The sequence below is a fragment of the Pseudomonas sp. NY15364 genome (assembly GCF_048068235.1).
Taxonomy (GTDB): Bacteria; Pseudomonadota; Gammaproteobacteria; order Pseudomonadales; family Pseudomonadaceae; genus Aquipseudomonas; species Aquipseudomonas mendocina_D.
In genome coordinates this window covers 1-44,906 of record NZ_JBLUPX010000031.1, presented here as the reverse complement: position 1 = coordinate 44,906, position 44,906 = coordinate 1, and the positions used below count along the sequence as shown (strand labels likewise).

51 protein-coding genes and 4 tRNA genes are annotated in these 44,906 nt (G+C 59.1%); 54 read left to right on the top strand and 1 reads right to left on the bottom strand.

What is annotated here, in order from left to right; genetic code table 11:
* The first annotated feature begins 420 nt into the window (after positions 1 to 420).
* The 50 genes from birA to bfr all read left to right on the top strand — a co-directional run bounded on the left by birA (position 421) and on the right by bfr (position 38,035).
* The gene (gene birA / locus ACNFCJ_RS20175; protein ID WP_416773234.1) at positions 421 to 1,386 is read left to right on the top strand and encodes a bifunctional biotin--[acetyl-CoA-carboxylase] ligase/biotin operon repressor BirA; all 966 of its coding nucleotides are present in this window, start codon (positions 421 to 423) and stop codon (positions 1,384 to 1,386) included.
* On the top strand, positions 1,376 to 2,125 hold the full coding sequence (locus ACNFCJ_RS20170; RefSeq protein ID WP_416773232.1) for a pantothenate kinase: 750 nt from the start codon (positions 1,376 to 1,378) through the stop codon (positions 2,123 to 2,125). The genes birA and ACNFCJ_RS20170 overlap by 11 nt, the downstream gene beginning before the upstream one ends.
* A gap of 8 nt (positions 2,126 to 2,133) precedes the next feature.
* Positions 2,134 to 2,820, top strand: coding sequence for an SPOR domain-containing protein (locus tag ACNFCJ_RS20165; RefSeq protein ID WP_416773230.1), 687 nt, complete (start codon positions 2,134 to 2,136; stop codon positions 2,818 to 2,820).
* Between the two features lie 141 nt (positions 2,821 to 2,961).
* Positions 2,962 to 3,046, top strand: a tRNA-Tyr gene (locus ACNFCJ_RS20160).
* Between the two features lie 24 nt (positions 3,047 to 3,070).
* Positions 3,071 to 3,144 (top strand) — tRNA-Gly (locus tag ACNFCJ_RS20155).
* A gap of 26 nt (positions 3,145 to 3,170) precedes the next feature.
* A tRNA-Thr gene (locus ACNFCJ_RS20150) sits at positions 3,171 to 3,246 on the top strand.
* Between the two features lie 84 nt (positions 3,247 to 3,330).
* Entirely contained in the window at positions 3,331 to 4,524 is a 1,194-nt protein-coding gene (gene tuf, locus ACNFCJ_RS20145; protein ID WP_143504852.1) for an elongation factor Tu, read from the top strand.
* Positions 4,525 to 4,577: 53 nt separating this feature from the next.
* Positions 4,578 to 4,653: transfer RNA gene (locus ACNFCJ_RS20140), tRNA-Trp, on the top strand.
* A 42-nt stretch (positions 4,654 to 4,695) separates the two neighbouring features.
* Positions 4,696 to 5,064, top strand: a complete 369-nt coding sequence (secE, locus tag ACNFCJ_RS20135; protein WP_143504861.1) for a preprotein translocase subunit SecE — start codon at positions 4,696 to 4,698, stop codon at positions 5,062 to 5,064.
* A gap of 9 nt (positions 5,065 to 5,073) precedes the next feature.
* Positions 5,074 to 5,607 (top strand): transcription termination/antitermination protein NusG, encoded by a 534-nt coding sequence (nusG, locus tag ACNFCJ_RS20130; RefSeq protein ID WP_343351077.1) that lies wholly within the window; start codon positions 5,074 to 5,076, stop codon positions 5,605 to 5,607.
* A 119-nt stretch (positions 5,608 to 5,726) separates the two neighbouring features.
* Positions 5,727 to 6,158, top strand: coding sequence for a 50S ribosomal protein L11 (gene rplK / locus ACNFCJ_RS20125; RefSeq protein ID WP_143504859.1), 432 nt, complete (start codon positions 5,727 to 5,729; stop codon positions 6,156 to 6,158).
* Positions 6,158 to 6,853: a 50S ribosomal protein L1 gene (gene rplA / locus ACNFCJ_RS20120; RefSeq protein WP_074682734.1), complete on the top strand. Its 696-nt coding sequence runs from the start codon at positions 6,158 to 6,160 to the stop codon at positions 6,851 to 6,853. Before rplK ends, rplA begins: the two co-directional genes overlap by 1 nt.
* A 211-nt stretch (positions 6,854 to 7,064) precedes the next feature.
* Complete coding sequence (gene rplJ, locus ACNFCJ_RS20115; RefSeq protein ID WP_003463333.1) at positions 7,065 to 7,565, top strand: 50S ribosomal protein L10; 501 nt, start codon at positions 7,065 to 7,067, stop codon at positions 7,563 to 7,565.
* Between the two features lie 80 nt (positions 7,566 to 7,645).
* A complete protein-coding gene (gene rplL / locus ACNFCJ_RS20110) occupies positions 7,646 to 8,014 on the top strand; it encodes a 50S ribosomal protein L7/L12 (RefSeq protein WP_074861137.1) in 369 nt (122 codons plus the stop codon).
* 219 nt (positions 8,015 to 8,233) lie between these two features.
* Complete coding sequence (gene rpoB / locus ACNFCJ_RS20105; protein WP_416773226.1) at positions 8,234 to 12,307, top strand: DNA-directed RNA polymerase subunit beta; 4,074 nt, start codon at positions 8,234 to 8,236, stop codon at positions 12,305 to 12,307.
* A gap of 63 nt (positions 12,308 to 12,370) precedes the next feature.
* Positions 12,371 to 16,570, top strand: coding sequence for a DNA-directed RNA polymerase subunit beta' (rpoC, locus tag ACNFCJ_RS20100; protein ID WP_416773224.1), 4,200 nt, complete (start codon positions 12,371 to 12,373; stop codon positions 16,568 to 16,570).
* 146 nt (positions 16,571 to 16,716) lie between these two features.
* The gene (gene rpsL / locus ACNFCJ_RS20095) at positions 16,717 to 17,088 is read left to right on the top strand and encodes a 30S ribosomal protein S12 (protein ID WP_003463319.1); all 372 of its coding nucleotides are present in this window, start codon (positions 16,717 to 16,719) and stop codon (positions 17,086 to 17,088) included.
* A gap of 104 nt (positions 17,089 to 17,192) precedes the next feature.
* A complete protein-coding gene (gene rpsG / locus ACNFCJ_RS20090; protein ID WP_003246741.1) occupies positions 17,193 to 17,663 on the top strand; it encodes a 30S ribosomal protein S7 in 471 nt (156 codons plus the stop codon).
* 30 nt (positions 17,664 to 17,693) lie between these two features.
* Entirely contained in the window at positions 17,694 to 19,841 is a 2,148-nt protein-coding gene (gene fusA / locus ACNFCJ_RS20085) for an elongation factor G (RefSeq protein WP_416773222.1), read from the top strand.
* A gap of 30 nt (positions 19,842 to 19,871) precedes the next feature.
* Positions 19,872 to 21,065: an elongation factor Tu gene (gene tuf, locus ACNFCJ_RS20080; protein WP_143504852.1), complete on the top strand. Its 1,194-nt coding sequence runs from the start codon at positions 19,872 to 19,874 to the stop codon at positions 21,063 to 21,065.
* Positions 21,066 to 21,220: 155 nt separating this feature from the next.
* Positions 21,221 to 21,532 (top strand): 30S ribosomal protein S10, encoded by a 312-nt coding sequence (gene rpsJ / locus ACNFCJ_RS20075; protein ID WP_003243886.1) that lies wholly within the window; start codon positions 21,221 to 21,223, stop codon positions 21,530 to 21,532.
* Positions 21,533 to 21,615: 83 nt separating this feature from the next.
* Positions 21,616 to 22,245 carry a 50S ribosomal protein L3 gene (rplC, locus tag ACNFCJ_RS20070; protein ID WP_179574589.1) on the top strand — a complete coding sequence of 210 codons (630 nt, stop codon included), beginning with the start codon at positions 21,616 to 21,618 and terminating at the stop codon, positions 22,243 to 22,245.
* 14 nt (positions 22,246 to 22,259) lie between these two features.
* Positions 22,260 to 22,862, top strand: a complete 603-nt coding sequence (rplD, locus tag ACNFCJ_RS20065; protein ID WP_092377955.1) for a 50S ribosomal protein L4 — start codon at positions 22,260 to 22,262, stop codon at positions 22,860 to 22,862.
* Positions 22,859 to 23,158 (top strand): 50S ribosomal protein L23, encoded by a 300-nt coding sequence (rplW, locus tag ACNFCJ_RS20060; RefSeq protein ID WP_003463306.1) that lies wholly within the window; start codon positions 22,859 to 22,861, stop codon positions 23,156 to 23,158. The genes rplD and rplW overlap by 4 nt, the downstream gene beginning before the upstream one ends.
* Before the next feature lie 14 nt (positions 23,159 to 23,172).
* Positions 23,173 to 23,997, top strand: a complete 825-nt coding sequence (gene rplB / locus ACNFCJ_RS20055; protein ID WP_003243893.1) for a 50S ribosomal protein L2 — start codon at positions 23,173 to 23,175, stop codon at positions 23,995 to 23,997.
* A gap of 16 nt (positions 23,998 to 24,013) precedes the next feature.
* Entirely contained in the window at positions 24,014 to 24,289 is a 276-nt protein-coding gene (rpsS, locus tag ACNFCJ_RS20050; protein ID WP_003243896.1) for a 30S ribosomal protein S19, read from the top strand.
* Positions 24,290 to 24,300: 11 nt separating this feature from the next.
* A complete protein-coding gene (gene rplV, locus ACNFCJ_RS20045; protein ID WP_003103908.1) occupies positions 24,301 to 24,633 on the top strand; it encodes a 50S ribosomal protein L22 in 333 nt (110 codons plus the stop codon).
* 13 nt (positions 24,634 to 24,646) lie between these two features.
* Positions 24,647 to 25,333, top strand: coding sequence for a 30S ribosomal protein S3 (gene rpsC, locus ACNFCJ_RS20040; RefSeq protein WP_003243898.1), 687 nt, complete (start codon positions 24,647 to 24,649; stop codon positions 25,331 to 25,333).
* Between the two features lie 12 nt (positions 25,334 to 25,345).
* Positions 25,346 to 25,759: a 50S ribosomal protein L16 gene (gene rplP / locus ACNFCJ_RS20035; protein WP_003243901.1), complete on the top strand. Its 414-nt coding sequence runs from the start codon at positions 25,346 to 25,348 to the stop codon at positions 25,757 to 25,759.
* Positions 25,759 to 25,950: a 50S ribosomal protein L29 gene (gene rpmC, locus ACNFCJ_RS20030; protein WP_159973767.1), complete on the top strand. Its 192-nt coding sequence runs from the start codon at positions 25,759 to 25,761 to the stop codon at positions 25,948 to 25,950. The genes rplP and rpmC overlap by 1 nt, the downstream gene beginning before the upstream one ends.
* 2 nt (positions 25,951 to 25,952) lie before the next feature.
* Positions 25,953 to 26,219 (top strand): 30S ribosomal protein S17, encoded by a 267-nt coding sequence (gene rpsQ, locus ACNFCJ_RS20025; protein ID WP_061240715.1) that lies wholly within the window; start codon positions 25,953 to 25,955, stop codon positions 26,217 to 26,219.
* Between the two features lie 23 nt (positions 26,220 to 26,242).
* Positions 26,243 to 26,611, top strand: coding sequence for a 50S ribosomal protein L14 (gene rplN / locus ACNFCJ_RS20020; RefSeq protein ID WP_003243907.1), 369 nt, complete (start codon positions 26,243 to 26,245; stop codon positions 26,609 to 26,611).
* Between the two features lie 11 nt (positions 26,612 to 26,622).
* Positions 26,623 to 26,937, top strand: coding sequence for a 50S ribosomal protein L24 (rplX, locus tag ACNFCJ_RS20015; RefSeq protein ID WP_017675615.1), 315 nt, complete (start codon positions 26,623 to 26,625; stop codon positions 26,935 to 26,937).
* Between the two features lie 19 nt (positions 26,938 to 26,956).
* Complete coding sequence (gene rplE / locus ACNFCJ_RS20010; RefSeq protein WP_003243911.1) at positions 26,957 to 27,496, top strand: 50S ribosomal protein L5; 540 nt, start codon at positions 26,957 to 26,959, stop codon at positions 27,494 to 27,496.
* Positions 27,497 to 27,511: 15 nt separating this feature from the next.
* Positions 27,512 to 27,817, top strand: coding sequence for a 30S ribosomal protein S14 (rpsN, locus tag ACNFCJ_RS20005; RefSeq protein WP_003463288.1), 306 nt, complete (start codon positions 27,512 to 27,514; stop codon positions 27,815 to 27,817).
* A gap of 323 nt (positions 27,818 to 28,140) precedes the next feature.
* Entirely contained in the window at positions 28,141 to 28,533 is a 393-nt protein-coding gene (gene rpsH / locus ACNFCJ_RS20000; protein ID WP_003243915.1) for a 30S ribosomal protein S8, read from the top strand.
* 12 nt (positions 28,534 to 28,545) lie between these two features.
* Positions 28,546 to 29,079 (top strand): 50S ribosomal protein L6, encoded by a 534-nt coding sequence (gene rplF, locus ACNFCJ_RS19995; RefSeq protein ID WP_017675613.1) that lies wholly within the window; start codon positions 28,546 to 28,548, stop codon positions 29,077 to 29,079.
* An 11-nt stretch (positions 29,080 to 29,090) separates the two neighbouring features.
* Positions 29,091 to 29,441: a 50S ribosomal protein L18 gene (rplR, locus tag ACNFCJ_RS19990; RefSeq protein ID WP_416773217.1), complete on the top strand. Its 351-nt coding sequence runs from the start codon at positions 29,091 to 29,093 to the stop codon at positions 29,439 to 29,441.
* Between the two features lie 3 nt (positions 29,442 to 29,444).
* The gene (rpsE, locus tag ACNFCJ_RS19985; RefSeq protein WP_416773215.1) at positions 29,445 to 29,945 is read left to right on the top strand and encodes a 30S ribosomal protein S5; all 501 of its coding nucleotides are present in this window, start codon (positions 29,445 to 29,447) and stop codon (positions 29,943 to 29,945) included.
* 2 nt (positions 29,946 to 29,947) lie between these two features.
* The gene (rpmD, locus tag ACNFCJ_RS19980; protein ID WP_003243922.1) at positions 29,948 to 30,127 is read left to right on the top strand and encodes a 50S ribosomal protein L30; all 180 of its coding nucleotides are present in this window, start codon (positions 29,948 to 29,950) and stop codon (positions 30,125 to 30,127) included.
* A 2-nt stretch (positions 30,128 to 30,129) separates the two neighbouring features.
* Positions 30,130 to 30,561 carry a 50S ribosomal protein L15 gene (rplO, locus tag ACNFCJ_RS19975; RefSeq protein ID WP_143504848.1) on the top strand — a complete coding sequence of 144 codons (432 nt, stop codon included), beginning with the start codon at positions 30,130 to 30,132 and terminating at the stop codon, positions 30,559 to 30,561.
* A complete protein-coding gene (secY, locus tag ACNFCJ_RS19970; protein WP_099526269.1) occupies positions 30,562 to 31,890 on the top strand; it encodes a preprotein translocase subunit SecY in 1,329 nt (442 codons plus the stop codon).
* Between the two features lie 28 nt (positions 31,891 to 31,918).
* The gene (gene rpmJ, locus ACNFCJ_RS19965; protein WP_002555468.1) at positions 31,919 to 32,035 is read left to right on the top strand and encodes a 50S ribosomal protein L36; all 117 of its coding nucleotides are present in this window, start codon (positions 31,919 to 31,921) and stop codon (positions 32,033 to 32,035) included.
* Between the two features lie 133 nt (positions 32,036 to 32,168).
* Positions 32,169 to 32,525 (top strand): 30S ribosomal protein S13, encoded by a 357-nt coding sequence (gene rpsM / locus ACNFCJ_RS19960; RefSeq protein WP_003463275.1) that lies wholly within the window; start codon positions 32,169 to 32,171, stop codon positions 32,523 to 32,525.
* A gap of 30 nt (positions 32,526 to 32,555) precedes the next feature.
* On the top strand, positions 32,556 to 32,945 hold the full coding sequence (rpsK, locus tag ACNFCJ_RS19955; protein WP_003243933.1) for a 30S ribosomal protein S11: 390 nt from the start codon (positions 32,556 to 32,558) through the stop codon (positions 32,943 to 32,945).
* A 17-nt stretch (positions 32,946 to 32,962) separates the two neighbouring features.
* A complete protein-coding gene (gene rpsD, locus ACNFCJ_RS19950; RefSeq protein ID WP_017675608.1) occupies positions 32,963 to 33,583 on the top strand; it encodes a 30S ribosomal protein S4 in 621 nt (206 codons plus the stop codon).
* Between the two features lie 22 nt (positions 33,584 to 33,605).
* Positions 33,606 to 34,607 carry a DNA-directed RNA polymerase subunit alpha gene (locus ACNFCJ_RS19945; protein WP_099526271.1) on the top strand — a complete coding sequence of 334 codons (1,002 nt, stop codon included), beginning with the start codon at positions 33,606 to 33,608 and terminating at the stop codon, positions 34,605 to 34,607.
* A 44-nt stretch (positions 34,608 to 34,651) separates the two neighbouring features.
* Complete coding sequence (rplQ, locus tag ACNFCJ_RS19940; protein ID WP_003243945.1) at positions 34,652 to 35,038, top strand: 50S ribosomal protein L17; 387 nt, start codon at positions 34,652 to 34,654, stop codon at positions 35,036 to 35,038.
* A 288-nt stretch (positions 35,039 to 35,326) separates the two neighbouring features.
* Positions 35,327 to 37,450: a catalase/peroxidase HPI gene (katG, locus tag ACNFCJ_RS19935; RefSeq protein WP_416773210.1), complete on the top strand. Its 2,124-nt coding sequence runs from the start codon at positions 35,327 to 35,329 to the stop codon at positions 37,448 to 37,450.
* 120 nt (positions 37,451 to 37,570) lie between these two features.
* On the top strand, positions 37,571 to 38,035 hold the full coding sequence (gene bfr / locus ACNFCJ_RS19930; protein WP_074858054.1) for a bacterioferritin: 465 nt from the start codon (positions 37,571 to 37,573) through the stop codon (positions 38,033 to 38,035).
* A 47-nt stretch (positions 38,036 to 38,082) separates the two neighbouring features.
* On the opposite strand, the gene uvrA is transcribed toward bfr, so the two are convergent.
* Positions 38,083 to 40,917 (bottom strand): excinuclease ABC subunit UvrA, encoded by a 2,835-nt coding sequence (gene uvrA, locus ACNFCJ_RS19925; protein ID WP_416773208.1) that lies wholly within the window; start codon positions 40,915 to 40,917, stop codon positions 38,083 to 38,085.
* A 135-nt stretch (positions 40,918 to 41,052) separates the two neighbouring features.
* Between uvrA and ACNFCJ_RS19920 the strand changes: the two genes are divergently transcribed.
* Genes ACNFCJ_RS19920 through ACNFCJ_RS19905 form a run of 4 tightly spaced genes read left to right on the top strand, consistent with a single transcriptional unit; the run spans position 41,053 to position 44,768 of the window.
* Entirely contained in the window at positions 41,053 to 42,447 is a 1,395-nt protein-coding gene (locus tag ACNFCJ_RS19920; protein WP_416773206.1) for an MFS transporter, read from the top strand.
* Positions 42,448 to 42,456: 9 nt separating this feature from the next.
* Positions 42,457 to 42,948 carry a single-stranded DNA-binding protein gene (locus tag ACNFCJ_RS19915; protein WP_036999696.1) on the top strand — a complete coding sequence of 164 codons (492 nt, stop codon included), beginning with the start codon at positions 42,457 to 42,459 and terminating at the stop codon, positions 42,946 to 42,948.
* 19 nt (positions 42,949 to 42,967) lie between these two features.
* Positions 42,968 to 43,852, top strand: a complete 885-nt coding sequence (locus tag ACNFCJ_RS19910; protein WP_099526276.1) for a sugar nucleotide-binding protein — start codon at positions 42,968 to 42,970, stop codon at positions 43,850 to 43,852.
* Positions 43,845 to 44,768, top strand: coding sequence for an NAD-dependent epimerase/dehydratase family protein (locus ACNFCJ_RS19905; RefSeq protein WP_416773203.1), 924 nt, complete (start codon positions 43,845 to 43,847; stop codon positions 44,766 to 44,768). Before ACNFCJ_RS19910 ends, ACNFCJ_RS19905 begins: the two co-directional genes overlap by 8 nt.
* The last annotated feature ends 138 nt before the right edge of the window (positions 44,769 to 44,906 follow it).

Here is a 44,906-nt window from a genome sequence, read left to right as displayed (position 1 = left end):
ACGACGCATCGCCGATGGTAGTGTGGTGCTTCACCATGTGAGAGTAGGTCATCGTCAAGCTCCTATACGAAACCCCAGATCGCGAAAGCGGTCTGGGGTTTCTTCTTTGCAGCGCGCAAAATGCGCTCAGGCCATCGGGTAGGGTGTGCTGCGCGCACCGGCCAAGACGCGGTGGCCGTGGTGCGCACGGCGCACCCTACGTAGCTTCGCGAGCAGAGCTCGCTCCTACGGGGTAGTGCGTTATCGGCATCAAGAAAAAGGCCACCTGAAGGTGGCCTTTGCCGTTTATGGGTTCTGAGGGTGTGGTCCTGTGCGTGGGGCAGGATCTTTCCTTTATATAGCTTTCTTATGCTTCCCGTTTTCTATGCAGGCCGAAGCCTCATCGTTATCATGCCAGCCTTGTTCGTGGCGGGGCCTGGCATGCTGGAATTGTTGAAACTTCTGCAGGATGGTCGATTCCATTCCGGTGAAGCCCTGGGGGCGAAGCTTGGGATAAGTCGCAGTGCCATCTGGAAGCAACTGCAAGGCCTGGAGGCCGAGCTGGGGATCGAGGTGTTCAAGGTTCCTGGTCGGGGCTATCGGCTGTCTTCACCCATGACTTTGCTCGATGCCGGAGATATCTCTCGTGGCGCAGATGGCTTGGATTGGCCGATCTCTGTTGAGTCCAGCGTGGATTCGACGAACGCCGAGATCTTTCGTCGCCTCGATGCTGGGGTAAGTGCGCCTTTCGTGCTGCTTGCGGAGCGTCAGACCGCTGGCCGCGGTCGGCGGGGGCGTGTCTGGGCCAGCCCTTTTGCCGAGAACCTTTATTGCAGTGTCGTTCTGCGTGTAGAAGGTGGGATGAGTCAGGTGGAGGCCTTGAGTCTGACTGTAGGCCTTGCTGTCGCCAAAGCACTGCAATCCTGTGGCGTCGATGGCGCGCGACTCAAATGGCCGAATGATGTGCTTGTTGAAGGTCGCAAGATATCCGGAATTCTCCTGGAGCTCGCCGGAGACCCGGCCGATGTCTGTCATGTGGTGATTGGTATCGGTATCAACGTCAACATGGCAGTCGATGCGCCCGCTGTGATCGATCAGCCTTGGATCTCGGTGCGGCAATGCCTTGGGCGGATGCTCGATCGTAATGAATTGGCTGCTGAGCTGTTGTTGCAGCTTCGGAGCAGCCTGTCCACTCATTGGCAGCACGGCTTTGCTGGTTTGCGCGAGGAGTGGGAAGCCTTGCATGCGTGGCGTGGGCGCTCTGTTGCGTTGACGGCAGGAAGCAATGCGACGCTGGGTGTCGTGCTTGGAGTTGATGAGCGAGGCGCTATTAGGCTGAGCGTGGATGGCGTTGATCGCTCCTTCAGTGGTGGCGAGTTGAGCCTGAGGTTGCAACATGATTCTTGAGCTCGACTGCGGTAATAGCTTTATCAAGTGGCGGGTCATCTCCGTGGATGGAGCGCAGCGCGTTCTTGCTGGCGTGGTCGACTCCGATGCCGCGCTTTTCGAGTCTTTGGCTGCTGCGTCTGAGTTGCGGGTGAGTCGCTGTCGCCTGGTCAGTGTGCGTAGCGATGCTGAGACCGAGCAGTTGGTTGCGCGTATCCGTGAGTCCTTGGGGGTGGATGCGGTCTGCGCTCAATCTGCTAGTCAGGTCGGGGTGGTGCAGAACGGTTATGAAGACTTCCGGCGCCTTGGTCTGGACCGTTGGCTGGCTGTGCTGGGTGCCTATCACCTGGGGCAGCGCGCTTGTCTGGTAGTGGATCTCGGAACTGCGGTGACCGCTGACTTCGTATCGGCCGATGGTAGGCATCAGGGTGGTTTCATCTGCCCTGGGTTGCCGCTGATGCGTGATCAGTTGAGCACGCACACTCGGCGTATTCGCTACGATCGTCAGGTGGCGCTCGCCGCTTTGCAGGAGTTGGAGCCTGGGCGCTCCACTGCGGAGGCTGTCGAGCGAGGCTGCGTATTGATGTTGCGTGGTTTTGTTGCCGAACAGTTGCTGCAAGCGCAGGCTCGTTTTCCTGACGGTTTCGAAGTTTTCCTGACTGGCGGCGATGCGGGCCTGGTGCGAGACGTGGTTCCGGGGGCGCAGGTTGTTCCTGATCTGGTATTTGTCGGACTGGCTATTGCCTGTCCCTTGAGCTGAGGCGATGCATGCGCTGGATTCTGCTATTGCTCCTGCTACTTAACGCTTTCTATTACGTCTGGCATCAGCAGCAGGGCCCCTTGCGCGCCAAGGAGGTGGCTCCAGCCGGTGCTTATCAGTCGGCGCGTAAAGATATTCGTCTGTTGAGTGAGGCGGATGCGCCGCGCGTGCGCGCAGAATCTTCGGCGCCGGCTGATGTCGTTGCTCCTGAGGCGGCAGTCTGTCTCTATCTGGGGAGTTTCGAAGAGGAGTCGAAAGCCAGGGTTGTGGAGCAGCGGCTTTTGAGCTTGGACATCCAGGCTGAAGTGCGCAGCGTCGATGCTGCAGCTGGTGTCGAGTATTGGGTTTATCTGCCACCTCTGGCTTCGCGTCAGGCCTCGCTGAGGCAGTTGCGTGAGCTGCAGGCCCGGCGTATCGATGGCTACATCATCACTCAGGGTGAGCTGGCGAATGGCATATCGCTGGGGATATTCCCTCGTAATGACTCGGCCAATAGCGTTATGCAGCGTTTGCGTGATGTGGGTTACGAGCCGCAGATTCGCGAACTCTCACGTGCGCATCGCAGTTTTTGGGTGCGCGTGGCCCCGGAAAGTCGGCGCTTGGCTGACGAGTTTTTGCTTGGGCGACTTGCCGGAGACTTTGCCGGTTTGCAGCATCAATTAATGCCTTGTGAAGGCGTTGCATTGCTCCAGTAGTTTGCATAGAATGGCGCCCGCTTCGCAGGGTGGTCAAAGTTGGTTACCGGCGAAGATGTTGTCGAAGTAGCTAACCTCAAGATTTTAATGAGAAAAAGCTTGACAGCAGGGTGGCAGATCTAGAAAATGCCGCCTCACTTTGGAGGGGTTCCCGAGCGGCCAAAGGGATCAGACTGTAAATCTGACGTCATCGACTTCGAAGGTTCGAATCCTTCCCCCTCCACCAGATTCAGCGTGAGCTGCAAGCTCCGCGGGTATAGTTCAGTGGTAGAACCTCAGCCTTCCAAGCTGATGATGCGGGTTCGATTCCCGCTACCCGCTCCAGTTTGTGGTTGGCGCAACAGAGTTTGGCTCATGTAGCTCAGTTGGTAGAGCACACCCTTGGTAAGGGTGAGGTCAGCGGTTCAAATCCGCTCATGAGCTCCATTTAATGAAGGCAGATATGAAAGTATCTGCCTTTGTTTTAATGGCGGCATGGCTTGCTCAATTCTTCGCTAGGAGACGGTCAAGATGGCTAAAGAGAAATTTGAACGTAACAAACCGCACGTCAACGTTGGCACCATTGGTCACGTTGACCACGGTAAAACCACTCTGACCGCTGCTCTGACCCGTGTCTGCTCCGAAGTATTCGGTTCGGCTCGTGTTGACTTCGACAAGATCGACAGCGCGCCGGAAGAGAAGGCTCGTGGTATCACCATCAACACTGCGCACGTAGAGTACGATTCCACCATTCGTCACTACGCGCACGTTGACTGCCCGGGTCACGCCGACTATGTGAAGAACATGATCACCGGTGCTGCCCAGATGGACGGCGCGATCCTGGTCTGCTCCGCTGCCGACGGCCCCATGCCGCAAACCCGTGAGCACATCCTGCTGTCCCGTCAGGTTGGCGTACCGTACATCGTTGTCTTCCTGAACAAGGCTGACATGGTTGACGACGCTGAGCTGCTGGAGCTGGTCGAGATGGAAGTTCGCGACCTGCTGAGCACCTACGATTTCCCGGGTGACGACACTCCGATCATCATCGGTTCCGCGCTGATGGCGCTGAACGGCGAAGACACCAACGAGATGGGCACCACTGCCGTCAAGAAGCTGGTTGAAACGCTGGATACCTACATCCCTGAGCCGGTTCGTGCCATCGACCGTCCGTTCCTGATGCCGATCGAAGACGTATTCTCGATCTCCGGCCGCGGTACTGTTGTGACCGGTCGTGTAGAGCGCGGTATCGTCAAGATCCAGGAAGAAATCGAAATCGTTGGTCTGCGTCCGACCACCAAAACCACCTGCACCGGCGTTGAGATGTTCCGCAAGCTGCTGGACGAGGGTCGTGCTGGTGAGAACTGCGGCGTGCTGCTGCGCGGCACCAAGCGTGATGAAGTCGAGCGTGGTCAGGTTCTGGCCAAGCCGGGCACCATCAAGCCGCACACCAAGTTCGAAGCTGAAGTGTACGTTCTGTCCAAAGAAGAAGGTGGTCGTCACACCCCGTTCTTCAAAGGCTACCGTCCTCAGTTCTACTTCCGTACCACTGACGTGACCGGTTCGTGCGAACTGCCGGAAGGCGTTGAGATGGTAATGCCGGGCGACAACATCAAAATGGTTGTCACCCTGATCAAGCCGATCGCCATGGAAGACGGCCTGCGCTTCGCAATTCGCGAAGGTGGTCGTACCGTTGGTGCTGGCGTGGTTGCCAAGATCGTCGAGTAATCGGTTGATCTGTTCCTCTCGGGCCGGCATAATGGTCGGCCTGATTTTGCTTTAGGTCAGTAGCTCAATTGGCAGAGCGGCGGTCTCCAAAACCGCAGGTTGGGGGTTCGATTCCCTCCTGACCTGCCATTTTCTAACGAATTTGGCGTGTCTTTCACAGGATCCTCTCGAATGAATGTTAAGGCTGAAGCCAAAGACTCTCGCTTTGATCTGGTCAAGTGGCTGGTTGTCGCTGCCCTGGTTGCGGTGGGTGTGGTGGGTAATCAGTACTTTTCTGCAGAGCCTGTTCTGTATCGTGTTCTGGGTTTGGTTGTGCTGGGCGCTGTTGCCGCTTTCGTGGCGTTTCAGACTGCTCGCGGTCAAGCTTTCGCGGTACTGCTGAAAGAGGCGCGCGTCGAAATTCGTAAGGTTGTTTGGCCGACTCGCCAGGAGACCACTCAGACTACCCTGATCGTGGTTGCTGTGGTGTTGGTCATGGCGCTGCTGTTGTGGGGGCTCGATTCCCTGCTCGGTTTGCTGATTTCGCTGATTGTTGGTTAAGGGTGTCTCGTGGCTAAGCGTTGGTACGTCGTGCATGCTTACTCGGGTTACGAGAAGCATGTCATGCGCTCGCTCATCGAGCGCGTGAAACTGGCTGGGATGGAGGATGACTTTGGCGAGATTCTCGTGCCCACTGAAGAAGTGGTCGAGATGCGCAATGGTCAGAAGCGCAAGAGTGAGCGCAAGTTCTTCCCTGGCTACGTTCTTGTGCAGATGGAAATGAGCGAGGCGACTTGGCACTTGATCAAGGATACGCCGCGTGTCATGGGTTTCATTGGTGGTACGGCTGACAAGCCGGCGCCGATTACCGAGAAAGAAGCCGAGGCCATTCTGCGTCGTGTTGCAGATAGTGGCGACAAGCCCAAGCCGAAAACGTTGTTTGAGCCGGGCGAGATGGTTCGTGTTATCGATGGTCCGTTCGCCGACTTTGGCGGTGTCGTCGAAGAAGTGAATTACGAGAAAAGCCGCATCCAGGTTGCTGTGACCATTTTCGGTCGCTCCACCCCGGTCGAGCTGGAGTTCAGTCAGGTCGAGAAGGCATAACTGACATAAGCATCCCCCACCCCGCAGTCCTAGGCTGCGGGGTTTTGTCGTCATTGGGATAAATGCGTAAGTAACCTCGGGGAGCCGTAAGGCGTTCGAACCCGAAATTGGAGTAGCTAATGGCTAAGAAGATTCAGGCTTATATCAAGCTGCAGGTTAAAGCCGGTCAGGCAAACCCGTCGCCACCCGTTGGTCCCGCTCTGGGTCAGCACGGTGTAAACATCATGGAATTCTGCAAGGCGTTCAACGCCAAGACTCAAGGCGTCGAGCCGGGTCTGCCGACTCCTGTGATCATCACTGTATACAGTGACCGCAGCTTCACCTTTGAAACCAAGAGCACCCCGGCCGCTGTGCTGCTGAAGAAGGCTGCTGGCCTGACCAGCGGTTCCGCGCGTCCGAACACCGTCAAAGTAGGCACCGTTACCCGTGCTCAGCTGGAAGAGATCGCCAAGACCAAGCAGGCCGATCTGACTGCCGCTGACCTGGATGCGGCCGTGCGCACCATCGCCGGCTCCGCTCGTAGCATGGGCCTCAACGTGGAGGGTGTGTAATGGCTAAGTTGACCAAGCGCCAAAAGGCCATCGCCGAGAAAATCGAAGCAGGCAAGGCCTACAGTTTCGAAGAAGCGGCAACTCTGCTGGCTTCGCTGCCTGCTGCCAAATTCGTAGAGTCCTTTGACGTAGCGGTGAACCTGGGTGTAGACCCGCGTAAATCCGACCAGGTCGTACGTGGCGCCACCGTTCTGCCGAACGGCACTGGCAAGACCGTGCGCGTTGCCGTGTTCACCCAAGGTCCGGGCGCTGAAGCAGCCCTGGCTGCCGGTGCCGACAAGGTCGGTATGGACGATCTGGCTGCCGAAATGAAAGCCGGCGATCTCAACTACGACGTGGTCATCGCTTCTCCGGACGCTATGCGTGTTGTTGGCCAGTTGGGTCAGGTTCTGGGCCCGCGCGGCCTGATGCCGAACCCGAAAGTCGGCACCGTGACTCCGGACGTCGCTACCGCTGTCAAGAACGCCAAGGCTGGTCAGGTGCGTTTCCGTACCGACAAGAACGGCATCATCCACACCTCCGTTGGCAAGGTCGGCTTTGAAGCCGCTGCGCTGAAGCAGAACGTGGAAGCCCTGCTGTCTGACCTCAAGCGTCTGAAGCCGTCGACCTCGAAAGGTATCTACGTCAAGCGTGTGACCCTGAGCACCACCATGGGTCCGGGTCTGATCATCGATCAGGCTTCGCTCGACGCGTAAGTGATTGGGCCGGTAGCCATGTGCTGCCCGCCATGAAAGATTGGGGTCCCTGCCTGGCGGGGGCTATCCAAGACCGTAGGTGACACACGTTTTAAATGTCAGGTTCGCCTGATGGCCTACGCAGATGGTGCTCCCGATTCGTTACCGAATCAGACACCAAAACGCCGCCAAGCCTCGGTTTGGCGATACGGTAAAAACCAGGAGTAAACCCGTGGCAATTAAACTCGAAGACAAGAAGGCCATCGTCGCTGAAGTCAACGAGGCTGCCAAAGCCGGTCTGTCCGCTGTCGTGGCTGATGCCCGTGGCGTGACCGTCGGCGCAATGACCGGACTCCGTAAAGAGGCCCGCGAAGCTGGTGTGTACGTGAAAGTCGTGCGTAACACCCTGCTCAAGCGCGCCGTTGAAGGCACTCAGTTTGACGTGCTCAACGACGTGTTCAAAGGCCCGACCCTGATCGCTTTCTCCAACGAACACCCGGGCGCTGCTGCCCGTCTGTTCAAAGAGTTTGCCAAGGGTCAGGACAAGTTCGAGATCAAGGCAGCTGCGTTCGAGGGCAAGTACCTCGCAGCAAACCAGATCGACGTACTGGCAAGTCTGCCGACCCGCGACGAGGGCATCGCCCAGCTGATGAGCGTTATTCAAGGCGCTACCAGCAAACTCGCTCGCACCCTGGCAGCCATTCGCGACCAGAAAGAAGCTGCTGCTGCCTAAGGCGGCGTGAGCACTTTCGAAATCAAACGTTTAATTTGATGGTCGCCTAGGCCGTCACCCCAATACAGGAATTGATAGTCATGTCTCTGACTAACGAGCAAATCATCGAAGCTATCGGCCAGAAATCCGTTATGGAAATCGTTGAGCTGATCAAGGCGATGGAAGAAACCTTCGGCGTTACCGCTGCTGCTGCTGTTGCCGCTGGCCCGGCTGCTGCCGCTGCTGCTGTTGAAGAGCAGACCGAGTTCAACGTTGTTCTGGCTGAAGCTGGCGACAAGAAAGTGAACGTGATCAAGGCTGTTCGCGAGCTGACCGGTCTGGGCCTGAAAGAAGCCAAGGAGAAGGTCGACACCGCTCCTCAGGTTATCGCTGAAGGTCTGAGCAAAGAAGCTGCTGAAGACGCCAAGAAGAAGCTGGAAGAAGCTGGCGCCAAGGTCGAGCTCAAGTAAGCTCGCACCTTGCGTCTACAGCCCGCGCGACTCGCACAAGGCTGATGGCTGGTGGCTTTTGCCACCGGCCTTTTTCCGTTCTAGGTCGACTGTTCGTCAGTTGGCCTGGAGCAGAGAAATCCCGCCCGACAGGCGGTTGCAAACCGAGGTTTGCACGATTTTCTGGTCACCGCCGCCGGCGTTGACCAAATAAGCAGGTGACCAAGCTGGGGAACGCTGATGGCTTACTCATACACTGAGAAAAAACGTATCCGCAAGGACTTTAGCAAGTTGCCGGATGTCATGGATGTGCCTTACCTCCTGGCCATCCAGCTGGATTCCTATCGCGAATTCCTGCAGCAAGGGGTGAGCAAGGAACAATTCCGTGACATCGGCCTGCATGCGGCCTTCAAATCGGTATTCCCGATCATCAGCTACTCCGGCAACGCTGCCCTGGAGTACGTCGGCTATCGCCTGGGCGAGCCGGCGTTCGACGTCAAGGAGTGCGTCCTGCGTGGCGTGACCTTCGCCGTGCCGCTGCGCGTGAAAGTACGCCTGATCATTTTCGACAAAGAATCGTCGAACAAAGCGATCAAGGACATCAAAGAGCAGGAAGTGTACATGGGCGAGATTCCGCTCATGACCGAGAACGGTACCTTCGTCATCAACGGTACCGAGCGCGTCATCGTGTCCCAGCTGCACCGTTCGCCGGGTGTGTTCTTCGACCACGACCGTGGCAAGACCCACAGCTCGGGCAAGCTGCTGTACTCCGCTCGCATCATCCCCTACCGCGGTTCCTGGCTGGACTTCGAGTTCGATCCGAAGGACGCGGTATTCGTGCGTATCGACCGTCGCCGCAAACTGCCGGCGTCCGTTCTGCTGCGCGCACTCGGCTACAGCACCGAAGAAGTGCTGGATGCCTTCTACGACACCAACGTCTACCACGTTAAGAACGACGGCCTGAGCCTGGAGCTGGTGCCGCAGCGTCTGCGTGGTGAAGTCGCGGTCCTGGACATCAAGGACGCCAGCGGCAAGGTGATCGTGGAGCAGGGCCGTCGTATCACGGCTCGCCACATCAACCAGCTGGACAAGGCTGGCATCAAAGAGCTGGAAGTTCCACTCGACTACGTGATTGGCCGTACCACTGCTAAGGCGATCGTGCACCCGGCTACCGGCGAAATCATCGCTGAGTGCAACACCGAGCTGACCGCCGACCTGCTGGTCAAGATGGCCAAGGCACAGGTGGTTCGCTTCGAGACCCTGTACACCAACGACATCGATTGCGGCCCGTTCATCAGCGACACGCTGAAGATCGACAGCACCACCAATCAGTTGGAAGCGCTGGTCGAGATCTACCGCATGATGCGTCCTGGCGAGCCGCCAACCAAGGATGCTGCTGAGACCCTGTTCAACAACCTGTTCTTCAGCGCCGAGCGTTACGACCTGTCCGCCGTTGGCCGCATGAAGTTCAACCGTCGTATCGGTCGCACCGAGATCGAAGGTTCGGGCGTGCTGAGCAAGGAAGACATCGTTGCCGTACTCAAGACCCTGGTCGACATCCGTAACGGCAAGGGCATCGTCGACGACATCGACCACCTGGGTAACCGCCGCGTACGTTGCGTCGGCGAGATGGCCGAGAACCAGTTCCGCGTTGGCCTGGTTCGTGTAGAGCGCGCGGTCAAGGAACGTCTGTCGATGGCTGAAAGCGAAGGCCTGATGCCGCAAGACCTGATCAACGCCAAGCCGGTTGCGGCGGCGGTGAAAGAGTTCTTCGGTTCCAGCCAGCTCTCGCAGTTCATGGACCAGAACAACCCGCTCTCCGAGATCACCCACAAGCGCCGTGTTTCTGCACTCGGCCCAGGTGGTCTGACTCGTGAGCGCGCTGGCTTCGAAGTCCGCGACGTACACCCGACTCACTATGGTCGCGTGTGCCCGATCGAAACGCCGGAAGGTCCGAACATCGGTCTGATCAACTCCCTGGCGGCCTACGCCCGCACCAACCAGTACGGCTTCCTGGAAAGCCCGTACCGCGTGGTCAAGGAAGGTCAGGTTACCGACGAGATCGTGTTCCTGTCCGCCATCGAAGAAGCCGATCATGTGATCGCTCAGGCATCCGCTACCCTGAACGACAAAGGTCAGCTGATCGACGAGCTGGTTGCCGTACGTCACCTCAACGAGTTCACCGTCAAGGCGCCGGAAGACGTCACCCTGATGGACGTTTCGCCGAAGCAGGTCGTTTCCGTTGCTGCCTCGCTGATTCCGTTCCTCGAGCATGACGACGCCAACCGTGCACTCATGGGTTCGAACATGCAGCGTCAGGCTGTACCGACTCTGCGTGCGGACAAGCCGTTGGTAGGTACCGGCATGGAGCGCAACGTCGCCCGTGACTCCGGCGTCTGCGTCGTGGCCCGCCGTGGCGGCGTGATCGACTCGGTCGACGCCAGCCGTATCGTGGTTCGCGTCAATGACGACGAAGTCGAAACTGGCGAAGCCGGTGTCGACATCTACAACCTGACCAAGTACACCCGCTCCAACCAGAACACCTGCATCAACCAGCGTCCGCTAGTGAGCAAGGGTGATCAGGTAGCGCGTGGCGACATCATGGCCGACGGCCCGTCCACCGACATGGGTGAACTGGCGCTGGGTCAGAACATGCGCGTGGCGTTCATGCCGTGGAACGGTTTCAACTTCGAAGACTCCATCTGCCTGTCCGAACGCGTGGTTCAGGAAGATCGCTTCACCACGATCCACATCCAGGAACTGACCTGTGTGGCGCGTGACACCAAGCTCGGCCCAGAGGAAATCTCCTCTGACATCCCGAACGTTGGCGAAGCTGCGCTGAACAAGCTGGACGAAGCCGGTATCGTCTACGTCGGTGCCGAAGTTGGCCCGGGCGACATCCTGGTCGGTAAGGTCACCCCGAAAGGTGAGACCCAGCTGACTCCGGAAGAGAAGCTGCTGCGTGCGATCTTCGGTGAGAAGGCGTCCGACGTTAAGGACACCTCCCTGCGTGTGCCGACTGGCACCAAGGGTACCGTCATCGACGTGCAGGTCTTCACCCGTGATGGCGTGGAGCGCGACTCGCGTGCCCTGTCCATCGAGAAGATGCAGCTGGACGAGATCCGCAAAGACCTCAACGAAGAGTTCCGCATCGTCGAAGGCGCAACCTTCGAGCGTCTGCGTTCCGCTTTGGTTGGCGCGACTGCCGAAGGCGGCGCTGGTCTGAAGAAAGGCACTGTGATCACCGACGAGTTCCTCGACGGTCTCGAGCGTGGCCAGTGGTTCAAACTGCGCATGGCCGAAGACGCTCTGAATGAGCAGTTGGAGAAGGCTCAGGCCTACATCTCCGACCGCCGTCAGATGCTCGACGACAAGTTCGAAGACAAGAAGCGCAAGCTGCAGCAGGGCGATGACCTGGCTCCGGGCGTACTGAAGATCGTCAAGGTCTACCTGGCCATCCGCCGTCGCATCCAGCCGGGTGACAAGATGGCCGGTCGTCACGGTAACAAGGGTGTCGTCTCGGTGATCATGCCGGTCGAAGACATGCCGCACGACGCCAACGGTACTCCGGTCGACATCGTGCTGAACCCGCTCGGCGTACCGTCGCGTATGAACGTCGGTCAGATTCTCGAAACCCACCTGGGCCTCGCGGCCAAGGGCCTGGGCGAGAAGATCAACCGCATGCTCGAAGAGCAGCGCAAGATCGCCGAGCTGCGCAAGTTCCTCGCCGAGATCTACAACGAGATCGGTGGCCGTCAGGAAAACCTCGACGAGTTCTCCGATACCGAGATTCTCGAGCTGGCGAAGAACCTCAAAGGCGGTGTACCGATGGCAACTGCCGTGTTCGACGGTGCCAAGGAAACCGAGATCAAGGCCATGCTGAAGCTGGCTGATCTGCCGGAGAGCGGCCAGATGCGCCTGTTCGACGGTCGTACCGGTAACCAGTTCGAGCGTCCGACCACCGTCGGCTACATGTACATGCTCAAACTGAACCACCTGGTGGACGACAAGATGCACGCCCGTTCCACTGGTTCCTACAGCCTGGTTACCCAGCAGCCGCTGGGTGGTAAGGCGCAGTTCGGTGGTCAGCGTTTCGGGGAGATGGAGGTCTGGGCACTGGAAGCCTATGGCGCCGCCTACACCCTGCAGGAAATGCTGACCGTGAAGTCGGACGACGTGAACGGCCGTACCAAGATGTACAAGAACATCGTGGATGGCGATCACCGTATGGAGCCGGGCATGCCCGAGTCCTTCAACGTACTGATCAAAGAGATCCGTTCGCTCGGCATCGATATCGATCTGGAAACCGAATAACACGACGTGAATCGGCAGCGGGGCTAACCCAGCCCGCTGCCCGCTCCGCCAGGAGGAAAGGCCTTGAAAGACCTACTGAATTTGCTGAAAAACCAGGGTCAGATCGAAGAGTTCGACGCCATCCGTATCGGATTGGCCTCGCCTGAGATGATCCGTTCGTGGTCGTTCGGTGAAGTTAAAAAGCCGGAAACCATCAACTACCGTACCTTCAAGCCAGAGCGCGACGGCCTGTTCTGCGCCAAGATCTTTGGCCCGGTCAAGGACTACGAGTGCCTGTGCGGCAAGTACAAGCGGCTCAAGCACCGCGGTGTGATCTGCGAGAAGTGCGGCGTTGAAGTGGCCCTGGCCAAGGTTCGTCGTGAGCGCATGGCGCACATCGAACTGGCCTCGCCGGTCGCCCACATCTGGTTCCTCAAGTCGCTGCCGTCCCGTATCGGCCTGCTGATGGACATGACCCTGCGTGATATCGAACGCGTGCTCTATTTCGAGAGCTACGTGGTGATCGACCCGGGCATGACCACCCTCGAGAAGGGCCAGCTGCTGAACGATGAGCAGTACTTCGAAGCCCTCGAAGAGTTCGGTGACGACTTCGACGCGCGCATGGGCGCCGAAGCCGTGCGTGAGCTGCTGCACGCCATCGACCTGGATCACGAGATCGGCCGCCTGCGTGAAGAGATTCCGCAGACCAACTCCGAGACCAAGATCAAGAAGCTGTCCAAGCGCCTGAAGCTGATGGAAGCGTTCAAGGACTCCGGCAACCTGCCGGAGTGGATGGTGCTGACCGTTCTGCCGGTTCTGCCGCCGGATCTGCGCCCGCTCGTTCCGCTCGATGGTGGCCGTTTCGCCACGTCCGACCTGAACGACTTGTATCGCCGCGTGATCAACCGTAACAACCGCCTGAAGCGCCTGCTCGATCTGTCCGCGCCGGACATCATCGTGCGCAACGAAAAGCGCATGCTGCAGGAAGCGGTCGACGCCCTGCTCGACAACGGCCGTCGCGGTCGCGCCATCACTGGCTCGAACAAGCGTCCGCTGAAGTCGCTGGCTGACATGATCAAAGGTAAGCAAGGTCGCTTCCGTCAGAACCTGCTCGGTAAGCGCGTGGACTACTCCGGTCGTTCCGTTATTACCGTAGGCCCGACCCTGCGCCTGCACCAGTGCGGTCTGCCGAAGAAGATGGCCCTCGAGCTGTTCAAGCCGTTCATTTTCGGCAAGCTGGAAATGCGTGGTCTGGCGACCACCATCAAGGCCGCCAAGAAGATGGTCGAGCGCGAGCTGCCGGAAGTGTGGGACGTTCTCGCTGAAGTGATCCGCGAACACCCCGTCCTGCTCAACCGTGCCCCGACCCTGCACCGTCTGGGTATCCAGGCGTTCGAGCCGGTACTGATCGAAGGTAAAGCGATTCAGCTGCACCCGCTGGTCTGCGCCGCGTACAACGCCGACTTCGACGGTGACCAGATGGCCGTTCACGTGCCGCTGACGCTGGAAGCCCAGCTCGAAGCGCGCGCGCTGATGATGTCGACCAACAACATCCTGTCGCCCGCCAACGGTGAGCCGATCATCGTTCCGTCGCAGGACGTTGTACTGGGTCTGTACTATATGACCCGCGAAGCCGTTAACGCCAAGGGTGAAGGTCGCGTATTCGCCGACCTGCAGGAAGTCGACCGCGTGTTCCGCGCGGGCGAAGCGTCCCTGCACGCCCGTGTGAAAGTGCGCATCAACGAAACCATCAAAGAGAAAGATGGTTCGATCACCAAGAACACCCGCATCGTCGACACCACCGTCGGCCGCGCGCTGCTGTTCCAGATCGTACCGGCTGGCCTGTCCTACGACGTGGTCAACCAGTCGATGAAAAAGAAGGCGATCTCCAAGCTGATCAACCAGTGCTACCGCACTGTGGGTCTGAAGGACACCGTCATCTTCGCTGACCAGCTGATGTACACCGGTTTCGCTTACTCGACCATCTCCGGTGTGTCGATCGGCGTGAACGACTTCGTCATCCCGGACGAGAAGGCGCGCATCATCGACGCCGCCACCGAGGAAGTGAAGGAAATCGAATCGCAGTACGCCTCCGGCCTGGTCACCCAGGGCGAGAAGTACAACAAGGTGATCGACCTCTGGTCGAAGGCCAACGATGAAGTCTCCAAGGCGATGATGGCCAACCTCTCGAAAGAGCCGGTTGTCGATCGCGAAGGCAAGACCGTCGAGCAGGAGTCCTTCAACTCCATGTACATGATGGCGGACTCCGGTGCTCGTGGTAGCGCCGCCCAGATCCGTCAGCTGGCCGGTATGCGTGGTCTGATGGCCAAGCCGGACGGCTCCATCATCGAAACGCCGATCACCGCGAACTTCCGCGAAGGTCTGTCGGTTCTGCAGTACTTCATCTCCACTCACGGTGCTCGTAAAGGTCTGGCGGATACCGCACTGAAGACCGCGAACTCCGGTTACCTGACTCGTCGTCTGGTCGACGTGGCCCAGGATCTGGTGGTGACCGAGATCGATTGCGGTACCGAGCACGGTCTGCTGATGACGCCGCACATCGAAGGTGGCGACGTGGTCGAGCCGCTGGGTGAGCGCGTACTGGGTCGAGTGATCGCCAAGGACGTGTTCAAGCCTGGCACCGAGGACGTCATCGTTCCGGCCGGCACCCTGATCGACGAGCAGTGGGTCGAGTTCATCGAGCTGAACAGCGTCGACGAAGTGGTCGTGCGTTCGCCGATCACCTGCGAAACCCGCTTCGGCATCTGCGCCAAGTGCTACGGCCGCGATCTGGCTCGTGGTCACCAGGTCAACATCGGTGAAGCAGTCGGCGTTATCGCTGCCCAGTCCATCGGTGAGCCGGGTACCCAGCTGACCATGCGTACCTTCCACATCGGTGGTGCTGCAAGCCGTACTTCGGCTGCCGACAGCGTCCAGGTGAAGAACGGTGGTGCGATCCGTCTGCACAACCTCAAGCACGTCGAGCGCGTGGACGGCAATCTGGTAGCGGTTTCCCGCTCCGGTGAGCTGGCTGTGGCTGACGAGTTCGGTCGTGAGCGTGAGCGCTACAAGCTGCCGTACGGTGCAGTGATTTCCGTGAAGGAAGGTGACAAGGTCGACGCTGGCGCCATCGTCGCCAAGTGGGACCCGCACACCCACCCGATCGTGACCGAAATGAAGGGTATCGTGACCTTCGTCGGCATGGAGGAGGGCATCACCATCAAGCGCCAGACCGACGAGCTGACCGGTCTGACCAACATCGAGGTTCTCGATCCGAAGGATCGTCCGGCTGCTGGCAAGGACATTCGTCCGGCCATCAAGATGGTCGACGCCAACGGCAAGGAACTGCTGCTGCCGGGTACCGACGTTCCCGCTCAGTACTTCCTGCCAGCCAACGCCCTGGTCGGCGTGGCTGACGGTGCGCAGATCGCGGTCGGTGACGTTATCGCCCGTATCCCGCAAGAGACCTCGAAAACTCGCGACATCACCGGTGGTCTGCCGCGCGTTGCCGACCTGTTCGAAGCCCGTCGTCCGAAGGAAGCTTCGATCCTGGCGGAAATCAGCGGCACCATTTCGTTCGGTAAAGAGACCAAGGGCAAGCGCCGTCTGGTCATCACCCCGACCGATGGCAGCGATCCGTACGAGGAGCTGATTCCGAAGTGGCGTCACCTGAACGTCTTCGAAGGCGAACAAGTGAACCGCGGCGAAGTTATCTCCGACGGCCCGAGCGATCCGCACGACATCCTGCGTCTGCTGGGTGTGAGCGCGCTGGCCAAGTACATCGTCAACGAGATCCAGGACGTTTACCGTCTGCAGGGCGTGAAGATCAACGACAAGCACATCGAGACCATCCTGCGTCAGATGCTGCGTAAGGTTGAGGTCTCCGAGTCCGGCGATTCGTCCTTCATCAAGGGCGACCAGATGGAGCTCACCCAGGTTCTGGGCGAGAACGAGCGTCTGGCTGAAGAGGACAAATTCGTCGCCAAGTACACCCGCGTACTGCTGGGTATCACCAAGGCGTCGCTGTCCACCGAGTCGTTCATCTCGGCAGCGTCCTTCCAGGAAACCACTCGCGTCCTCACCGAGGCAGCGGTTACTGGCAAGCGCGACTACCTGCGTGGTCTGAAAGAGAACGTGGTCGTGGGTCGCCTGATCCCGGCTGGTACCGGTCTGGCCTATCACAGCGAGCGCAAGCGCAAGCGTGATGCCGACAAGCCCGTACGTGTCAGCGCCAGTGAGGTGGAAGCCGCACTGACCGAAGCGCTGAACTCCAGCGGAAATTGAGTCGAAGCCTTGCTAGTTTGCTAGCGGGGCTTTGCCTTGACTGGGGGCGTGAGTCTCTTTAGACTCATGCACCCCTAAATTTGGCAGGGCGTTGTGCTCTGCCATCTTTATTTGTGAGCGTCGAAAGACAACAGTGGAGCTAGTAGATGGCAACTATCAACCAGCTGGTACGTCAGCCGCGTAAGCGTATCGTCGAGAAATCCGACGTACCTGCGCTGCAGAACTGCCCGCAACGTCGTGGCGTGTGCACTCGCGTGTACACCACTACGCCGAAAAAACCTAACTCGGCACTGCGTAAAGTATGCCGCGTGCGTCTGACCAACGGTTTCGAGGTTTCCTCGTACATCGGTGGTGAGGGCCACAACCTGCAAGAGCACAGCGTCGTGCTGATCCGTGGCGGTCGTGTAAAAGACCTTCCGGGTGTGCGCTACCACACCGTGCGTGGTTCGCTGGATACCTCCGGCGTCAAAGACCGTAAGCAAGGTCGTTCCAAATACGGTACCAAGCGTCCGAAATAAGGCCGCTTGATCCTTTTTATTTAGTTGAGTCGATAAGAGTAAGGTCGGGCGCGGCATTGGCCGTTGGTCCCGAGCTAACCTGAAGACCGTTTGAGGGCTTATCAATGCCAAGACGTCGTGTAGCAGCCAAGCGTGAGATCCTGGACGATCCGAAATACGGAAGCCAGATCCTCGCGAAATTCATGAACCACGTGATGGAAAGCGGCAAGAAGGCCGTGGCCGAGCGCATCGTTTACGGTGCTCTGGACACTGTCAAAGCACGCAAGAACAGCGATCCCCTGGAGATCTTCGAGAAAGCTCTCGACGCCATCGCTCCGCTGGTCGAAGTCAAGTCCCGCCGTGTAGGCGGTGCTACCTACCAGGTTCCGGTCGAAGTTCGTCCGTCCCGTCGTAACGCCCTGGCTATGCGCTGGCTGGTGGACTACGCGCGCAAGCGCGGCGAGAAGTCCATGGCTCTGCGTCTGGCTGGTGAGCTGCTGGATGCTGCTGAAGGCAAAGGCGCTGCTGTCAAGAAGCGTGAAGACGTGCACCGTATGGCCGAGGCCAACAAGGCTTTCTCGCACTACCGCTTCTAATCCCGGCTCCACTAACCTTGCGAGGGCTTTATGGCTCGTAATACAGCAATTAACCGCTACCGTAACATTGGTATCTGTGCCCACGTTGACGCGGGCAAGACCACCACTACCGAGCGGATCCTGTTCTACACAGGCCTGAGCCACAAGATGGGCGAGGTGCATGATGGCGCCGCGACCACCGACTGGATGGTTCAGGAGCAGGAGCGTGGTATCACCATTACTTCTGCTGCGATCACCACCTTCTGGGAAGGTTCTCGTCGTCAGTACGACAAGTACCGCGTAAACGTCATCGATACCCCCGGTCACGTTGACTTCACCATCGAAGTAGAGCGCTCGCTGCGTGTACTCGACGGCGCTGTCGTTGTGTTCTGCGGTACCTCGGGCGTTGAGCCGCAGTCCGAAACCGTATGGCGTCAGGCCAACAAGTACGGTGTTCCGCGTATCGTCTACGTGAACAAGATGGACCGTCAGGGTGCCAACTTCCTGCGCGTCGTCGGTCAGATCAAGAATCGTCTGGGTCACACCCCGGTTCCGATCCAGATCGCCATCGGTGCAGAAGAGAACTTCGAAGGTCAGGTCGATCTGATCAAGATGAAGGCCATCTACTGGAACGATGACGACAAGGGCACTACCTACCGTGAGGAAGAAATTCCTGCCGAACTGGTAGACCTGGCCAACGAATGGCGTTCGAACATGGTCGAGGCTGCTGCCGAAGCCAGCGAAGAGCTGATGAACAAGTACCTTGAAGAAGGTGACCTGTCCGTCGAAGACATCAAGGCTGGTCTGCGCGCCCGTACTCTGGCAAGCGAGATCGTTCCGGCTGTTTGCGGCTCCTCGTTCAAGAACAAGGGCGTTCCCCTGGTTCTCGATGCCGTCATCGACTTCCTGCCTGCTCCGACCGAAATTCCGGCGATCAAGGGTATTCACCCTGATCTGGCTGACAAGCCGAAAGAGCAGATGGAAGAGTCCGACTACGACGAGCGTCATGCAGACGACAACGAGCCGTTCTCGGCTCTGGCGTTCAAGATCGCTACCGACCCGTTCGTCGGTACCCTGACCTTCGTTCGTGTCTATTCCGGCGTTCTGGAGTCTGGTCAGTCGGTCATCAACTCCGTGAAGGGCAAGAAAGAGCGCGTTGGTCGTATGGTGCAGATGCACGCCAACCAGCGTGAAGAGATCAAAGAAGTACGCGCTGGTGACATCGCTGCTCTGATCGGCATGAAGGACGTCACCACTGGTGAAACCCTGTGCGATCCGGATAAGCCGATCATCCTTGAGCGTATGGACTTCCCGGAGCCGGTAATTTCGGTAGCTGTAGAGCCGAAGACCAAGGCTGACCAGGAGAAGATGGGTATCGCCCTCGGCAAGCTGGCTCAGGAAGACCCGTCTTTCCGCGTCAAGACCGATGAAGAAACCGGCCAAACCATCATCTCCGGTATGGGTGAGCTGCACCTGGACATCCTCGTTGACCGTATGAAGCGCGAGTTCAACGTCGAAGCCAACATTGGTAAGCCGCAGGTTTCCTACCGCGAAACCATCACCAAGGACAGTGTCGAGATCGAAGGCAAGTTCGTTCGTCAGTCCGGTGGTCGCGGTCAGTTCGGTCACTGCTGGATTCGCTTCTCGGCTCCGGACGTGGACGACAAGGGCAACATCACCGAAGGTCTGGTGTTTACCAACGAAGTTGTGGGTGGTGTGGTTCCGAAGGAATACATCCCGGCTATCCAGAAGGGTATCGAAGAGCAGATGAAGAACGGCGTTGTTGCCGGCTATCCGCTGATCGGCCTGAAGGCTACCGTGTTCGATGGTTCCTACCACGACGTCGACTCCAACGAGATGGCGTTCAAGATCGCTGCCTCCATGGCAACCAAGCAGCTGGCCCAGAAGGGTGGCGGCAAGGTGCTCGAGCCGATCATGAAGGTGGAAGTGGTAACTCCTGAGGACTACATGGGTGACGTGATGGGTGACCTGAACCGTCGTCGTGGTCTGATCCAGGGTATGGAAGATTCGGTATCCGGTAAGGTGATCCGTGCCGAAGTTCCGCTGGGCGAGATGTTTGGTTACGCTACCGACGTTCGTTCCATGTCCCAGGGTCGCGCCAGCTACTCCATGGAATTCTCCAAGTACGCAGAAGCTCCGTCGAACATCGTCGAAGCGCTGGTTAAAAAACAAGGCTAATCCCGCCCTTTAAGTAAGAGGTTTACTGTCGTGGCTAAGGAAAAATTCGAACGTAACAAACCGCACGTCAACGTTGGCACCATTGGTCACGTTGACCACGGTAAAACCACTCTGACCGCTGCTCTGACCCGTGTCTGCTCCGAAGTATTCGGTTCGGCTCGTGTTGACTTCGACAAGATCGACAGCGCGCCGGAAGAGAAGGCTCGTGGTATCACCATCAACACTGCGCACGTAGAGTACGATTCCACCATTCGTCACTACGCGCACGTTGACTGCCCGGGTCACGCCGACTATGTGAAGAACATGATCACCGGTGCTGCCCAGATGGACGGCGCGATCCTGGTCTGCTCCGCTGCCGACGGCCCCATGCCGCAAACCCGTGAGCACATCCTGCTGTCCCGTCAGGTTGGCGTACCGTACATCGTTGTCTTCCTGAACAAGGCTGACATGGTTGACGACGCTGAGCTGCTGGAGCTGGTCGAGATGGAAGTTCGCGACCTGCTGAGCACCTACGATTTCCCGGGTGACGACACTCCGATCATCATCGGTTCCGCGCTGATGGCGCTGAACGGCGAAGACACCAACGAGATGGGCACCACTGCCGTCAAGAAGCTGGTTGAAACGCTGGATACCTACATCCCTGAGCCGGTTCGTGCCATCGACCGTCCGTTCCTGATGCCGATCGAAGACGTATTCTCGATCTCCGGCCGCGGTACTGTTGTGACCGGTCGTGTAGAGCGCGGTATCGTCAAGATCCAGGAAGAAATCGAAATCGTTGGTCTGCGTCCGACCACCAAAACCACCTGCACCGGCGTTGAGATGTTCCGCAAGCTGCTGGACGAGGGTCGTGCTGGTGAGAACTGCGGCGTGCTGCTGCGCGGCACCAAGCGTGATGAAGTCGAGCGTGGTCAGGTTCTGGCCAAGCCGGGCACCATCAAGCCGCACACCAAGTTCGAAGCTGAAGTGTACGTTCTGTCCAAAGAAGAAGGTGGTCGTCACACCCCGTTCTTCAAAGGCTACCGTCCTCAGTTCTACTTCCGTACCACTGACGTGACCGGTTCGTGCGAACTGCCGGAAGGCGTTGAGATGGTAATGCCGGGCGACAACATCAAAATGGTTGTCACCCTGATCAAGCCGATCGCCATGGAAGACGGCCTGCGCTTCGCAATTCGCGAAGGTGGTCGTACCGTTGGTGCTGGCGTGGTTGCCAAGATCGTCGAGTAATCGCTGATCCGTTGCAAAGAAAGGGGCCCTTCGGGGCCCTTTTCTTTTGAACTGGTTAAAAGTTGACACCCCTAGGGGGCATCCGTACAATTGCGCCTCCCTTGAGCGGGCGTAGTCCGTCTGTGGGGATTAGCAGCTTGGAATCTGAGGTCAAAATGCAAAACCAACAAATCCGTATTCGGTTGAAGGCTTTTGACCATCGCCTGATCGATCAATCTACCCAGGAAATCGTGGAAACCGCGAAACGTACTGGTGCTCAGGTGCGTGGTCCGATTCCTCTGCCTACTCGTAAGGAGCGGTACACCGTTCTGATCTCTCCGCACGTCAACAAAGACGCGCGCGATCAGTACGAAATCCGCACTCATAAGCGTGTTCTGGACATCGTCCAGCCGACGGATAAAACCGTTGATGCGCTGATGAAGCTCGACCTTGCGGCAGGCGTGGAAGTGCAGATCAGCCTCGGCTAAAACCTGGCGGTTTTAGTCGTGTAACGCTCTGAAATGGGCGGCCATAGCGGGTGAAAGCCCCGTACACTCATGAGGTTTACAACATGACTATTGGTGTAGTCGGTCGTAAGTGCGGCATGACCCGCATTTTCACCGAAGAAGGTGTCTCCATTCCGGTCACGGTCATTGAGATCGAGCCGAATCGCGTCACCCAGTTCAAAAACGAGGAGTCCGATGGCTACCGTGCAGTGCAGGTCACTGTAGGTGAGCGTCGTGCCTCTCGCGTAAGCAAGGCTCAGGCCGGTCACTTCGCCAAGGCGAACGTCGCGGCAGGTCGCACCGTTCTGGAGTTCCGTCTTGAAGATGGCGACTACCAGGCTGGCGATCTGATCAACGCTGAAATTTTCCAAGCTGGTCAACTGGTGGATGTCACCGGTCAGTCCAAAGGTAAAGGCTTCGCCGGTACCATCAAGCGTTGGAACTTCCGCGGCCAAGACAATACTCACGGCAACTCCGTGTCCCACCGTGTTCCGGGCTCCATTGGCCAGTGCCAGACCCCGGGTCGCGTATTCAAGGGCAAGAAGATGTCCGGTCACCTGGGTGCCGAGCGCGTTACCGTTCAGTCCCTGGAAGTCGTACGCGTGGACGCCGAGCGTAACCTGCTGCTGGTCAAGGGTGCCGTTCCTGGCGCTACTGGCGGCGACGTTATCGTTCGTCCGGCTGTCAAGGCGTAAGGGGAGAATCTGAGATGCAATTGAATGTAAATGGCGCTCAGGCGATCGAAGTGTCCGATGCGACCTTCGGTGGCGAGTTCAACGAGACCCTGGTTCACCAAGCAGTCGTAGCCTACATGGCTGGCGGCCGTCAGGGCACCAAAGGCCAGAAGTCCCGTTCCGACGTTTCCGGTGGCGGCAAGCGCCCGTGGCGTCAGAAAGGCACCGGTCGTGCTCGTGCTGGTACCACTCGTGGTCCGATCTGGCGTGGCGGTGGTGTGACCTTCGCAGCGTCCACCCGTAACCATGATCAAAAGCTGAACAAGAAGATGTACCGCGCAGCTCTGCGCTCCATCCTTGCTGAGCTGGTTCGTACCGACCGTCTGGTCGTAGTCGAAGACTTCGCCGTTGATGCGCCGAAGACCAAGACTCTGCTGGCCAAACTCAATGGCCTGGGCCTGACCGACGTGCTGATCGTATCCGACGCTGTCGATGAGAACCTGTACCTGGCTGCCCGCAACCTGCCGCACGTTGATGTACGTGACGTTCAGGGTTCCGATCCGGTCAGCCTGATCGCGTACGAGAAGGTGCTGGTCACCGTTTCGGCCGTGAAGAAATTCGAGGAGCTGCTGGGATGAACCAGGAACGCGTATTCAAAGTGCTGCTTGGCCCGCACATCTCCGAGAAGGCCACGGTTCTGGCTGACAAACAAGGTCAGTTCGTTTTCAAGGTCGCTACCGATGCGACCAAGCTGGAAATCAAGAAGGCTGTCGAAGGCCTGTTCGGCGTGAAGGTTGAGCGCGTTACTACTCAGAACGTTCTGGGTAAGAGCAAGCGCACCGCTCGCGGTCTGGGCAAGCGTAACGACTGGAAGAAGGCAGTTATCTCCCTTCAGCCGGGCCAAGAACTCGATTTCACCAGCAGTGCTGAGTAAGGAAGGGGTGCATCATGGCAATCGTTAAATGCAAACCGACTTCCGCTGGCCGCCGTTTTGTGGTCAAGGTGGTCAATCAGGAGCTGCACAAAGGCGCTCCGTACGCTCCGCTGCTCGAGAAGAAGTCGAAGTCCGGTGGTCGTAACAACAACGGTCGTATCACTACCCGTCATATCGGTGGTGGTCACAAGCAGCACTACCGTCTGGTCGACTTCCGTCGCAACGACAAAGATGGCATCCCTGCCACTGTTGAGCGCGTGGAATACGATCCGAACCGTACTGCTCACATCGCTCTGCTGAAGTATGCCGACGGTGAGCGTCGCTACATCATCGCCCCGAAAGGCGTTGTAGCTGGCGATCAACTGGTAGCCGGCAACATGGCGCCGATCAAGCCGGGTAACAGCCTGCAACTGCGCAACATTCCGGTTGGTTCGACCGTTCACGGTATCGAGCTGAAGCCGGGCAAAGGCGCGCAGATCGCTCGTTCCGCTGGTGCTTCCGCTCAGCTGATTGCGCGTGAAGGTGCTTATGTGACTCTGCGTCTGCGCTCCGGCGAAATGCGAAAAGTCCTGGCTGAGTGCCGTGCGACCCTGGGTGAAGTCTCGAACTCCGAGCACAGCCTGCGTTCGCTGGGTAAGGCTGGTGCCAAGCGCTGGCGTGGCGTTCGTCCGACCGTTCGTGGTGTTGCCATGAACCCGGTTGATCACCCGCACGGTGGTGGTGAAGGTCGTACCTCCGGTGGTCGTCATCCGGTGTCGCCATGGGGCTTCCCGACCAAGGGCGCGAAGACCCGTGCTAACAAGCGCACCGACAACATGATCGTCCGTCGTCGCAAGTAAATAGAGGGATACGACAGTGCCACGTTCTCTGAAAAAAGGTCCTTTTATCGATCTTCACCTACTGAAGAAGGTCGAAGCGGCGGTGGAAAAGAACGATCGCAAGCCGGTTAAAACCTGGTCGCGTCGCTCCATGATCCTGCCGCAGATGGTCGGTCTGACCATCGCTGTGCATAACGGTCGTCAGCATGTCCCGGTTCTCGTGAACGAAGACATGGTCGGCCACAAACTGGGCGAATTTGCCGGCACTCGTACCTATCGTGGTCACGTTGCCGACAAGAAAGGCAAGCGTTAAGGGGTTTGGAAATGGAAGTAGCCGCTAAGTTGTCGGGCGCTCGCATCTCCGCCCAGAAAGCTCGCCTGGTCGCCGACCAGATCCGCGGGAAGAAGGTGGGCGAAGCGCTCAACCTGCTGGCTTTCAGCAGCAAGAAAGCCGCCGAGATCATGAAGAAAGTGCTGGAGTCGGCCGTTGCCAACGCCGAGCACAACGAAGGCGCGGACGTTGATGACCTGAAGGTCAGCACCGTTTTCGTCAACGAAGGGCGTTCGCTTAAGCGCATCATGCCGCGTGCCAAAGGCCGTGCTGATCGCATCGTCAAGCGGTCTTGCCATATCACTGTCAAGGTTGCGGACAAGTAACGGAGTCGATCAGATGGGTCAGAAAGTACATCCCGTTGGCATCCGCCTGGGAATCGTCAAGGATCACACTTCGGTCTGGTATGCAGATGGTCGCAATTATGCCGACTACCTGAACGCCGACCTGAAGGTTCGTGCATACCTGCAAGACAAACTAAAAAGCGCGTCCGTTAGCCGTATCGACATCGCTCGTCCGGCTCAAACCGCACGCATCACCATCCACACCGCTCGTCCCGGCATCGTGATCGGCAAGAAAGGTGAAGATGTTGAGAAGCTGCGTCAGGACCTGACCAAGCAAATGGGTGTGCCGGTGCACATCAACATCGAAGAGATCCGCAAGCCGGAGCTCGACGGTATGCTGGTTGCGCAGAGCGTAGCTCAGCAGCTGGAGCGTCGCGTTATGTTCCGTCGCGCCATGAAGCGCGCTGTACAGAACGCCATGCGCATTGGTGCCAAGGGCATCAAGATCCAGGTGAGCGGTCGTCTTGGCGGCGCTGAAATTGCCCGTACCGAGTGGTATCGCGAGGGTCGTGTGCCTCTGCACACCCTGCGTGCCGATATCGATTACGCCACCTACGAAGCGCACACCACTTACGGTGTGATCGGCGTCAAGGTTTGGATCTTCAAGGGTGAGGTCATTGGTGGCCGCACTGAAGAGCTGAAGCCGCAAGCGCCCGCTCCTCGTAAAGCTGCTAAGAAATAAGGAGTACGCATCATGTTGCAACCAAAGCGTACGAAGTTCCGCAAGCAGATGACCGGCCACAACCGTGGTCTGGCTCAGCGCGGTAGCAAGGTCAGCTTCGGCGAATTCGCGCTGAAGTCTGTCGCCCGCGGTCGTCTCACCGCTCGTCAGATCGAGTCCGCTCGTCGTGCTCTGACTCGTCACGTTAAGCGTGGCGGCAAGATCTGGATCCGCGTCTTCCCGGACAAGCCGGTTACCAAGAAGCCTCTTGAAGTGCGTATGGGTAAAGGTAAGGGTGGCGTTGAATACTGGGTAGCCCAGATCCAGCCAGGCAAGGTCCTGTACGAGATCGAAGGCGTATCCGAAGAGCTGGCGCGCGAGGCATTCGCCCTGGCTGCTGCAAAGCTGCCGCTCGCCACCACCTTTGTTAAGCGGACGGTGATGTGATGAAAGCGACCGAACTTCGTGAAAAAAGCGCACAACAGCTGAACGAGCAACTGCTCGGGCTGCTGCGCGACCAGTTCAATCTGCGTATGCAGAAGGCGACTGGCCAGCTGGGGCAGTCTCACCTGCTCTCGCAAGTGAAGCGCGACATCGCTCGCGTCAAGACTGTCCTCAGCCAGCAGGCAGGTAAGTGATCATGGCCGAAGTTGAAAAAACAGTCCGTACGCTGACCGGCCGTGTTGTCAGCGACAAGATGGACAAGACCATCACCGTTCTGATCGAGCGCCGCGTTAAGCACCCGATCTACGGTAAATACGTCAAGCGTTCGACCAAACTGCACGCTCACGACGAAACCAACCAGTGCAAGATCGGCGACAAGGTTTCCATCCGTGAAACCCGTCCGCAGTCCAAGACCAAGTCCTGGGCTCTGGTTGAAGTCGTTGAACGCGCCGTTGAAGTCTAAGGGCTAGGGGTCGGAGAAATTTTATGATTCAGACTCAATCCATGCTCGATGTGGCTGACAACAGTGGTGCACGTCGCGTTATGTGCATCAAGGTGCTGGGCGGCTCGCATCGTCGCTACGCCGGCATCGGCGACATCATCAAGGTCACCGTTAAGGAAGCAATTCCGCGCGGCAAAGTGAAGAAAGGTCAGGTCATGACCGCAGTGGTCGTTCGTACCCGTCACGGCGTTCGCCGTGCCGACGGTTCGATCATCCGCTTCGACGGCAACGCTGCTGTTCTGCTGAACAACAAGCAAGAGCCGATCGGTACCCGTATCTTCGGGCCAGTGACCCGTGAACTGCGTTCCGAGAAGTTCATGAAGATCGTCTCGCTCGCCCCTGAAGTGCTTTAAGGAGATCCGACATGCAAAAGATTCGTCGTGACGACGAGATCATCGTGATCGCCGGTAAAGACAAAGGTAAGCGCGGTAAGGTGCTCAAGGTTCTCGCTGACGACCGTCTGGTCGTCGGTGGTATCAACCTGGTGAAGCGTCATACCAAGCCGAACCCGATGTCGGGCGTTCAAGGCGGTATCGTCGAGAAAGAAGCGCCTCTGCACGCTTCCAACGTTGCCATCTTCAACTCTGAAACCAACAAGGCTGACCGCGTTGGCTTCAAGACCGAAGACGGCAAGAAAATTCGTGTCTTCAAGTCCACCCAGAAGCCGGTTGGCGCTTGAGAATCCGTAGGTAAATACCATGGCACGACTGAAAGAGATTTACCGGAAGGAAATCGCGCCCAAGCTGAAGGAAGAACTGAAGCTGGCCAACGTGATGGAAGTTCCGCGCATCACCAAGATCACCCTGAACATGGGCCTGGGCGAAGCGATCGGTGACAAGAAAGTCATCGAGAACGCTGTTGCCGACCTCGAGAAGATCACCGGTCAGAAAGTCGTTGTGACTCATGCCCGCAAGTCGATCGCTGGTTTCAAGGTTCGTGAAGGTTGGCCGATTGGCGTCAAGGTCACTCTGCGTCGCGAGCGTATGTACGAGTTCCTGGATCGTCTGCTGTCCATCTCCCTGCCGCGTGTGCGTGACTTCCGCGGCCTGAATGCCAAGTCCTTCGATGGCCGTGGCAACTACAGCATGGGCGTGAAAGAGCAGATCATCTTCCCGGAAATCGATTACGACAAAATCGATGCGCTGCGTGGTCTGGACATCACCCTGACTACCACTGCCCGTAACGATGATGAAGGCCGCGCTCTGCTGCGTGCTTTCAACTTCCCGTTCCGCAACTGATCGGAGTCCTGGACAATGGCCAAGACAAGCATGAAGAACCGCGAGCTGAAGCGTCAGCAAACGGTTGCCAAGTACGCCAAGAAGCGTGCCGAGCTGAAAGCTACCATCGCTAATCCGAACACCAGTCCGGAAGCGCGTTGGGAAGCCCAGGTCGCTCTGCAGAAGCAACCACGTGACGCCAGCGCTTCGCGCCTGCGTAACCGTTGCCGCATCACCGGCCGTCCGCACGGCGTTTATCGCAAGTTCGGTCTGTCGCGTAACAAGCTGCGCGAAGCCGCCATGCGCGGTGACGTACCAGGCCTGGTGAAAGCCAGCTGGTAAGGCGTAGTAAAAAAGCGAAGCCGGCCTAGTGCCGGCTTTGTCTTTATGGCGGTCTGCTGCGCGTCGGCCATGCCGCGTTGCAAGTAGGTTCGGATTGCTCATTTACTACAGTAAACTCCGCATCCTCACCTCCTTGCGCCTTGCCTGGCTCTAGCTCGCAAGACTACCAGCAGAATAATGAATCAAGCCCCTTTTGGGGCTTGCTTCATTTTTGATCGGTCTCTAGAATGTCCGGCTCTCCTGAGCCTGGCGTTTCCATGCCGAGCTTTTGGATGATCCCACAGCCCTCGGGCTGTTCTTTTTGTATCAGGAGCGTCTAGCCCATGAGTATGCAGGACCCGTTAGCGGACATGCTAACTCGTATCCGTAATGCCCAGATGGCTGAAAAGTCCGTCGTAAGCATGCCTTCTTCCACTCTGAAGGTAGCCGTAGCCAAAGTTCTCAAAGACGAAGGTTACATTGCGGGTTATGAAGTCAATGGTGAAGCCAAGCCACAACTGTCCATCGAGCTGAAGTACTTCGAAGGCCGTCCGGTCATCGAGGAAGTCAAGCGCGTGAGCCGTCCTGGCCTTCGTCAGTACAAATCCGTCGATGACCTGCCGAAGGTTCGCGGCGGTCTCGGTGTTTCCATCGTCTCCACCAACAAAGGTGTGATGACGGATCGCGCTGCGCGCGCTGCCGGTGTCGGCGGCGAAGTGCTCTGCACCGTGTTCTAAGGGGGGATAAGCATGTCTCGCGTTGCTAAGAACCCCGTAGTGCTGCCAGCTGGTGTCGAGATCAAACTCGCCGGTCAGCAGCTCTCGGTCAAGGGTGCCAAGGGCGCTCTGGAACTGAATGTTCACTCGTCCGTTGAAGTGATCCAGGAAGGTAGCGAACTGCGTTTCGCCGCTCGTAATGGCGACCAGCAGAACCGCGCTATGGCCGGTACTACTCGCGCCCTGGTGAACAACATGGTCATCGGTGTCAGCCAAGGCTTCGAGCGTAAGCTGCAGCTGGTCGGCGTGGGCTACAAAGCTCAAGCCAAGGGCCAGGTGCTGAACCTCGCACTGGGCTTCTCCCACCCGATCGACTACGAACTGCCGGAAGGCGTCGTGGCTGAAACCCCGAACCAGACCGAAATCCTGATCAAGGGTATCGACAAGCAACTGGTGGGTCAGGTGGCTGCGGAAATCCGTGACTTCCGTCGTCCTGAGCCCTACAAGGGCAAAGGCGTTCGTTACGCGGATGAAGTTGTCCGTCGTAAAGAAGCCAAGAAGAAGTAAGGGGCTGAAAAATGACCGACAAAAAAGTTACTCGTCTGCGTCGCGCTCGCAAAGCACGCCTGAAAATGCACGAGCTCGAAGCCGTGCGTCTGTGCGTGCACCGCTCTTCGCAGCACATCTACGCCCAGGTCATCTCGGCCGACGGCAGCAAGGTTCTGGCCAGCGCCTCTACCTTGGACAAAGCACTGCGTGATGGCGCCACCGGCAACGTCGACGCAGCCAAGAAAGTTGGTGCGCTGGTTGCTGAGCGTGCGAAAGCCGCTGGTGTGACCCAGGTGGCATTCGACCGTTCTGGCTTCAAGTACCACGGCCGCGTGAAGGCGCTGGCTGATGCTGCTCGTGAAGGCGGGCTGGAGTTCTAAGTTATGGCAAATAACGACCAAAAGCGCGACGAAGGCTACATCGAGAAGCTGGTTCAGGTTAACCGCGTTGCCAAGACCGTAAAGGGTGGCCGTATCTTCACTTTCACCGCGCTGACCGTGGTGGGTGATGGTAAGGGTCGCGTCGGTTTCGGCCGTGGCAAATCCCGCGAAGTTCCAGCTGCTATCCAGAAAGCGATGGAAGCTGCTCGTCGTAACATGATCCAAGTTGATCTGAACGGCACCACTCTGCAGTACCCGATCAAGTCCGCTCATGGCGCCTCCAAGGTGTACATGCAGCCGGCGTCCGAAGGTACCGGTATCATCGCCGGCGGCGCCATGCGTGCCGTTCTGGAAGTGGCTGGTGTGCAGAACGTTCTGGCCAAGTGCTACGGCTCGACCAACCCGGTGAACGTGGTTCATGCCACCTTCAAGGGTCTGAAGACCATGCAGTCTCCAGCATCCGTTGCAGCCAAGCGTGGCAAGAGCGTCGAGGAGATTCTCTAACCATGGCTAATACCGTCAAAGTGACTCTGATCAAGAGCACCAATGGCCGTCTGGCCAATCACAAAGCTTGCGTCAAGGGCCTGGGCCTGCGTCGCATCGGTCACACCGTAGAGGTTCTGGATACTCCGGAAAACCGCGGCATGATCAACAAGGCTTACTACCTGCTGAAGGTGGAGGGTTAATCATGCAACTGAACGATCTGCGTTCCGCGCCGGGTGCCCGTCGCGAGAAGCACCGTCCGGGCCGTGGCATCGGTAGCGGTCTGGGTAAGACTGGTGGCCGTGGCCACAAAGGTCAGACCTCCCGCTCCGGTGGCTCCATCGCTCCGGGCTTCGAGGGTGGTCAGCAGCCGCTGCACCGCCGTCTGCCGAAGTTCGGCTTCGTCTCCCTGAAGGCTATGGATCGCGCCGAAGTGCGTACCTCCGAGCTGAACAAGGTAGAGGGTGTTGTAACTCTGCAGGCTCTGAAGGATGCCAATCTGGTTGGCCAGCACGTGCAGCGTGTGAAAGTCATGCTGTCCGGTGAGGTTACCCGTGCGGTCACCCTGAAAGGTATCGCTGCCACCAAAGGTGCGCGTGCGGCTATCGAAGCAGCTGGCGGTAAGTTCGAGGAATAAATGGCTAAGCAAGGTGCTCTCTCTGCTCTGGCTGGTGGCGGGTTGTCCGAACTCTGGGCTCGTCTGCGTTTTCTGTTCATGGCGATCATCGTCTATCGAATCGGCGCGCATATCCCAGTTCCCGGTATAAACCCTGACCGTCTGGCCGATCTGTTTCGACAGAATGAGGGGACCATTCTTAGCTTGTTCAACATGTTTTCCGGCGGCGCGCTGGAGCGGATGAGCATCTTTGCACTGGGGATCATGCCGTACATCTCGGCATCGATCATCATGCAGCTGATGACCGCCGTCAGCCCGCAGCTGGAGCAGTTGAAGAAGGAAGGTGAAGCTGGCCGTCGCAAGATCAGCCAGTACACCCGCTACGGCACTCTCGTCCTGGCGTTCGTTCAGGCCATCGGTATGTCCGCTGGTCTGGCTAGCCAGGGCGTTGCGTTCTCGGGCGATTTCGGCTTCCACTTCGTGGCGGTCACCACTTTCGTGGCGGGCGCGATGTTCATGATGTGGCTGGGCGAGCAGATCACTGAGCGCGGTGTCGGTAACGGTATCTCGATGCTGATTTTTGCGGGCATCGTAGCCGGTCTGCCGTCGGCAATCGGGCAGTCTTTCGAGTCTGCTCGCCAGGGCGATATCAACATCTTCGCTCTGATCGCCATCGGCCTGTTGGCAGTAGCGATCATCGGTTTTGTGGTGTTCATCGAGCGTGGTCAGCGTCGCATTGCGGTGCACTACGCCAAGCGTCAGCAGGGTCGCAAGGTCTTTGCTGCGCAGACCAGCCACTTGCCGTTGAAGGTGAACATGGCGGGCGTAATCCCGGCCATCTTCGCTAGCAGCCTTCTGCTGTTCCCGGCCTCGCTGGGTGCCTGGTTTGGTCAGTCCGAGGGTTTGGGCTGGCTGCAGGACATTTCGCAGGCTATCGCTCCTGGTCAGCCGTTGAACATTTTGCTGTTTAGTGCAGGGATCATTTTCTTCTGCTTCTTCTATACAGCGCTGATGTTCAACCCGAAAGACGTAGCGGAAAACCTGAAGAAGTCCGGTGCCTTTATTCCGGGCATCCGTCCGGGCGAGCAGTCTGCGCGCTATATCGATGGCGTTCTGACTCGCTTGACCATGTTCGGTGCTCTGTACATGACGGCCGTGTGCCTGCTGCCCCAGTTCCTGGTGGTTGCAGCCAACGTTCCGTTCTACCTTGGCGGGACCTCGTTGCTGATCGTGGTCGTGGTTGTGATGGACTTCATGTCCCAAGTGCAATCGCACCTCGTGTCTCACCAGTACGATTCCCTGATGAAGAAAGCCAACCTGAAGGGCTATGGCAGCGGCATGCTCCGCTGATCCACCCGTAAGGTTCGAGGAGTTGGTAATGAAAGTTCGTGCATCGGTGAAAAAGCTGTGCCGTAACTGCAAAATTATCCGTCGCGAAGGTGTCGTGCGGGTGATCTGCAGCGCAGAGCCGCGTCACAAGCAGCGCCAAGGCTGAGTGTGAACCACGCGTGATAAGCCCGGCAGCTAGTGCGCTGCCGGGTTGATTATTTGTTATTACAGCGTTAATATCTCGCGCCCTATTTCTTGGCTTCCGGGGCGTAGGTAGCTGTCAATTGGAGTTCCACTGAATGGCCCGTATTGCAGGCGTTAACATTCCGGATAACAAGCACACTGTTATCTCGCTGACCTACATCTTTGGTGTTGGTCGCACCACTGCACAGAAAATCTGTGCCGCTACCGGTGTAAATCCGGCTGCGAAAATCAAGGATCTGACTGACGAGCAGATCGAACAGCTGCGTGGCGAAGTAGCCAAGGTGAATACCGAAGGCGACCTGCGTCGTGAAGTGAATATGAAGATCAAGCGCTTGATGGATCTGGGCTGCTACCGCGGCCTGCGTCATCGTAAAGGTCTGCCGGTTCGCGGTCAGCGTACCAAGACCAACGCTCGCACCCGTAAGGGCCCGCGTAAGCCGATCCGCAAGTAATCGCATTCGCGAATCGACAGGAATTTAGTCATGGCAAAACCTGCTGCTCGTACTCGTAAAAAAGTCAAAAAGACAGTGGTTGATGGCATCGCCCACATCCATGCGTCTTTCAACAACACTATCGTGACCATTACCGACCGTCAGGGTAACGCCCTGTCCTGGGCTACCTCCGGTGGTTCGGGTTTCCGCGGCTCGCGTAAGTCCACTCCATTTGCTGCCCAGATCGCCGCTGAGCGTGCTGGTCAGGCTGCACTGGAATACGGTCTGAAGAACCTCGACGTCAACGTCAAAGGTCCAGGTCCGGGTCGCGAATCCGCCGTGCGTGCTCTGAACGCCTGCGGCTACAAAATCGCCAGCATCACCGACGTGACGCCAATCCCGCACAACGGGTGCCGTCCGCCGAAGAAGCGTCGCGTGTAATCAGGAGACAGTGAGAAATGGCTCGTTACATTGGTCCCAAATGCAAACTGTCTCGTCGTGAAGGCACCGATCTCTTCCTGAAGAGTGGTGTTCGCGCGCTTGAATCTAAGTGCAACATCGAAGCAGCTCCGGGTATCCACGGCCAGCGCCGTGGCCGTCAGTCCGACTACGGCACCCAGCTGCGTGAGAAGCAAAAAGTTCGTCGTATCTACGGCGTACTGGAGCGTCAATTCAGCGGTTACTACAAGCAAGCTGCCAGCCAGAAAGGCGCCACCGGCGAGAATCTGCTGCAACTGCTGGAGTGCCGTCTGGACAACGTGGTTTACCGTATGGGTTTTGGCGCTACTCGTGCCGAGTCCCGTCAGCTGGTTTCGCACAAAGCGATCAGCGTCAACGGTCAGACCGTAAACGTACCGTCCTACCAAGTTAAGGCTGGCGACGTCGTTGCTGTTCGCGAGAAATCGCGCAATCAGCTGCGCATCGCTCAGGCTCTCGAGCTCTGCGCCCAACGTGGCCGTGTTGAGTGGGTAGAAGTAGACGCCGAGAAGAAGTCTGGTGTGTTCAAGAACGTACCGGCTCGTGGCGATCTGTCCGCTGACATCAACGAGAGCCTGATTGTCGAGCTCTACTCCAAGTAAGGGCTAGAAAATAGGTGCATCCATGCAGATTTCGGTAAATGAGTTCCTGACCCCCCGTCACATCGATGTGCAGGAGGTCAGTTCGACCCGCGCCAAGATCACCCTCGAGCCTCTCGAGCGTGGCTTTGGCCATACCCTGGGCAACGCGCTGCGTCGCATCCTGTTGTCCTCCATGCCTGGCTGTGCAGTAGTCGAGGCCGAGATCGATGGCGTACTCCATGAGTACTCCGCGATCGAAGGTGTGCAGGAAGATGTCATCGAGATCCTGCTCAACCTGAAAGGTCTGGCTATCAAGCTGCACGGCCGTGACGAAGTGACCCTGACTCTGGCTAAAAAGGGCCCGGGCGTAGTTACCGCTGCCGATATTCAGCTGGATCACGATGTCGAAATCGTCAATGGCGACCACGTAATCGCCAACCTGGCCTCCAATGGCGCGCTGAACATGAAGCTCACCGTAGCTCGTGGTCGCGGCTATGAGCCGGCTGACGCGCGTCAGAGCGACGAAGATGAAAGCCGCAGCATTGGTCGCTTGCAGCTGGATGCTTCGTTCAGCCCTGTGCGTCGGGTTGCTTACGTGGTGGAAAACGCCCGTGTCGAGCAGCGCACCAACCTGGACAAACTGGTTATCGACCTGGAAACCAACGGTACTCTGGACCCTGAAGAGGCTATCCGTCGTGCCGCGACCATTCTGCAGCAGCAGTTGGCCGCGTTCGTCGACCTCAAAGGTGACAGTGAGCCTGTGGTGGTCGAGCAGGAGGACGAGATCGATCCGATCCTGCTGCGTCCTGTCGATGACCTGGAACTGACCGTACGTTCGGCCAACTGCCTCAAGGCAGAGAACATCTACTACATCGGTGATCTGATTCAGCGCACTGAAGTAGAGCTGCTCAAAACCCCGAACCTGGGCAAGAAATCCCTGACCGAAATCAAGGATGTTCTGGCTTCTCGCGGTCTGTCCCTCGGTATGCGCCTCGACAACTGGCCGCCGGCAAGTCTGAAGAAAGACGATAAGGCCACTGCCTGATCGTCATCATCACCGAACGAACAAGTTTGGTAAGGAATTGAACCATGCGTCATCGTAAAAGTGGCCGTCACCTCAGCCGCACCAGCGCTCACCGCAAGGCCATGTTCCAGAACATGGCGGTCTCGCTGTTCGAGCACGAGCTGATCAAAACTACACTGCCGAAAGCCAAGGAACTGCGTCGCGTTGCCGAGCCGCTGATCACCCTGGCCAAGGAAGACAGCGTTGCCAACCGTCGTCTGGCTTTCGACCGTACTCGTTCGAAAGCTATCGTTGGCAAGCTGTTCAACGACCTGGGCAAGCGCTACGCCACCCGTAACGGCGGCTACCTGCGCATCCTCAAGTGCGGTTTCCGCGCTGGTGACAATGCTCCGATGGCTTATGTTGAACTGGTCGACCGTCCGGTCGGCGGTTCGGTAGAAGCTGCCGAGTAAGTCTCTGTTCCCTACGCCGAGCCGGCCTGCGTCAAGCAGCCAGTTCGGGCCAAGGCAACGACAAACGCCCCAACAGTGTTGGGGCGTTTGTTTTTGCGGCGGAAATATCCTGGCTTTTCTCCTGTTGCGGTGGTGCTCGGTTTGGACGCGTCCGGGCGTCTATCGAAAGAAAATGACTATCTTGTCGTTGTGTTTCATATATTGGTTCTTTCGTAAGTGCAGGACTACTCTCCTTTCATTGTCGGCCACAGCCGTTGGAACCGACACGATGAGGAGAAGGAGAGAAGCATGTCGAACACAGGTAAATGCCCGTTTCATGTCGCAGGCCAGGGGACGACCAATCTGGATTGGTGGCCGAATCAGTTGCGTGTGGATCTACTGAACCAGCATTCCGAGCGCTCCAACCCGCTGGGCGAGACATTCAACTACGCCGAAGAATTTAAGAAGATCGACTATTCCGCCCTCAAGGGCGACATCCGCAAGGTACTCACCGATTCGCAGGACTGGTGGCCGGCCGACTGGGGCAGCTACGTCGGTCTGTTCATCCGCATGGCCTGGCATGGCGCCGGCACGTACCGTCTGGTCGATGGCCGGGGGGGTGCGGGTCGTGGTCAGCAGCGTTTTGCGCCGCTGGGCGCCTGGCCGGACAACGCCAACCTGGACAAGGCTCGTCGCCTGCTGTGGCCGGTGAAGCAGAAGTATGGACAGAAGATCAGCTGGGCCGACCTGTTCATGCTGGCCGGCAACGTTGCCCTGGAGTCTTCGGGTTTCCGTACCTTCGGCTTCGCTGCCGGGCGCGCGGACACCTGGGAGCCGGATAACGACGTCAACTGGGGCACGGAAAAGGAATGGCTCAAGCACCGTCGTAGCGAGGCGTTGAAAGACAGCCCGCTGTCGGCCACCGAAATGGGCCTGATCTACGTCAACCCGGAAGGCCCGGAAGCCAGTGGCGATCCGCTGTCGGCGGCGCCGTTCATCCGTGCCACCTTCGGCAACATGGCGATGGACGACGAGGAAATCGTCGCCCTGATCGCCGGGGGCCACACCCTGGGCAAGACGCACGGCGCGGTGCCGGGCGACAAGATCGGCGCCGACCCGGAAGCCGCTCCCATCGAGCAGCAGGGCCTGGGCTGGTTCAGCGGCTATGGCAGTGGCAAGGGTAAGGACGCCATCACCTCGGGGATCGAAGTCACCTGGACGCAAACGCCGACCCAGTGGAGCAATTACTTCTTCGAGAACCTGTTCCAGTACGAATGGGAGCAAGTCAGGTCGCCGGCCGGCGCGATCCAGTGGGTGGCCAAGGATGCCCCGGAGATCATCCCCGATCCTTTCGATCCGGCGGTCAAGCACAAGCCGACCATGCTCACCACCGACCTGACCCTGCGTTTCGATCCGGCCTTCGAGAAAATCTCGCGGCGTTTCCTCAACGACCCGCAGGCGTTCAGCGAAGCCTTTGCCCGCGCCTGGTTCAAGCTGACCCACCGCGACATGGGGCCGAAGGCTCGTTACCTCGGCCCGGAGGTGCCGAAGGAAGACCTGATCTGGCAAGACCCGCTGCCGCCAGCCGGCCCGCTGCCGTCCGCTGCCGACATCGCCGATGCCAAAGCGAAGATCGCGGCGCTGGGCCTGAGCGTATCCGAACTGGTTTCCCTGGCTTGGGCCTCGGCGGCCACCTTCCGGGGCGGCGACAAGCGCGGCGGTGCCAACGGTGCGCGCCTGGCGCTGCAACCGCAGCGCGGCTGGGCGGTGAACAAGATCGCGGTTGCCGCGCTGGCCAAGATCGAGGGCATCCAGGCTTCGACTCGCCTGTCTCTGGCCGACCTGATCGTCTTGGCCGGTAATCTCGGCGTCGAGCAGGCCGCCAGTGCTGCCGGTACGTCGATCGAGGTGCCGTTCGCCGCTGGTCGCGTCGATGCCTCGCAGGAGCAGACCGACGTGCACAGCGTTGAATACCTGCGTGGCCCGGCCGATGGCTTCCGTAACTGGAAGGCAGATGGTGTCGATATCGGCGACGAGGTGCTGCTGATCGACAAGGCTCAGCAGCTGACGCTGACCGCGCCGGAGATGACCGCGCTGCTCGGTGGCCTGCGTTTGCTGGGCGCCAACTGGGATGGCAGCCTGCGGGGTGTGTTCACCGACAAGGTGGGCGTGCTGAGCAATGACTTCTTCGTCAATGTGCTGAGCATGGACCTGGAGTGGAAACCCAGTGGCGAGGGCTTCGATGTGCTGGAGCGCAAGACCGGGGCGAAGAAGTACACGGCCAGCCGTGCCGACCTGGTGTTCGGTTCCAACTCGCTGCTGCGCGCCTATGCCGAGGTGTATGCCCAGGACGGCGGCCAGCAGAAGTTCATCAAGGACTTCGTCGCGGCCTGGACCAAGGTGATGAACCTGGATCGTTTCGATCTGGCCTGACGCTTCACTGAGCGGTAACGCAACGCCTCCCTCGCGGAGGCGTTGTGCTTTTGCTTGACCGAACCCCGCGTCAGGCGGAGCATTGCCACTTGTTCATGAATGCTACAAGGAATGCCCGGCATGAAAGGCCATACCGAAGTCGTCGACTATCTCAAGCATCTGCTCAAAGGTGAGCTGGCCGCTCGTGACCAGTATTTCATCCATTCGCGGCTGTATGAGGACTGGGGTTTCAGCAAGCTCTACGAGCGCATCAACCACGAGATGGAAGAGGAAACCCAGCACGCCGACGCGCTGCTCAAGCGCATCATCTTCCTCGAGGGTGTGCCGGATATGGTGCCCAACGCCTTCTCCTTCGGGCAGACCGTGCCTGAGGCGCTGAAGCTGGATCTGGCGCTGGAGTACGAAGTGCGCGCGGCCCTGAGCAAGGGTATCGAACTGTGCGAGAAGCATCAGGATTACCAGACTCGCGACATCCTCCTGGCACAGCTCAAGGATACCGAGGAAGACCACGCCTATTGGCTGGAGATTCAGCTGCAGCTAATCGACAAGCTGGGGCTGGAGAAGTACCTGCAAAGCCAGATGTAAGCTGACTTGCCAAAGGAAGAGCCCCGCATGTGCGGGGCTCTTTCGTTTCAGGCGCGGTCGCGTTCCAGCAGCGGCTTGAGGAAGTGCCCGGTATGTGAGGCCGGGTTGGCGGCCACCTCTTCCGGTGTGCCGGTGGCGATGATCATGCCGCCCTTGGAGCCGCCCTCGGGGCCGAGGTCGACGATCCAGTCGGCAGTCTTGATCACGTCCAGGTTGTGCTCGATCACCACCACTGTATTGCCGTGGTCGCGCAGGCGATGGAGCACGTCGAGCAGTTGCTGGATATCGGCAAAATGCAGGCCGGTGGTCGGCTCGTCGAGGATGTACAGGGTCTTGCCAGTGTCGCGCTTGCTCAGCTCGCGGCTCAGCTTGACCCGCTGGGCCTCGCCACCGGAGAGGGTGGTCGCCGACTGACCGAGCTTGATGTAGGACAGGCCCACGTCCATCAGCGTCTGCAGCTTGCGGGCGATGGCCGGTACGGCGTCGAAGAAGGTGCGGGCATCCTCGATGGTCATGTCCAGCACTTCGGTGATGCTCTTGCCCTTGTACTTCACTTCCAGGGTTTCGCGGTTGTAGCGCTTGCCCTTGCACACGTCGCACGGCACATAGATGTCCGGCAGGAAGTGCATTTCCACCTTGATCACGCCGTCGCCCTGGCAGGCCTCGCAGCGCCCGCCCTTGACGTTGAAGCTGAAGCGCCCCGGGCCATAACCGCGCGAACGCGACTCCGGCACGCCGGCGAACAGCTCGCGGATCGGCGTGAACAGTCCGGTATAGGTGGCCGGGTTGGAGCGCGGGGTGCGGCCGATCGGGCTCTGGTCGATATCCACCACCTTGTCCAGGTGCTGCAGGCCGTCGAACGCGTCGTAGGGCGCCGCTTCCAGGCTGGTGGCACCGTTGAGCGCGGTGGCGGTGATGGGGAATAGGGTGTTGTTGATCAGCGTCGACTTGCCCGAGCCGGACACGCCGGTGACGCAGGTGAGCAGACCGACCGGAATCTCCAGGTCGACCTTGCGCAGGTTGTTGCCGCGCGCACCCTTGAGCTTCAGCGATTTTTTCTTGTCGCGTGGAGTGCGGGTGGCCGGGTACTGGATCTTCTTGCGCCCGGACAGGTAGCTGCCGGTCAGCGACTCGGGGTCGGCCATCACCTGGTCGGGGGTGCCTTGCGAGACGATCCGCCCGCCGTGCACGCCCGCACCAGGACCGATATCCACCACGTAGTCGGCCAGGCGGATGGCGTCCTCGTCGTGCTCGACCACGATCACCGTGTTGCCGAGGTTGCGCAGGTGGGTGAGGGTGGCCAGCAGGCGCTCGTTGTCGCGCTGGTGCAGGCCGATGGAAGGTTCGTCGAGGATGTACATGACGCCCACCAGACCGGCGCCGATCTGGCTGGCCAGGCGGATGCGCTGCGCTTCGCCGCCGGACAGGGTGTCGGCGCTGCGATCGAGGGTCAAATAGTCGAGACCGACGTTGACCAGGAACTGCAGGCGCTCGCGGATTTCCTTGAGGATCTTCTCGGCGATCTCGCCGCGGCGGCCGGTCAGGTGCAGATCACCGAAGTAATCGCAGGCATCGCCCACCGGTAGGCCGGTCACGGCCGGCAGGGTCTTCTCGCCGACCCAGACGTGGCGCGCCTCGCGACGCAGACGCGTGCCGCGGCAATCTGGGCAGGGCTGGGTGCTGAGGAACTTGGCCAGCTCCTCGCGCACGCTGTTCGACTCGGTCTCGCGGTAGCGGCGTTCGAGATTGGGAATGATGCCCTCGAAGGGGTGCGAGCGCTTGACGATATCGCCGCGGTCGTTGAGGTACTTGAAGTCGACGCTCTGCGTACCGCTGCCGAACAGGATCACCTTCTGGTGTTCGGCGGCCAGTTCGTCGAACGGCTCCTCCAGGCTGAAGCCATAGTGACTGGAGAGCGAGCCGAGCATCTGGAAGTAGTAGACGTTGCGTCGGTCCCAGCCGCGGATGGCGCCTTCGGCCAGGGTCAGCTCGCCGTTGACCAGACGCTTGGCGTCGAAGAACTGCTTCACGCCCAGGCCGTCGCAGGTCGGGCAGGCGCCGGCCGGGTTATTGAAGGAGAACAGCTTGGGTTCCAGCTCGCTGATCGAGTGACCGCAATGCGGGCAGGCGAAGCGCGCAGAGAAGATGATTTCTTCGCCTTCTTCATCGTCCATGGGCGCGATCAGGGCGATGCCGTCGGCCAGGCCGAGGGCGGTCTCGAAGGATTCGGCCAGGCGCTGCTGCAGGTCCTCGCGCACCTTGAAGCGATCCACCACCACGTCTATGGAATGCTTCTTCTGTTTATCCAGCTTGGGCAGCTCGTCCAGCTCATGCAGCTTGCCGTTGACCCGGGCGCGGACGAAGCCCTGCGCGCGCAGCTCCTCGAACACCGACAGGTGCTCGCCCTTGCGCTCGCGCACGACGGGGGCCAGCAGCATCAACTTGCGGCCTTCAGGCAGGGCCAGCACCTGATCGACCATCTGGCTGACGGTCTGCGCTTCGAGCGGCACGTCATGGTCCGGGCAGCGCGGAATACCGGCGCGGGCATACAGCAGGCGCAGGTAGTCGTAGATTTCGGTGATGGTGCCGACGGTCGAGCGCGGGTTGTGCGAGGTGGACTTCTGCTCGATGGAAATCGCCGGCGACAGGCCTTCGATGGTGTCGACATCGGGCTTTTCCATCATCGACAGAAACTGCCGGGCGTAAGCCGACAGCGATTCGACATAACGGCGCTGGCCTTCGGCGTACAGCGTGTCGAAGGCCAGGGAAGACTTGCCGGAACCGGACAGGCCGGTGATCACGATCAGCTTGTCACGCGGCAGGGTCAGGTCGATGTTCTTCAGGTTGTGGGTGCGAGCCCCACGAATCAGAATCTTGTCCACTTACAACGGGCCTCGCTGGGCGGGCGGAAAACGGTCGAGTATAGGGCTTGCTGCTGCCCTGCGGCAAAGTGTGCGCCTGTGCCGAAACGATGGCGGCTGCTAGAATCGCGGGCTGATTTCCTCAGGGTTTATTCGATGCACGATTCGCACAGCGAGCGCATGAGTAGTAGCGAGACCCGCGCGGCCGGCGGCCTGGCTATGGTGTTCGCGTTTCGTATGCTGGGCATGTTCATGGTGCTGCCGGTGCTGGCCACCTACGGCATGGATCTGGCAGGCAGTACGCCCGCGCTCATCGGCCTGGCCATCGGTGCCTATGGTTTGACCCAGGCTGTGCTGCAAATTCCCTTCGGCATGCTCAGTGATCGTATTGGCCGACGCCCGGTGATCTACGTCGGGTTGCTGATCTTCGCTGCTGGCAGCGTGCTGGCGGCCAATGCCGATTCGATCTGGGGCGTTGTCGCCGGACGCGTGCTACAGGGCGCAGGCGCGATCTCCGCGGCGGTGATGGCACTGTTGTCGGACCTGACTCGCGAGCAACATCGCACCAAGGCCATGGCCATGATCGGCATGAGCATTGGCCTGTCGTTCGCCGTGGCCATGGTCATTGGCCCGCTGCTGACTCGCGCTTTTGGCCTGTCCGGGCTGTTCTGGGCCACCGGGGCGATGGCGTTGCTCGGCATTCTTATCGTCGCCGGCATCGTGCCGAAAGACGCCGGTCCGCTGCAGCATCGCGAGTCCGGCGTGGCGGCGCAGGCGCTGTGGCCGACGCTCAAACACGTCGACCTGTTGCGTCTGGACTTCGCCATCCTGGCCTTGCATGCGGTGCTCATGGCCAGTTTCGTTGCCCTGCCGCTGGCGCTGGTGGAGCAGGGCGGGTTGGTCAAGGAGGAGCACTGGTGGGTGTATCTCACCGCGCTGTTGATTGGTTTCTTCGGCATGGTGCCTTTCATCATTTATGGCGAGAAAAAACGCCAGATGAAGCGTGTGCTGCTCGGTGCCGTCAGCGTATTGCTGGTCTGCGAGCTTTACTTCGCCTTCTTCGGCAGCAGTTTGCGTGCGCTGGTACTGGGCATCGTGGTGTTCTTCACCGCCTTTAACCTGCTCGAAGCCTCGCTGCCGTCGCTGGTCAGCAAGGTGGCGCCAGCTGGCGGCAAGGGCACGGCGATGGGGGTGTATTCCACCAGTCAGTTCCTCGGCGCGGCATTGGGCGGCATTCTTGGCGGCTGGCTGTATCAGCACGTTGGCCTGGGCGGTGTCTTCATCGGCTGCGCAGCGCTCTGTGCAATTTGGCTGGCTATTGCTGTTACTATGCGCGAACCGCCGTACGTGACCAGTTTGCGCCTGCCGCTCGATGCCGCGGCACTGACCGATGTCGGACTGGTCGAACGCCTCAAGGCGACGCCGGGAGTGGCGGACGCCGTGGTGGTGGTCGACGAAGCGGCCATCTATATCAAAGTCGATACCCAACAAGTGGATCGCACGACGCTGGAAAGCCTGATCACATCGGCGCCAGCGGCGTGCCGAGTCTAGGAGAACGTTATGGCCCGTGGGGTTAACAAAGTCATTCTGGTCGGCACCTGCGGCCAGGACCCGGAAACACGCTACCTGCCCAGCGGCAACGCGGTAACCAACCTGAGCCTGGCCACCAGCGAGCAGTGGACCGACAAGCAGACCGGGCAGAAGGTCGAGAAGACCGAATGGCACCGCGTTGCCCTGTTCGGCAAGGTCGCCGAGATCGCCGGCGAATACCTGCGCAAGGGTTCGCAGGTGTACATCGAAGGCAAGCTGCAGACCCGCGAGTGGGAAAAGGACGGCATCAAGCGTTACACCACCGAGATCATCGTCGACATGCAGGGCACCATGCAGCTGCTGGGCGGTCGTCCGAGCGGTGATGAGGGCGGCGCACCGCGTCAATCGCGTCCGGCTCCGCAGCGTGAGCAACAGCAGGCTCCGCGTCAGGAACGTCCTGCTCCGCAGCAGGCCCAGCCAGCGCCTGACTACGACAGCTTCGATGACGATATCCCGTTCTGATCTGATCGGGCTCTAGCCTATGCGAATGCGCCTGATGCTGCTGGGCGGCGGTAGTGCCCTGGGGCAAGCGCTGATCCGTCTTGGTGCCGAGGAAGACATCGGCTTCCTCGCGCCTCGTCCGCCGGAAGACGGTTGGGATGCCGCCAGCCTGACTGAGCTGCTCGACGACACCCGCCCGGATGCACTGATCAACCTGGCTTACTACTTCGACTGGTTTCAGGCCGAGTCGGTGGCCGAGTCGCGCCTGCAGACGCAGGAGCGCGCCGTGGAGCGTCTGGCCGAGCTGTGTCAGCACCACTCCATCGTCTTGCTGCAGCCGTCCAGCTATCGGGTTTTCGATGGTTCGCGAATCACGGCCTACAGCGAGAAGGAAGAGCCGATCCCGCTCGGACTGCGCGGTCAGGCGCTGTGGCGTCTGGAGCAGAGCGTGCGGGCGATCTGTCCGCGTCATGTGCTGCTGCGCTTTGGCTGGCTGCTCGATGACAGTCGTGAAGGGCTGCTGGGGCGCTTTCTAGTACGTGCCGAGCGCGACGATGCCCTTTATCTCGCCGATGACCGGCGCGGCAACCCGACGCCAGTGGACGATGCTGCACGGGTGATTCTGGCCGTGCTCAAGCAACTCGATTGCGAGTCGCCGCTGTGGGGCACCTATCATTACGGTGGTCACGAGACCAGCACATCGCTGAGTCTGGGGCAGGCGGTGCTGAGCGAGGCGCGTCATTATCGCAGCAACCTGGTCGAGGACGTCGCGCCGCAGGCGCACGCTGCTCGCCCGGATGCAGCCGATGAACCGCAACACGCCGTGCTGGCCTGCAAGAAGATTCTTCACACCTTCGGCATCAAACCGCGCGCCTGGCGCTCTGGTCTGCCGAGCTTACTGGATCGTTACTATCGCCATGGCTGAATTTCTCGTAACGGGTGGTGCGGGTTTTATCGGTTCCAACCTGGTCGACGCCTTGCTGGCCGCTGGCCACGAAGTGCGCGTGCTGGACAATCTGTCCATGGGCAAGCGCAGCAACCTGCCGCTGGACAATCCGCGCTTGCGCTTCATTGAGGGCGATGTCGCTGATGCCGAAGTGGTCGCGCAGGCGGTCGCCGGTTGTGCAGGGGTAGCGCATCTGGCAGCGGTGGCGTCGGTGCAGGCCTCGGTGGATGACCCCGTGTCCACGCACCAGAGCAACTTCATCGGTACCCTGAATGTTTGCGAGGCCATGCGTCAGCATGGTGTGCGACGTGTGGTCTATGCCTCCAGCGCGGCTATTTACGGCAACAATGGCGAGGGCGTGGCAATCGACGAAGCCACTGCCAAGGCGCCGCTGACGCCTTACGCGTCCGACAAGCTGTCCGGCGAACACTATCTGGACTTCTACCGTCGTCAGCATGGTCTGGAACCGGCGGTGTTTCGTTTCTTCAATATCTTCGGCCCGCGCCAGGACCCGTCCTCGCCGTACTCCGGGGTGATCAGCATCTTTACCCAGCGTGCGCAGCAGGGGCTGCCGATCAGCGTCTTCGGCGACGGCGAACAGACCCGAGATTTCTTCTATGTCGGTGATCTGGTTGTGCTGTTGATGCAGGCGCTGCTCAACGATCAGGTGGTGAGTGATCCGGTCAACGTGGGGTGGAGTCAGGCGGTAAGTCTTAACCAATTGCTGGCTGAGATCGGCGCGCTGTGCGGCGGTCTGCCGCCTGTGACCCACTTGCCGGCGCGTGCTGGCGATATTCGTCATTCGCGGGCCGACAATGCGCGGTTGCAAGCTCATTACCGCATGCCGCAGCAGACGCCGCTGCGTGAAGGCTTGCGCCAACTGCTCGGTTTGTGAGTCGAGCCCATGAAAAAGCCGGCATGCCAGACTGTGTGAAAACCTAGCAGTCTGAGTGCAAGGTGAAGACAATGCCTCTATCGGTCGATAGGGGCATTGTCGTTTATGGGCTATATCCAAGGTGAAGATCGGCAACAA

Bases quoted from the DNA above. Each gene is read 5' to 3' on its own strand.
- rpsD (WP_017675608.1), top strand. From the start codon at position 32,963: ATGGCTCGTTACATTGGTCCCAAATGCAAACTGTCTCGTCGTGAAGGC.
- rplV (WP_003103908.1), top strand. From the start codon at position 24,301: ATGGAAGTAGCCGCTAAGTTGTCGGGCGCTCGCATCTCCGCCCAGAAA.
- rplC (WP_179574589.1), top strand. From the start codon at position 21,616: ATGACTATTGGTGTAGTCGGTCGTAAGTGCGGCATGACCCGCATTTTC.
- rplA (WP_074682734.1), top strand. From the start codon at position 6,158: ATGGCTAAGTTGACCAAGCGCCAAAAGGCCATCGCCGAGAAAATCGAA.
- bfr (WP_074858054.1), top strand. From the start codon at position 37,571: ATGAAAGGCCATACCGAAGTCGTCGACTATCTCAAGCATCTGCTCAAA.
- rpmJ (WP_002555468.1), top strand. From the start codon at position 31,919: ATGAAAGTTCGTGCATCGGTGAAAAAGCTGTGCCGTAACTGCAAAATT.
- rplB (WP_003243893.1), top strand. From the start codon at position 23,173: ATGGCAATCGTTAAATGCAAACCGACTTCCGCTGGCCGCCGTTTTGTG.
- rpsN (WP_003463288.1), top strand. From the start codon at position 27,512: ATGGCCAAGACAAGCATGAAGAACCGCGAGCTGAAGCGTCAGCAAACG.
- ACNFCJ_RS19945 (WP_099526271.1), top strand. From the start codon at position 33,606: ATGCAGATTTCGGTAAATGAGTTCCTGACCCCCCGTCACATCGATGTG.
- rpsM (WP_003463275.1), top strand. From the start codon at position 32,169: ATGGCCCGTATTGCAGGCGTTAACATTCCGGATAACAAGCACACTGTT.
- rpsC (WP_003243898.1), top strand. From the start codon at position 24,647: ATGGGTCAGAAAGTACATCCCGTTGGCATCCGCCTGGGAATCGTCAAG.
- birA (WP_416773234.1), top strand. From the start codon at position 421: ATGCTGGAATTGTTGAAACTTCTGCAGGATGGTCGATTCCATTCCGGT.
- rpsH (WP_003243915.1), top strand. From the start codon at position 28,141: ATGAGTATGCAGGACCCGTTAGCGGACATGCTAACTCGTATCCGTAAT.
- katG (WP_416773210.1), top strand. From the start codon at position 35,327: ATGTCGAACACAGGTAAATGCCCGTTTCATGTCGCAGGCCAGGGGACG.
- fusA (WP_416773222.1), top strand. From the start codon at position 17,694: ATGGCTCGTAATACAGCAATTAACCGCTACCGTAACATTGGTATCTGT.
- rplK (WP_143504859.1), top strand. From the start codon at position 5,727: ATGGCTAAGAAGATTCAGGCTTATATCAAGCTGCAGGTTAAAGCCGGT.
- rplO (WP_143504848.1), top strand. From the start codon at position 30,130: ATGCAACTGAACGATCTGCGTTCCGCGCCGGGTGCCCGTCGCGAGAAG.
- rpmC (WP_159973767.1), top strand. From the start codon at position 25,759: ATGAAAGCGACCGAACTTCGTGAAAAAAGCGCACAACAGCTGAACGAG.
- ACNFCJ_RS19905 (WP_416773203.1), top strand. From the start codon at position 43,845: ATGGCTGAATTTCTCGTAACGGGTGGTGCGGGTTTTATCGGTTCCAAC.
- rplN (WP_003243907.1), top strand. From the start codon at position 26,243: ATGATTCAGACTCAATCCATGCTCGATGTGGCTGACAACAGTGGTGCA.
- rplP (WP_003243901.1), top strand. From the start codon at position 25,346: ATGTTGCAACCAAAGCGTACGAAGTTCCGCAAGCAGATGACCGGCCAC.
- ACNFCJ_RS19915 (WP_036999696.1), top strand. From the start codon at position 42,457: ATGGCCCGTGGGGTTAACAAAGTCATTCTGGTCGGCACCTGCGGCCAG.
- ACNFCJ_RS19910 (WP_099526276.1), top strand. From the start codon at position 42,968: ATGCGAATGCGCCTGATGCTGCTGGGCGGCGGTAGTGCCCTGGGGCAA.
- rplL (WP_074861137.1), top strand. From the start codon at position 7,646: ATGTCTCTGACTAACGAGCAAATCATCGAAGCTATCGGCCAGAAATCC.
- rplR (WP_416773217.1), top strand. From the start codon at position 29,091: ATGACCGACAAAAAAGTTACTCGTCTGCGTCGCGCTCGCAAAGCACGC.
- rplX (WP_017675615.1), top strand. From the start codon at position 26,623: ATGCAAAAGATTCGTCGTGACGACGAGATCATCGTGATCGCCGGTAAA.
- rpsE (WP_416773215.1), top strand. From the start codon at position 29,445: ATGGCAAATAACGACCAAAAGCGCGACGAAGGCTACATCGAGAAGCTG.
- rplQ (WP_003243945.1), top strand. From the start codon at position 34,652: ATGCGTCATCGTAAAAGTGGCCGTCACCTCAGCCGCACCAGCGCTCAC.
- ACNFCJ_RS20165 (WP_416773230.1), top strand. From the start codon at position 2,134: ATGCGCTGGATTCTGCTATTGCTCCTGCTACTTAACGCTTTCTATTAC.
- rplW (WP_003463306.1), top strand. From the start codon at position 22,859: ATGAACCAGGAACGCGTATTCAAAGTGCTGCTTGGCCCGCACATCTCC.
- secE (WP_143504861.1), top strand. From the start codon at position 4,696: ATGAATGTTAAGGCTGAAGCCAAAGACTCTCGCTTTGATCTGGTCAAG.
- rpoB (WP_416773226.1), top strand. From the start codon at position 8,234: ATGGCTTACTCATACACTGAGAAAAAACGTATCCGCAAGGACTTTAGC.
- ACNFCJ_RS19920 (WP_416773206.1), top strand. From the start codon at position 41,053: ATGCACGATTCGCACAGCGAGCGCATGAGTAGTAGCGAGACCCGCGCG.
- secY (WP_099526269.1), top strand. From the start codon at position 30,562: ATGGCTAAGCAAGGTGCTCTCTCTGCTCTGGCTGGTGGCGGGTTGTCC.
- rpsL (WP_003463319.1), top strand. From the start codon at position 16,717: ATGGCAACTATCAACCAGCTGGTACGTCAGCCGCGTAAGCGTATCGTC.
- rplF (WP_017675613.1), top strand. From the start codon at position 28,546: ATGTCTCGCGTTGCTAAGAACCCCGTAGTGCTGCCAGCTGGTGTCGAG.
- rpsK (WP_003243933.1), top strand. From the start codon at position 32,556: ATGGCAAAACCTGCTGCTCGTACTCGTAAAAAAGTCAAAAAGACAGTG.
- rplD (WP_092377955.1), top strand. From the start codon at position 22,260: ATGCAATTGAATGTAAATGGCGCTCAGGCGATCGAAGTGTCCGATGCG.
- rpsG (WP_003246741.1), top strand. From the start codon at position 17,193: ATGCCAAGACGTCGTGTAGCAGCCAAGCGTGAGATCCTGGACGATCCG.
- ACNFCJ_RS20170 (WP_416773232.1), top strand. From the start codon at position 1,376: ATGATTCTTGAGCTCGACTGCGGTAATAGCTTTATCAAGTGGCGGGTC.
- rpsJ (WP_003243886.1), top strand. From the start codon at position 21,221: ATGCAAAACCAACAAATCCGTATTCGGTTGAAGGCTTTTGACCATCGC.
- rpsQ (WP_061240715.1), top strand. From the start codon at position 25,953: ATGGCCGAAGTTGAAAAAACAGTCCGTACGCTGACCGGCCGTGTTGTC.
- rplE (WP_003243911.1), top strand. From the start codon at position 26,957: ATGGCACGACTGAAAGAGATTTACCGGAAGGAAATCGCGCCCAAGCTG.
- rpmD (WP_003243922.1), top strand. From the start codon at position 29,948: ATGGCTAATACCGTCAAAGTGACTCTGATCAAGAGCACCAATGGCCGT.
- tuf (WP_143504852.1), top strand. From the start codon at position 3,331: ATGGCTAAAGAGAAATTTGAACGTAACAAACCGCACGTCAACGTTGGC.